The following is a 57,671-nucleotide window of genomic DNA, read 5'->3' on the forward strand; positions in this document are numbered from 1 at the left end:
CTGCATCTTTTTTAATGGGTTATCTGGCCGTTTGGTGTAATACTGATGCAAGGCCTTAAACGCTCGGTTCTTTGCCACAAGCGGCATCATCACGCGAAATAGCAGCGCTCGCAGTCGCTTACGACCTCGCTTCGTGATCTTGGTTTGACCCTTGTGTTTACCGGACGTGTTTTCTTTGAGGTTTAAGCCTGCAAGCTTAATGATCTGTTTGGGATGCCGGTAACGTTCAATGTCGCCAATTTCAGAGAGGAAACCGGCTATACTGTCCCGGCCAATTCCTTTAATGGCCAGTAGTTGCTTCACCTGTGGGATTTGTCCCAAAAGCTCATCCAGCCTTGCCTCAAGCTCTTCAAACTTACTCTCAAGCAACTCGTACTGCGTTAACAACAACCTCAGTTCGAGTTTTGCAAGTGCGGTCCCTTCTCGTATACCAACAGAACGGCTTGCCGCTGCTTTCAGACCTCTCATTTGTTCGATGCCGAGACCTCGCTTGGCAACCTTTCTGAGATGACTCAGCAAGGCTTCCTCAGACTCCAAAACCAGCTCATGTGGCAACAAACAAAGACTGAGTATTTGACGTGCGGACTTGCATTCCCAATCCTTAAACACCGTGAGAAACTCTGGGAAGTACCGATCTAACCAGTTATGGACGCGGCCTTGCACTACGCGCGAGTCAGTAGACAGATGATCGCGAATTTTCATCGCTTCCCTTAGTTCGGCATAGATGCCCCGGGGAAGGTTAGGTACGGCGTATCTTCCGTCTTTGACGAGCTGCGCGATGACTTTAGCATCTTTGATGTCGTTCTTGGTTGGCGAATTGTCATCCAACTCTTTGCTTTTCTTTACGTGGAGCGGATTAACCACAGCGCACGTAACGTGCAGCTCGCTTAGAAAATGGGCCAGGTTCAGCCAGTAGTGACCGGTCGGTTCCATCCCAACGATGACGTCCTGGAATCCTTGCTCCGTCGCAATCTTTCTGAACCAGCCAACGAACATTTCAAAGCCTTCACGGTTGTTCTCAAACGTAATAGGCTTCCCGAACTCGACTCCGCGGTAGTCTTGTGCTCGAGCGACATGTTTGAATTTAGCGATGTCCACACCGATAATTAAGGTAGATGAAGTGATTTGATTAATGCGTTCATTTTGAGTAGAATTCATCTTGTAGTCTCCTTGGTTTGTTTTTGGATCCGGTCGCTGGCCAGCATCGTGGACCCATTAACATCATACCAAGGAGTCTTTTTCATTCTCAAACCTCGTATTTCTTCATAATAGGAATGCTGCCCGTTCGTTCAACAAAAACAGCCGATCGTGCTGACCGGCTGCCGCTGCGAGGATATTCAGCTATCGTGCCAGCTAGGGCATCATAGGACGCCGATCAATCCCATCGGCAGCCTCAATGAAAATCCACTGCATCCTTTCCCATCAAAGGAGAGCGTTGCATTAATTTCTTCATGATCCATCCGTCGTCTTGAGTTCCCTCCGCCATATGCTTACATGCAAGCTCTATAAGTCCTGCCCACCATAATGGTGTAAGAAGCTCCCATTCTTCGGGGTCAAGTGGCGACACTTCATGGTACCCATATACAACTTCATCATACTTCCCTCGCCATGAGAGAGCGAAATCTCCTATTCGATGATCCCAATGAGCTAGTTCGAAATCAAGTATCCCAGAAAGCTTACCCTCTCGGAAGCGTAAGTTCCACGGCGTAAAATCACCATGTATGATGATGCCGCTTCTATTCCGAAGCTGCAGACCCTTTATCCGCTCGCGTGCCCGGTTAAGGTGCCATCGCAAAATACGAACTTCATCCGACTTCTCTCTTTCGTTTTTAGTTAATATTCGGTCTATTGTCGGATCATCGAGAATCTCTTCGCAGCGTCGCCACGGTTTACGTTGCCCGAATCCGCGAAGTCCCGATAAATCCGCATGGAATTGAGCCATGAGTCGTCCACGTGCTCGCTGCTCCGCTATCGGATTTTCGATGGATGGTGGATCGCCTTGAAGATATGGAAAGAGGCTCCATATTTGTTCGCCCAAGACCACAGGTCCTTCAATTACAGGAGCAACTGGATACCCAAGTGCAGCAATACTTTTGAGCAGCCGCACCTCATATTCGATATCATCCGCGTCCTTAGACCATAGCCGTAATACAAGGGATTCCCCCCTACAGTGTACAAGCCAATGCTGATTAGTCCTTCCGCCTAGGGAAGTGATCACTTGGCAACCGAAATGGTCCAACACCTCATCACTCGGAAAATTACTGAACATCTTAGCTAGCAAATAATATTCCCCCCCTCTAATTTTGTGCGCTATAAAATTCATATTGTTGCGATAGGGTGCCACTCCAGCAAAAGACACTATTTATTTTTCGGCTTGTAGTCAATCGACAAGGACTGATGGCCTTCGTTCAGCGAGATATCGATTATAGACCCTGACCTAAGTTCAAGCAAGAAACCTTGCTCCACGGCATGAAAGGCTTGAATATCCTTTCTGCTTTTCATTTCTGCTAATGCTTCTTCATAGAACGCCGTGAATGCTTTTTCATTCGCATAGGTGGAGTAAAAAGGTGAACAGCCATCCTCTTTTCCCTTAAGAACCGTTCTACTCGGTAGTGGGATTGATAGATGCGATAGTTCCTCGCTATCGTCGCAGGTATAAACCTTGTTGGAGAACAAATAGCTTTTCACATAACTGTTGAAATCCCAATTCCAATAGTAAAATCCACCTAAAACAACCAGAGGTGTTGTGAGAAGCAGCGCTTTTGGGATCGCAGCGAAGCCCTTCATTTTCCCAACAATCGCAAGAATGACCATCCAAGCGACTAACAGAAAACCGCTATAAACGTAATAGAGAATATTCCCCGCCATGCGATCCCCCTTTTGTAAAATAAAAAACTTCCGCAGCGGCAAATTGTTCATTCCATTCATGATACCTGCGCTCCCCGTGCCAGAGGAAGAGAAGAATGCGATCGTGACGCTCCACTACTATAAGCCATTCCGATTGACCCATCAAGGAGCGGAATAGACGGGGCGGAAACAAGTACGACCAAGCCGCCGCTTGGGGCAAAGAACAAGGCCGCCCTCATTGAGCCCCTAGCGCGCCCTTAGTGATTCATGATACCGGGGCTGCCTGCATGGTCCAAACCATCTTTCGTCACGCGAATAATTCCGACCGCTCCCTTGGAAGCATCATTGAACTGGTGCGTGACCATGGGATAATCGCCTTCCTCCAGAACGCGAAACTCCACCACGGCGCCCCCGCTGGCCGGAAGCAGTACGGTTTGCATGCCATAGAGCGGGTTGCGCGGATTGCCGTCAAGATACACCTGATCGAACAAGGTGCCCACCACATGGAACGAGGATACATGATTCGGCCCCAGATTATTCACATACAAGCGAACGGTATCTCCGACCTTGGCGAGCAGAGGTTGATCTTGCAGCGCGAAGGCGCTGCCGTTAAACACGACATATCGGGCGGCGCCATCCTCGAAATCTTGATAGTCATTCTCCGCGTACCATTCATTCTGCGTGACCACGTACGCCCGATCGACTTCAGCGTCCGACGGATAGCCATCCCGCGGTTCAACGATAATGGTACCGTGCATGCCATTGGCGATATGCAGAAGTACAGGAGCCGTGCCGCAATGATACATAAATACGCCAGGCGACATGGCTTTATAAGTGAAGCGACCTGTTTCATTCGGGCGCACATCAATGAATTTCTTGCTTGGCGCCGCGTGCACCGCGTGAAAGTCCATCGAATGCGGCATATAAGGATCAATATTGCGCAGCGTAAAGTGAATCGTATCGCCTTCCTTTACCCGAAGCACGGGACCCGGTGCCGTTCCATTGAACGTCCACGCGTTATAGAAGACGCCTTTGGCGATTTCGACATCCGTTACCTGAGCCGTCAAACCGATATACACATCGGTTCCGATCCGCTGAATAACAGGTTCAACTGGCGGCTGATTCAACTTCTGCACGTCTTCGTCCATCTTCGCCGGCTCCGTGCTGCGGGCGGAGATCCTATCCGGATGATATTGGAAGACCGGCGTGCAGCCGGACAAACCCAATGAAATCGTAATGAAGAGAGCTAACGTCATCCTTCCAAATCGCCTGTTCATTCCCCTTACCTCCAACCACGAGAGAATTGTATCGCCGGATTACATGCTTACTATAACCGGAGAACGAGCGAGATAAAGTGACGGAGAACACAACTTGGACTTCGCCAAGAAACGCTGACATCCGTATCTCTCCCGATATGGAATTTTCGTGATCTGGCGCACAGTAAGCATGGGCTAATTTCTCTATAGTTATCGTCAGGGATTGGCGACATCTATTGGAAGGGGATTTCGACCGTGGATCATAATCGACAACGCATCGTGATCATTGGCGGAGGCATTACGGGCTTGAGCGCAGCCTATGAGCTTATTACGTCCGCCTCCCCGAATGGTCCTCTGGATATTACGTTGCTGGAAAGCAGCGATCAACTAGGAGGGGCCATTCAAACCTTACGCAGGGATGGCTTTATTATCGAGAAGGGGCCCGATTCCTTTCTCTTCCGAAAGCCGGCCGTCGTGCGGTTATGCAAGGAGCTGGGATTGGAGAAGGACTTGGTGGCGATGAACCCTGCTTCTTCGAAAAGCTTCATTTATTTGAACAAGCGGCTGCTTCCGATGCCGGAGGGCTTATCCTTCGGCATCCCTACCCGAGTAGGGCCTTTTATAAAGACCGATGTCCTATCGATCAAGGGCAAGGCCAGGGCGGCAATGGATTTCCTCTTGCCCCGGCGGGCGGCAGCGGGCGACGAATCGCTCGGTTCGTTAATTAATCGGAGACTGGGATCGGAAGTGGCTGACCATCTGGTCGGTCCGGTCTTGGCGGGGATCTATGCCGGCGATCTGAACCAGCTGAGTACGGCCGCCACTTTCCCTCAGATGGCCGTCATGGAACGGGAGCATCGCAGCCTTATTCTAGGGATGCTGGCCTCTCGGAGAGCCGCGAAGGGGACAAAACCGAATGCCGATCTGCAAGGGCTGCCCGAAGGATTGAGGAACAGCATGTTCTTATCGTTGCGGAAAGGTCTTATGATGCTTGTCGAGAAGCTGACGGATGTGCTGGCATCCTCCGGCGTTCGGATCGTCACCAATTGCGAGGTTCGTCGGATCGCGCATGTCTCGGAAGGTTACCAGATCATGACGGCGGGAAGGGATTATTCGGCGGATCGGATCGTCCTCGCCGTACCCGCCGAGCAGGCGAGAGCCATGCTGGGGGAGCATCTGTCCGACCCGCTGGAGGAGGCGCTCGTCTCCGTGCCTGGCGTTTCGGTCGTGAACGTGGCGATGGCTTTTAACGAGTCGGATATTCCCGCTCTGTTCAAAGGCGCCGGCTTCGTCGTGCCTCGCGATCAAGGGCTGCGAATAACGGCCTGCACCTTAACTTCGCAAAAATGGCCGCACACCGCCGCTCCCGGGAAAGTGTTGGTACGTGCGTATATCGGACATTCAGATGACCAGCAACACGTGGAAGAGGATGATGCGTCTCTAATCGCCGGCGCCTATCGGGAAATAGCCGGCTTGCTATCCATCCAGAACGAACCTCTCTTCAGCGAAATCTCGAGGCATGACGGGTCAATGCCTCAGTACAAACCCGGGCACTTGGATCGCATCGCCAAGTTGGAAGACCAGGTGGCCAAGCTCTATCCTGGCGTCGTCTTGGCGGGCAAATCCTTCCGGGGGGTCGGCATCCCCGATTGTATCCAGCAGGGTCGGGACGCCGCCCAAAAACTCGTCGGTACAGCGCGATAAAAAGCAGAACCCGGGCGCTCTGGCCCGGGTTCTTGGCGGGGCGAGCGGTTAGCCCCCGCTCCCTATCGCTTCTTCCAATTTCGGAGACCTTCCGGATTATGAATGACGAAGCCTCGACGGTCCGCATCCAGAATACGCGCCTTCCGCAGCTGGTTAAGCAAGCGGGTCACGGTCTCCCGCGTCGTCCCGATCACATTGGCGATGTCCTGATGCGTCATCGGGAGCGGAATATGGATTTCGTCCCCTTTCACCGTGCCGTAATACTCCGCCAGCTTTAAGATAAACGAATGCCCTCGGTCTTGGACATCCTGGCCGGTAAGTTCCTGTACTTTCCCCTGCAATTCCTGGATCTTGTCGCTCATGACGTTCATGATTTTGATGGCCATCGATGGCGCTTCCAGCAAGAGGGATTCGAAAGATTTGACGGGTATGGCCAGCAGCACGGTATCCAGCAGCGCTTCGGCCGTTGCCGGATAGGGCTTATTATGGAACAGACCCGTATGCGGGAACATTTCGCCTCGCTTTAGGAACGACATGATTTGCTCGTGCCCGTTTTCATCCGTTTTGAACGTTTTCACGAGTCCTTCTTTAATGAAGTATACGGCCTCTTTGCTCTCGCCTTCATGAAAAATGTATGTTTTTTTATAAAACCGGCGCTCGATGACGACCTGGCCGATACGGAATAATTCATCCTGATTTAATTCTCGGAACATCGGCATGCATTGAAGCAGTTCAACCGTTTCCATCCCCATCGTATCTCCGCCATTTCGTCACGTAATACTTGCTTGCATAGAGAAAAGAGACCGTCGTCGCGGTCCCTGCCAGGGCTTCAATTAAAACCCCAATTGTTCTCTTGCTGCCTCCGACATCCGTTCCGGCGACCACTTTGGTTCCCAGACCAGCTCCACATGGAGCCGTTCCGGGTCAATAACGCCGTCTAATGAACGTCGAACGCCTCCGATGATCGTGTCATGAAGCGGACATCCGGGAGTAGTCAACGACATCGTGATGCGGACTTGCCCCGAACTGACCGTTACGTCATAAATAAGGCCTAAGTCGACGATATTCACGCCGAGCTCGGGATCATATACGCGTTTGAGAATTTGCGTAATTTCCGATGCTGAGATCATGACGCCACGCACCTTTCCTTTTATTTCGTAAATACCCGCGCGATGAGTCCGATATAGAAAAGCGAACTGACCGACGTGGCTGTTCCCCCGACCTCTACGCACCACTCGATGCCCGAGAAGAGGCCAATCACGGATAATACAACCCCAGACGCTATGCCGCCTAACCCATAACTTATCGATCGTTCGGAGATCAAACTCGACATGACGGGCACATCGGGGTGGCCCGCTCTTGGACCATATTTATGGGTCCACCACAGGAATGGCACAATCTTCGATAAATAACCGAGTATCGTTAACGACACCCAGCCGCCCAAATAGGCCATCCCAATAATCAGCGTTGTGTGGTGCTGCGCATACGCCTCCGGAAACGCAAGCCAACTAAAGAGCACGAGCAAACCGAAAATGAGCATCGCTCTAGCCGCGTGAACCGTCCACCAAATGCCAAGTCCCGGATTGCGTTTGTGTCGATGCTTGCCGACCTCGGTCATGAACGCGCCATACAACCCGAAAGCCAGCACGAGGAAACCGATGGACACGGCCTGAGGCCCGCCTCCGCCGCCGAGAAGGAAGGTCTCGGCCCCCGCGATGACCCCCAAGTTGATCAGGACGATGATATAGCCTTGCAGTCTCGTCGAATGTCCATGGGCCAGATAAAACATCGGCAGCATCTTATAGCTGAATCCCGTAATGAGCAGCCCGAACCAACCGATCAATCCCATCCAGATATGCGCGGCTAATAGCCGGTCATGGCCTTCCAGCCAAATCGGGAACGCGAAGTTTAATCCCATTACAGTCCCGATCACGGCCGTCAATAGTAAATATACAAGCGCGCATGCCGTGCTTATCGTTACCGCATTCCATTGCCGCGCTTGAAGTATCGTCACCCCTACGTTCCCTACGAACAACCCAATGCCCAGCAAGGTCAGAACCGCGCCTGCCGCCAGCAGCGGCACGTTAACGGACGCAAATCCGGCAAGCAGCAGAATCGTCCCCAAGGTAAAGCCGACATAGTGAAGATAGCCCAGCTTGACGCTGTAAATCCGGCGCTGCAGCACGACGTCCATCAACTGATATACGGCTCCCATCGCAATCATCGTCGCCCAGTCCAAAATCAGCAGATGGGCGCGGAACCATCCATCCGGACTGCGGATCGGTTCGATCATCCACGCGCCCAGCGTAAACAAGGACAACGCATGGTAGAGAATGAAGCTAATCATACCCGTTGCAATGAATAACAATGGGAGCCGAAACATCGGAACCACCTCGTTTATTTATCCGTTTTCGTGATCATCAGCTTGGCCGAGCCGTCCGGCTGCATCTCGATTCGATAGCCGAATCCGAGCTTCTGAAGCTCTTCGATCAAGAACATGGGCACCCGGTCATTGTGGATCAGGACGCGGTCGCCCGGTTCACATTGTTCTAACGCCTTAAGCGTTCGGACCATAGGCTGGGGCGGCTCAAGCCCTCGATTGTCCAGCTCGATCAATCGACCGTGTTCGGCGTCGCCAAGAGGAAGCTCGTGCAGAGCAGCCGGATGCGTGGACGCTCCCTCCTCCGTCGCGCCTTCATCGACCGTCCCTTCCTCTACGTTCGCGAACCGCAGCAAATCAAGCTCCTCCAGTCTGGCCTTCCCTTGGCTTTTGTGCAGGAAGCCGACGATCCAATGATCCGGCGCGACGGATTGCACGCGGTTCCTATAGCCTTTCATTTTGAGAAGGCCCAGCAAAGGAGTCGGTTTGATGGTGGCATGCAGCACGAATATCTGATCCTTCTGCAGCCTGTTCACGGCATTCATAATAAGCTGGAAAGGCTCGAGTTTCTTGCGAAGATGCGGCCTTACGTCCAATTGGGCAATCCGGTCTGCTCCCTCCAACGCTTTTCCCTCCCCCTCCTACTTCATCTTCCCGATGCGGGTCGTGATAAGCCAAGTATAGTCCATACCGAAGCAATGTTTTGTGAGCCGCATCACAGTACGATCCTGATCAATGGATACTTCCGCCATTTGTGATACGCATCACGTTACCCATCCGGCGAATGTGTTACCATTCCGTTGATAATAATTCTCATCAGTACGGGAGGTTCCTTATGAGCGAGCTCATTAATAATCGGGAGCAATTCAAAGCGCATCATGCAGCAACTCGCGACACGCTGCTGAAGAACATGGTGCAGGATTTGGTCAACGGCAAATCCGTGGAGGAGGTAAAGACGCAATTTGATGCTGCGGTCGGAAGAATTACGGTGGAAGAAGCGGCGGAGCTGTCACGGCTTCAGAAAGAACTGCTGGCAGCCCGTGCGCTTTCCCCGGAAGAAATAACCCGATTAGCCGATGCCCATCTATCCATTATCGAGGGGAAAATCGTTGGCAACGAAAGTACAGCCGACGAGCCCGGGCACCCCATCCATACTTTCAAATTGGAGAATCGGGCCATCGAGAACGTCATCGAGCAGCTGACTTCCGTCATGAACGCGTTTCAGGGCGAAGATTCGCCGCCGAACAAATGGGCCTTACACGAAGTTGTCAACGCTTTGTTGGACATCGACAAGCATTACACGCGCAAAGAGCAGCTCCTATTCCCCTATTTAGAGAAGTACGGCATTACCGGGCCTTCCGTGAACATGTGGAGACTGGACGATTATATCCGCGATTCGTTGAAGGAGGCGAAGCGAAAGCTCGTCAGCTACTCGGGGGATCGAATGGCCGTCATCAAGGAACTTGAATTTGCCGTCGAGCAAATCAGCGGGATGATCTACAGAGAAGAGAACATCCTTTTTCCGATGGCGCTGAGCAATTTAACGGAAGATGAATGGGTCAAAATCGCTCGGGAAAGCGACGATATCGGCTATTGCCTAGCGGCACCGGAGACGAAGTGGAAGCCGACCAGATCCTACGTGGACGGGCACGCCATCACCGGAGGTTACATCAAGATGGAAACGGGCGTATTGTCCTTAAAGCAGCTGGAGCTGGTCTTCAATCATCTCCCCGTCGATATTACCTTCATCGACCACGAGGATATTGTTCGCTATTTCTCGCATGGTAAGGAGCGCATATTCGCGAGGACCAAGGCGGTCATCGGTCGGACGGTGCAAAACTGCCATCCCCCGAAGAGCGCGCATATTGTTGAAGCGCTGCTGGACGATTTTAAATCGGGGCGAAAAGATAGCGAAGATTTCTGGATCCGAATCCGCGATAAGTACGCGTACATTCGTTATTTTGCCGTGCGGGACGAGAAGGGCGACTACATCGGGACGCTTGAGTTCACCCAGAATATCGAGCCCATTCAAGCCATTGCAGGCGAGAAACGAATTCGATCGTAATTCAAGTCTCCTCGCGTTTTACCCATCAAGAAACCGTCACAACAAGGGTGAAGAAAGCATGTAACGTCTGCATTTGTGATCTGGCACACATTGCGATGCAGGCCCCTTCCCTATAATGAGACGAACGAAGTTACTACTCCATAAGAAAGGAGCGATAACCGGGATGCAGCAGCTCCGTTCACGAAACTACGACCAATATCCGTTTATCGTCATCTGGGAGGTCACGCGCGCTTGCGCGCTCAAGTGTCTGCATTGCCGTGCGGAAGCGCAGTACAAACCCGATCCCAGACAGCTTACTTTTGAAGAAGGCAAGCTGCTGATCGACGAGATTGCCCGAATGGATGAGCCTCTCTTTGTTTTCACTGGCGGCGATCCGCTGATGCGTCCTGACTTATTTCAACTCGCGGAATATGCCATTAAAGAGAAGAAGCTCCCCGTATCCATGACGCCGAGCGCCACCCCGAAGGTGACGAAATCCGCGATCGAGAAAGCGAAGGAAGTCGGCTTGTCGCGTTGGGCGTTCAGTCTGGATGGTTCAACAGCGGACATCCATGACCACTTTCGAGGCACGAAAGGCTCTTATGATTTGACGATGCGGGGCATTCGCAGCCTGCAGGAACTACAAATTCCGATCCAGATCAATACGACCGTTTCGAATTACAATCTGACGGATCTGCCCAAGATCGCGGAGAAAGTCGGCGAGATGGGAGCCGTGCTATGGAGCTTATTCTTCCTGGTCCCCACTGGCCGCGGCATGCAGAAAGACATGATTCTGCCTCGGCAGCACGAAGAAGTGATGCACTGGCTGTACCAACTGGGGAAGTCCGCGCCTTACGGCATCAAATCGACGGAAGCCCCGTTCTACCGCCGCGTCGTCACGCAAGCCAAGAAGGCCGAAGCCCTTCAGGGCGTTCATCCCGCTCAATCTGGCCCCAAGCGCTTCGACGTACTCGGAAGAGCGCCCAAGGGCGTGAATGACGGAGACGGCTTTGTCTTTATCAGCCATGTCGGGGACGTTTATCCGAGCGGGTTCCTTCCCGTCGCGTGCGGGAATATTCGCCAGGATTCCTTGCTGGATATTTACCGGCATTCCCCGGTCATGAAGGAGCTTCGCGACAAATCGCTGCTGAAAGGGAAATGCGGCGCATGCGAATTCAAAGAACTATGCGGCGGCTCCCGCGCGCGGGCTTATGCGACAACCGGGGATTATCTTGCGAGCGATCCGGCATGCGCCTACATGCCTGCGGCTTACCGAGACCTTTCATAAAGGAGTAGAAGCGATGCAGTATAGAAAACTATGGTTGGCCTTAGCGCTCGTCTTCATTGGATCTTTCGCCGTTCTCCTCTATTACGGCGGAGAGATTTATCAGAAAGCGCCTCCCATCCCGGAAAGCGTGGTCACGTCGGATGGCCAGGTCCTCTACACCAAAGAAGATATCCAAAACGGGCAGAACGTATGGCAGCGAATGGGCGGCCAGGAATTAGGCAGCATCTGGGGACATGGCGCTTACGTCGCTCCCGACTGGACCGCGGATTGGCTGCATCGGGAACTAACCTGGCTGCTCGATTACTGGGCGCATTCGGAGGATCAAATGGATTACGATCAGCTGTCATTGGAGCGCCAAGCAGCGCTTAAAGCCCGATTGAAGGAAGAAATCCGGACCAATACGTACGACCCCGCCACCGGATCGATTACGGTCTCCGCCGATCGGGCGCAGTCGATCCAAGCGATGCAGGACTATTACCGGCGTGTATTCGGGGACGATCCCTCGATGGATGAATATCGATCCCAGATCGCCGTTCCGGACAATACGATTCGGAGCGCCGAGGATCACCGCAGTCTGTCGGCGTTCTTCTTCTGGGCCACCTGGTCCACTTCGACGAACCGCCCGGGGATGGACATTACGTATACGAATAACTGGCCCGGCGAGCCGCTCATCGATAACGCGCCAACCCGATCGGCCGTGATGTGGTCGATCGTCAGCGTCATCCTGCTCATCGCCGGCGTCGGCGCATTAGCCTGGTACTTTGCCGTCCAGCGCCATCGGGAGGAGCCGGAACAACCGGCACCGAAGAACGACCCTCTCTTAACGATCAAGGTGACGCCTTCCATGCGGGCGACGCTCAAGTACTTCTGGATCGTCACCGCCCTCATTCTTGTTCAGGTGGGACTTGGCGCCATCACCGCCCATTACGGCGTCGAAGGAGACGGCTTCTACGGGATTCCGCTGGCGGAATGGTTCCCCTACTCCGTCACGAGAACGTGGCACCAGCAGCTGGCGATCTTCTGGATTGCGACGGCATGGCTCGCGACAGGGCTTTACATAGGGCCGGCCATCTCGGGTCATGAGCCCAAATACCAGCGCCTGGGCGTGAACGTCTTGTTCGGCGCGCTGCTTCTTATCGTCGTCGGTTCGATGGTCGGGCAATGGATGGCCATTCAAGGCTATATTACCGATCTGAGCAGCAACTTCTATTTCGGTCATCAAGGGTTTGAGTACGTGGATTTGGGACGCGCATGGCAAATTCTGCTCTGCGTCGGATTGTTCCTCTGGTTCTTCCTCATGGCCCGCGCGGTGTGGCCCGCGATTCGGCAGAAGACCGAGGACAGACACATGTTGATCTTGTTCTTACTTGCGTCCGTGGCGATTCCAGTGTTCTACACCCCTAGCTTGATGTGGGGGCAGCATACGCATATCTCTGTCTCAACGTACTGGCGCTGGTGGGTTGTCCACCTGTGGGTCGAAGGGTTCTTCGAAGTATTCGCGGCTGTGGTCATCGCCTTCCTATTCGCCAGAATGGGACTGATTCGCGCGGCAACGGCGACGTCCACCGTCTTGTTCTCGACGATCATCTTCTTGTTCGGCGGTATTATCGGGACGTTCCACCACTTGTACTTCGCCGGTACGCCGACGGGCGTGCTTGCCTTCGGAGCCGTGTTCAGCGCCTTGGAAGTCGTGCCGCTTCTACTAATCGGATTCGAAGCCTATGAGAATTTGCGGCACAGCCGCGCCAGCGCATGGGTGTCCCGATACCGGTGGCCGATCTACTTTTTCGTAGCCGTCTCCTTCTGGAACTTGGTCGGGGCCGGAATATTCGGGTTCCTGATCAATCCGCCGATCGCCCTGTACTACATGCAAGGGTTGAACACAACGGCATTGCATGCGCATACCGCGCTGTTCGGCGTGTACGGCATGCTTGGCATCGGGTTGATGCTCTTCTGCTTGCGCGGGTTGTCCGGCGAGCGGGCATGGAAGACGAGGCTGCTGCGTTTCTCCTTCTGGTCTTTGAATATCGGATTAATGGTCATGGGCGTAACAAGCCTCCTCCCGGTCGGCATCGTTCAAGCATTAGGCAGCATGAAGAACGGGATGTGGTATGCGCGCTCGGTGGAGCTGCTTCACTCCCCTGCGATGCAAAACCTGGTTTGGTTCCGGGCCGTCGGAGACACCATATTCGCAGCGGGCATCGTCGGAATCGTATGGTTCGTCGTGGGTCTCAAAACCGGGAAATCGCTCGAAGCGCATGCCGAACATTCAGGAACGAAATAACGATCACCCTGATACACGTAGAGGAGGACTAGCCGATGCCAAGCTCGTGGCTTCGTTATCCGTTTCTATACTTATTGGTCACGGCTCTGGCCGGCGTGCTGCTCCGCGGGATGGCCCTCCTGCCTACCGTGCCGGATCTTTATGAACGTTTGCTTCATGCGCATTCTCATATCGCGCTGCTCGGTTGGGGCTATTCCGCCTTGTACCTTCTTTACGTCCACTATTTCCTGCCGGACGGGCAGCAGCGTTCGCGCTTTCTCACCATCAACTGGTTGCTTACGCAGGTTACGACCGTTCTCATGTTTGTCGCGTTTACGATTCAGGGCTACGGGTTCTACTCGATCCTCTTCTCCACGATCCATATCTTCTTGTCTTACGCATTTGCCTACTGGATGTGGAAGAGAATGGGGCGGCGCGGGAGCAGTCCGTTATCGGTACGCGTCGCCAAAGCCGGATTGTTCTACATGGTGCTATCCTCTGTCGGCCCGTGGACACTAGCCGTATTAAGCGCTATGGATTTGACGGCATCCCCTTGGTACCATGGGGCGCTTTACTTTTATTTGCATCTTCAATACAACGGTTGGTTTACGCTAGGGCTGCTCGCCATGGTTTATGACAAGCTGGAGCACCATATGAATTCAGCTGCGTTACGTTGGGGGCGCAGGCAGTATAGGCTTTATGTCGGGTCCTTATTGCCCTCGTTTCTGCTGTCCTTGTTAGGGATGAATTTATCCGCGGGGTGGTTCAGCGTCGCTGTGCTGTCCGGGGCGGTCCAGTTCCTATCGGTTGGCATCTTCCTTCTGCTGTGGCTGCAATATAGACGCCAGGCTGCCGATAACGGATGGTTTACCTTCGCGTTGTCGGCCCTGGCGGCGAAGATGGTGCTGGAGCTGGTGTCGGCGTTCCCCCAGCTGCGATCGCTCGCATTCGACAATCGGAGCGTCGTCATCGGATACTTGCATTTGGTGCTGCTCGGGTTCGTAAGCTGTCTGCTGCTTGCCTTGTTGCACCAATTGAACCGCGGGAAACGCATGACGCAGGCCATGCCCCCGGGCAGCTTTATTTTTCTGGCCGGCTTGACGGGAAACGAAGTGCTGCTATTCCTGGAAGGGTGGATAAATTGGACGGCGCAATCAACCGTTCCCTATAGTTCTGTCCTTCTGCTCGCGATGAGTGTATGCATGCTGCTCGGGATCGTAACCATGACGCTGGCTGCGTTCAGACGGCGACCTTAAATTTCCTTCACTCTAAATTCGCAAGAGAAATCCATGTAGATCTTATCACCAAAGCAGCTTGGCTTCGGAAAATCCAAAGCCAAGCTGCTTATTAATTGGGTCTGTCATCACTGAGCTATAGTTCCTCCGTTAGCGTTTAACGATCCTCGCACTTAATGCTATCGTCTTTTATAGTAACGTTCTGCTGTATCCCAGGTCCATGTCCAGAATTTTGATCCTTGAGAAACAACCAATCTGTCGAACCAAAGTTCAAAATTCATATTTATTGGGCGGTAATCATTCGAATCATCGCCAACAAACATATAGTTCGGCTCATTATTCTTGATGGAATTCAAGTCAATATAAATCTTATCTTGATAAATTGACCCAATCATTAATGAATCCCCATTATTTATTTCATTCCACTTTGTTATTTGTTGAAGACTCAATAGAAAGGCCTCGCCACCGAACCTAACATCATCAAATAGTCTGCAGCCGTTAGTGAGCGCAAGAAACTTTATGTAATCCAGGGGAAGTTTTATGTTGGACTCAGACATGAAATTCTCCAGATCGGACGTACAAACTGGATCGTAAAAAGTACAGCTTGCTTCATATTGATAGCCGCCTTCGACCTGCAAGAGGAGATTCTTTTCTCCTTCCATCCTATTTTTAAGTGTTTTCAATGTGTTGGTTATAATATCTCCAGTCTGCATTTTCTTTTCCCTTCCCTTTATCTTGATTGTGGTTTTCTTAACCAGTCTCGCTGCCACTCCTCGAAGGATTTACCAGTTATCTCCTGCATCGCCTTTCCCTCCAGGGAGAACATGCCATCCCACGTGAACACGCCTTCTGCCTTGCTGTCTAACACGGTTTCGACTCCACCAATCGGCTTACCGTCTGTAAGGAACACCGACGTCATAAATTCCCCCTCTATCGCTATGCTTCCAGTCGCAGTAAAGCGCTCTACAACTATGGTTTTTCCGAGGTAATTAGCTGGGTCAATGCCTTCCATTAGTCCCCATTCGAGCATATCTGGCATACGAGTCAGCACTTCCTTATTCAATACATATCGCACAACCTCGTCCTGCCTCTTTATGTTTGAGTAGCCTTTGCTTTTCAAATAACGGTAAGCTTCGGATGATTCACCCTTTCCGCCTCCGCCGCAACCGGCAAGAGTAATCAGAATCACAAGCACCAGCAGCATAGTAAATTTTCTCATTCGGTGTGACTCCCTTCTCACGTAAAAGCCCCCGTAAAGATGTCACCTCGGAGCAGAGACATAAATCCACAACCATCTGACCAGTATAAAAATCCCTGTCAATCCTAGAAAAGTGGCTAAGATGATGGAGGTCAGATTACCGCCAACAACTACGACCCGTGAGGTTACTAAGCCTCTGTTCCAACGTCAGACTTGTGCGTGGGGGCGGTGAGTAACGACAGCGATGAATCGATGCAATTATCGATCCATTCCCGATTAAGCATTGATTTCTTTAATACGGTTATTCCAATGAAAGCTGCAACAAGGGACTGAGCTATTGCCCGACAATTGACCGATCCATCGATTTCTCCGGAGGTTACCCCCCGTTCAAGCGTATCCTCAAATATCGCTGCCAAATATTGTTGATGCTCTCGTGTCAAAATTTCAAACTTCGCATCGTGCGGAGCCAACTCCACCATTGTATTAACGCAGAAGCAGCCAACCCGCTCATGCGTTCCGTTAGGGAATACCCCTTCAAGAAACAACTGCCTGAAAGCAGTCTTGACACTAGTAATTTTGTTTAGCTTCAAGCGAACGGATTTAGCATGTAACTGGTTATAAGTACGAAGTGCTGACTCAAATAAAGACAATTTGTCTCCGTATACAGCATATAAACTAGATTTCTGAACCCCCATGCGAGATGTTAAGTCTCTTAGCGAAGTTGCCTCATACCCTTTTTCCCAAAAAACATGCATTGCTTCTGTTAATGCCTTTTGTTCATCGAACTCGCGAGCTTTAGCCATAGCGCCTCCCCATAAAAAACCGTTCGGTACATTAATTTCGTTGTATAGTCATAGTATATGATATCGAAACGATTCAAAGCAGTCAACATTACGTTGAGATAACTGAGTTTTCATGAGTAAATTAGACTCGAAAATAAAAAACCGATCGGTACAATTAAAGGAGGGTTTTCAATGTTAAGTTCCCCAAAGATCCGTCCGAATGACATGGAGTCAGAAGTTCAACTTTCGAGCTCGGCGCTTTTTCTGTATGCGGTCATCTGCGGTTCGGCTGTAGCCACGGTTTATTTTTCCCAACCATTGCTTGATGCGATTGCTTTGGACTTTGGCATCCATAGCACGATCATCGGCACTGTAATAACAGTGACACAGATTTGTTATGCATTTGGATTGTTATTCCTCGTTCCGCTTGGGGATTTGCTTGACCCGCGCCGGCTTGTAACGGGAATGTTGGTGTTTATCGCGATTGCTTTAAGTATCGTTGCGTTAGCTTCGAATACGTTGTTTCTGTTCATCGGCATGGGAATGGTTGGGTTCCAAGCTGTAGTGGCACAAGTACTTGTTGCTCTTGCCGCTAATCGGGCATCGTTGCATCATCGCGGCCGGGCCATTGGCGTCGTTACAAGCGGTATCGTAATTGGGATTTTATTGGGACGCACCTTCTCGGGCACCTTAGCGGATATGGCCGGATGGCGATCCGTTTACATCGTCACAGCAGTAATCATGATCTGCATGGCTTATTTATTCCGAACCGTTACACCCGCTGCACGACGTCCGCCACGTCAAAACACGTATCCGGGAATGCTCCGCTCCATGAAGGATTTATTCGTTCAACTACCGCTATTGAGAATTCGTGGATTACTTGCCTTTTTCATTTTTTCGGACTTTAGTATTTTATGGTCCTCAATGGTATTACCGATGAGCTCCCCTCCGCTTTCGTTCAGCCATACCGTCATTGGATTGTTTGGCCTTGCGGGCATAGCGGGGGCGTTGGCTGCCAGCAGTGCGGGACGACGGGCAGACCGGGGGTTAGGACAACGGACGACGGGCATCGCTTTGTTACTGTTAATGTTTTCTTGGCTGCCAATAGGGTTGCTGCAGCATTCCATGTTGCTATTTATCATAGGGGTCGTGATGTTGGATTTCGCCGTGCAGGCGGTTCACGTTACGAATCAGAGTATGATATTAAGTGTTCGTCCAGAAGCGAGGAGCAGGCTAACCGCAGGGTACATGATCTTTTATTCCTTTGGAAGCGCAACAGGTGCAGTAGCGTCAACCTGGATTTATTCTTGGGCGGGGTGGCTCGGCGTGTGCATTCTGGGGACCTTGGTAAGCATGATAGCGGTGTTATTTTGGGCATGCACGTTGAAAATGTCCTATCGTTCTATTCATGCACAGCAATAAAGCAGCAGCCGGCAAAATGCGTTCCTCGTTGTCTAATTACAACGTCTCTACTCCATGTTATCCCAAAGGATGCAATCTAAATTTACTCCAGATTTATATACCACTATTATACCACCTATTGGAATTATCCCGCGCTCGAGTGTTATCTGCTGATATATTTTGAACCTTTTATCCGTCCTCCTTTTATTACAAAAAGGAGACGTTTTGCATGAGTATTCAGGAAATTTTCGGGAAAGTTATGGTTTATCTTGCACCTGCCGCAGCCGCCATCCTAGCATTGCTATCCGCAGCCGGGTTATATCTCTTGCTCCAGCGCAAGAAGCATGGTGCCGGCACATGGCAGATGTCGCGTTTGCATAAACCCTTCATAGGAGTATTACTCTTAGGCTACTTGCTTGTCGTATTCGGCCTGACCGGGCTAAGCCGGACTGCGAATTATGCGGGAGCCACCAACTTCCACCTATTCAGTGGTTACATGGAGGCATGGAATAATTATTCTATCTTTTCGTTTCAGTTGATCGTCTTCAATATTTTGATGTTCGTTCCCCTAGGAATCCTGCTCCCGCTTCTAACCGGCAAGCTGAGCCGGTTTAGGGGCCTGTTTGCCGCCTCGCTGGGAACGACGCTGCTGATTGAAACGATACAACTTGTGACCGCTCGCGGCATTTTCGAGTTGGATGACCTGTTTCACAACACGCTAGGAAGCGTGATTGGCTATCATCTCTATATGCTTGGTACCCGAATCTATCAAGAACGGCGGTTACGCTTGGCCGAGCTGACAAAACGCTTGGCGATACCGGTCGCAATCGGTGTCCTGTTTTTCGGCACGCATCTGGTCTATGTCGGAAAGGATTTCGGCAATATGCGCATCCATCCGGTATACGGTACCGACATGTCTGGCGTCACCATCACTACCTCGATTCCGTTTAGCCATACCGCTTCCACGTCGTCCGTATATAAGAACGAACACAGCCTAAACCGGAAACGCGGGCAAGCCATTGCCCATCAGTTACAAGACAAGCTCGGACTCCCGCCTATTGAATGGGAAGGCCGGGATGGCGCGAATCTCCAATTCCATTTTAAGGAGAGCGATGGTACCCGCTATATCTTCACCTATTTTGTATTGGATGGCAGCTGGGACCTATTCGACGACCATTATCACCCCGAAGAGCATCCGGCCGCTGTAGCGGCTCACGAAGCGCGGGCACAAGCGGAAGCAATCATGAAGAGCCTCGCGCTTCTTCCGACCGCTGCTAGAATGACCGTCACGGAGAACGGCGAATACGATTGGCGGCTTCCCGAGCAAGCTTACAGTCCACGTGACCGGTGGGATGGCTATGCACGGTTGAGCCTGAAGACGGATGGCGGTATTTCTGCTATCCAATATGGTTTTATGTCGAACCGGTATGTGCGCGATGTTCCGATTATGTCGCCTACCGAGGCTCTTGATCAGATTCACAAAGGACGGTTCGACCAGGTTTATGCGTTCCGCCAGGGCGATCAGCTCGATATTACGTCCTACGAGCTATCGTATGTATACGATACCAAGGGCTATTACCAGCCTGTTTATGCATTCGAGGGAGTCGTGAACGGGGAAAACCTCTGGCTTCTACAAATTGACGCGAGGCGGTAGACGCTCCTAGCACAGCAGCCGATCGAGTGGTCGGCTGCGTGTTGTCTTATTGAACGATCGTGCTCCGATAGCGGGACATCCTCTTTTTGATTTTAACCGGCATGGATAATCGTTCTGCTCTTGCAGTTGGATCAGGAATGATATCGCGCGGAGAAAGTCGCTCTTATCATTGCTTCAGCGGGTTTAAGCCGCCCGCCTCTGAGCGATATGCTCATGAGGCGGACGGCCTGCACCGTCATTCACGGAGTGGTCTGGAAAAATTGCGGCAGATAAGCTCGGTTCTGGATGAGCAGCTCATCCAGCATCTGCTCGGCTCGATTGACCGAATCGATGAGCGGATGGCTGGCCAGCGCGAGCAAGGCCGTATCGCGGCTGCCGGTTACGGCGGCTTCGATGGCGAGCCGCTCGTACGTCTTCACCGCCTGGATGAGCCCGACCGCCGCCGCCGGCACGGTCGTCACGGGCTGTACGACCGGCCCGGCTGCCGTCACCTTGCAGTTCGCCTCGATGCAGGCATCAGCCGGCAGGAACGGCAGCGTATCGCCATTGGCGACATTGAGCGTCTGGATATCGCCGGCGTCGTTATGAAGCGAATTCATCAGATGCACCGCGGCCTCTGAATAATAGGCGCCGCCGCGCTGCTCGAGCTGCTTCGGCTTGTGGGACAGCTCCGGGTCCCGGTACACCTCGAACAGTTCTTCTTCGAGCCGCTTCACCGTCTCCGCCCGGTTCTCCCCCTTGCCATGCGCCTCCTGCTGCTCGGCGAGCATCTCGCGATGGAGGTAGAAGTACTTCAAATAATAGGACGGAATCGCGCCGAGCGACCGGATCAACCGCTCGTTCCAGGCGAACTGGGGCACGTTGCTCGCCGAGTACGCCTCCCCGCCGCCGAGGATTTCGTCCAGCTTCGACACGCCGTCCACCTCGATGCGGCTGATCCAATGCAAATGATTCAACCCGACGAATTCGCAGGCGATCCGGTCGATGGGCACCCCGTAAAGCCCGGACAGCCACTTGTACGCGGCAATCGGCGAGTTGCACAGCCCGATCGAGCGGATGCGCGAATGCTTCAGGATCGCTTCCGTTACCATCCCGGCCGGGTTCGTGAAATTCAGCAGCCACGCATCCGGGCACAGCTCCTCCATATCCTTGCAAATCGCCAGCAGGACCGGGATCGTCCGCAGCGCCTTCATCATGCCGCCTGCGCCGGTCGTCTCCTGCCCAAGATAACCGTATCGGAGCGGAATCGATTCATCCCAGCCTCGCGCCTCGAGCAGGCCGACCCGCAGCTGCGTCAGCACATAAGAGGCGCCCTCCAGCGCCGACCGGCGGTCCAGCGTCAAGCGGACCGTGATCGGCAAGCCCGACTTCTCGATCATCCGCTGCGCGAGCTGGCCCACGATCGAGAGCTTCTGTTTCCCCTGCTCGATATCCGCGAGCACGATTTCCGTCACCGGGAACGACGGGTAGTTCCGGATGAAGCCTTCGATCAGCTCCGGCGTGTAAGACGATCCGCCGCCGATGACCGCTATTTTCAGACGATGTGTCATTAGCGGATTCGCTCCTTTATGGCCAAGTCGAGATACAGCTGTTCGTAGACGGCTTCCGGGACGGCGCAGCCATCCCGTTCCATCGCCAGCAGCAGGGCGCCCGCAGCCGGCTCGAGCTCGAGCGTGCGCAGCGTACAGCCTGGCGCCTCGGGCAGGACGAGCTCCTGAATCGCGGCGACCAGATGGCGGTTGTCGCTGCGCGTCAATACGCTGCCGACCATGACGAGGTCGAAGACGTCCCCGCCCATCCCAAGCTTCCGGATTACGGCGCGCGCGGCTAGTCCAAGCTCGGCCCCTTGCTTCGTAAGCAGCCTTCTGGCTGCCTCATCCTCGTCGGCCGCGTCGAAGAGCAGCTTCGCCAGCGTATGCGGCGCCCGCTTGCCCTCATCCAAGTAGTGATGGAACATCGACTCGACCGATTCATGCCCTAACGCTTCGAGCGTGAGCGCCGTCAGCTTCGTCGGCTCTTCCCGCTCTTCCCAAGCGCGAATGACGGTTCGGAATACCTCCACCGCCAGCTCCCCGCCGCCGCCGAAATCGCCGAATTCATAGCCGAAGCCGCCGACCTGGACGCTTTCGCCATTTGCATTGACGCCATAGCAGTTGGTGCCGCTGCCGCATATAATGACGACGCCGTCCGGCTGCCTCGTCCCGGCGCGCAGTCCGATAACCGTATCGCACACCACGTCATGCCGCTCGAAGCCCAGCCCCGCCGCGAGCGGACGGAGGATCCGAAAATCCGCTTCCCTGTCCGCGCCGGCTAGGCCGAACATCGCATAGTCGATGTCCGATTGCGCGAGCTCCGCTTCCTGCAGCGCCATGTCGATCGCTTCCCGAATGCTCTGCTCCGCGATGGCGACGCCGATCTGATGGTTGCCGCATCCGCTCTTGCCTTGACCGACGACCCGCCCCTTGTCATCCGCGATGACCGCAAGCGTCTTGCTGCCTCCGCCATCCACGCCCAAGTAATATGTCAAATCAATCGCTCCCATGAATTGAAGATGATGACGGGCCGGCTGCACGCGCGGCTGTTTAGCCGGCCCGATCGGCGCGGCTATCAAGCAGCGACAAGTGCGCCAGCCCGTCATGAAGACTTTCCTATACCGTTATCTGTTCGATTTCATCCCCGCGCTTACTTGCTCGCGCTCAGCTTCTGCTTGTTCTCCTGCCACTTCGTCGTTTTGTAGGCGAGCAGCTTCTCATAGCCGGCCTTCATCGCGTCGGCTTCCGCCTGGTCGAGAATGGCGTTCACCTCTTCGTCGCTTCCCGCGTTCTGCACCGCTTTGGCGCGCGCTTTCTCATAGATTTCTTTCACCGCCTGTGCGGCAATGCCTTCTTCCGTATCGCCGGCCGGATCGAGGTTCACGTATTCCGTCGTATTGAACTGCGTCTTCCACGTAATCTCCGACTGCCAGCGCGTCTCCCAGTTCTTCTTCTCCGGCGGCAGCGTCGATTCGAATTTCATCTTCGCATTGTCCACATAGACCGTGTTGCCGTTCCATTGGAAGTTGACCGTGGCGCTCATCATCTCTTCGCGGCCGTGCGGATCGTTCGTGAACGCCTCGGTGAAGAGCGGTTGATCTTCCTCGTTAACGCCGTCCCAATAGATGCCCTCAGGTCCCCACATGATCGTGCGTTGTCCCTCCGGTCCCGTGAACCAGTCGAGGAAAGCGAAGATCGCTTCGGGGTCCTTCGCCGACTTCGTGATGACGCTGACGTTCCAGCCCAATTGCTTGTAATCGCCGGGGAAAATCTTGTTCTTGTCGAGCCCCTGCTTATGAACCGGCCACACCATGATATAGCCGGCATTCGGATCCTGCTGCGTCAAGGCTGCATGACCCTTGGCGCCGAATTCCGTCGGGCTCGATGCGACATAGACGGCGACGTTGCCGGTGACGACTTTCTGCTCCACCTGCTCCAGCTTCTGCGTGAACGTATCCTGCGAGATCAGCTTCTCGCGGTACAGCTTGCTGACGAACTGCAGCAGCTCCCGGTAGACCGGGTCCGTGAAGAGCGAGGTCAGCTTGTCGCCGTTGGGCACGGCATGCATCGTATTGAAGGTATATGGACGATTCTCCGCGAAAGCCGATACCATGACGTCGATGCCGGCGCCCGTCTGGCCGACTTCGAGCGGCACGACGTTCGGATATTTCGCTTTGACCATCTTCAAGTAGTTGTACAGATCATCCGTTGTCGCAAGGCTCGGGCTGCCTAGTTCTTCATAGATCTTCTTGTTCACCAGGTAGCCGGAGTTGCCGTTCGGTTGGGTCGTATACCAGTTCGGGAATTGGTACAGCTTGCCATCCGGGGACCGCAGCATATCCAGCGTCGATTCACCCGCCCATTTCTTCAAGTTCGGGTATTTGTCCAGGTAATCGTCGAAGGGGACGAGCATGCCCTCGGCGCGCAGCTGCTCCACGTCGGGGCCGCGATCCATCCAGATCACGTCGGGCAGCTCGCCGGAGACGATCATCGTGGACAGCTTGTTCTTCGCCGCGCCGCCGGAGCTGACCGGCACGACGTTCACCTTCTTGTTGTCCTTGATCCACTTGGTCGCCTGATCCGCGCCCCACTCCGGCATCGTATACCAGTCGTAATGGCCGTAGAACGAGAACTCGAGCGGTTCCTTGCCCAGCTCGTAGACGCCGCTGGTACTCGTCTCGCCTTGATTCGAAGAAGCCTCGTTCGTCTTCTCCCCTTCGTCTTTTGGCGCATTCCCTCCGTTCGAACCGGTACAAGCCGTTAATGCGACTACAAGAACTAGCATGACTGACATGGCTGCGAGTAAGCTGGACTTCATCCTATTCATTTGCCAAAACCCCTTCCCCGCCTTCTTCTATGTCAACGCAATTGCCGTAAAACCTCGCCTATTCCTTCAACGAACCGATGAGCACGCCTTTGACGAAATACTTCTGGACGAACGGATAGACACACAGGATTGGCACGGTCGCCACCATCATCGTGGCCATCGACAGCGATTTGGTCGTCACGGCCCGCATTTTGTTCAGTCTGCCTTGCGCGGCGGAGTCCATATTGGCCATCTGATCGAGCATGATGTTCGAATTCAGAATCTGCTGCAGCTTCGTCTGGATGGGAAGCAGGTCGACGTTGGAGATATAGATGCTCGGCGCGAACCAGTCGTTCCAATGATAGACGGCCGTGAACAGCGACAAGGTCGCGATAACCGGGCCGGACAGCGGCAGAATGATGCGCATGAGCACGCCCCAATTCGAAGCGCCGTCGATCTGCGCGGATTCTTCGAGCTCCGCCGGCATCCCTTTGAAGAAGGTGCGGAAGATGATCATATTCCATACGCTGATCACGCCGGGCACGACCATGACCCAGAACGTGTTCATCAGCTGCAGCTCGCGGATGAGAAGGTACGTGGGAATCAGGCCGCCGCCGAAGTACATCGTGAAAATGCTCATGATCATGTAGAACTTCCGGCCGATCAGCTCCCGCTTCGTCATGCCGTACGCGAAGATGGCCGTCGCAATGATCGACAGGAAGGTGCCGATGGCCGTCCGCAGCACCGAGATGACGAAGCCATCGATCAGACGTTCATCTCGGAACACGACGTCGTAATTCTGCAAGGTAAATACCCGCGGCCAGAAGGTAATGCCGCCGAGCGACGTATCGCTGCCGAGATTGAACGAGATGACCGCCGCATTCCAGAACGGATAGAACGCGACGAAGCCGAGCAGCAGCAATAAAGCGTAGTTAATACCAATAAACGTGCGGTCTCCCCGCGTCAAATACATGCGCGCCCCTCCTCTCTCTCCTCTACCACAGGCTGTTCCCCGATCGTCTTGCCGCGTAGTTAGCGAACGCCAGCAGCGCGATACTGATGACGGCTTTGAACAATCCGGCCGCCGTCGCGTACGAATAGCGGTTATTCTGGATGCCGACGCGATAGACGTACGTGTCGAGCACGTCGCTCACATCCCGGAGCACCGGGTTGCCGGCCAGCAGCAGGATATCCTCGAAGCCCGCATTGAGCAAATTGCCGATCGCCAGAATGGAGAAAACGACGATGACCGGCGTGATCGAAGGCAGCGTAATCGAGAACATCTGTCGAAGCCGGCTTGCGCCATCCATCGAAGCGGCCTCGTACAGCTGCGGGTTGATGCCGGCGATCGCGGCCAGATAGACGATGGACGAGAAGCCGATTTCCTTCCACACGTTCGTCGCGACGAGGATGCTCCAGAAATACTTCGGCTCGGACATAAAGTTGATTGGCCCATCAATAACGCCCAGCTTCTCCAGCAGCATGTTCAAGCTTCCGTTGTCGGTCGACAGCATGGAGACGATGAACCCCGATACGATAACCCAGGAGAGAAAATGTGGCAGATAGCTGATCGTCTGAATGCCGCGCTTGAACACCCGGCTGCCGATCTCGTTCAACATGAGCGCGAGCACGATCGGCGCCGGGAAGCCGATGACCAGCTTCAGGAAGCTGATGACGAGCGTATTGCGCATGATGCCCCAGAACTCCGGCGCATGAAAGAACATCTCGAAGTGCTTGAAGCCCACCCAGGGACTGCCCGTCACCCCTTTGAACAGACTGTAATCCTGGAACGCCATCACGACGCCGTACATCGGAATGTAGCTGAAGACGAATACGAATAAAATCGCGGGGACGACCATTGCTTGTACGTCCCATTGCCGAATGATGCGGGTGATCAGCGGCCCTTTCTTCTTTCGCCGCATCGCTTTCGCGGTAGCAGAATCGCGCATCGACTTCCCCCTTGGCCGTCATTTGAAGTCACTTATGCGTAACTTTATCTAACACCTTCTGTTGCCTTCCTTATGTCTATTGTAGCTCGTTCCCTTTACCATTTCTTTGCTTATACGATTAATAACCAGCACTATCTTCCTGTTTTAGATGATGGGGGGCGATTAATGCTTGCGGGAAGTCATCGGGGTGACGCCGATATGCTTTTTGAACAGCCGGTTGAAATTCGTCAGCGTCCGAAAGCCGCACTCGAGCGCGATGTCGGTAATTTTCATCTCGTTGCGCTCCAGCAGCAGGACCGCATGCTCCAGCCGCAAATGGATGAGATAGAGGAGCGGCGGCATCCCGACCGCCCGTTTGAAAATATCGCTAAACCGCGACGGACTAAGATAGACAAGCGCGGCGAGCTCCTCGAGCGTCCACGGATAAGCGAACTTCTCCTCCATTTCGTAGAGGACGAGGCGGATTTTCTCCAGCTGCCGCTCGCTGATGACATGCTGATTGGCGTCGCTGCAGGGGATGCGGAATTCGCGGTTGACGAGGGCTAGAAATTGCAGCAAATGAGCGTAAACAATGGACGTATAGGAGCGCTGATGCTCTTCGTGCTCGCGCTGAAGATCGAGCAGAATGCCGCGCAGCTTCTCGATTTGGGGATGATGGCGATCGAGCAAATTCGCAAAGTGGATGTTCATTTCGCGGAAAGGGCTTAAAATCTCGGGGTCCAGACGCATGCTGCTGACGAGCCAATTGCCGTCGAAGCTGATCACCTGCATAATGAGGTCTCGCGTCTCGTAGGCACAGTGCAGATCATTGGAGTTGATGAGCAGGATATCCCCCTGCTGGAACTCGTAGCGCTTGCCGTTGATGATGTAATACCCGGTGCCGGATTTGATCACGTTGATCTCCAGCACGTCATGCCAATGGAGCCGCTGGTAGCCGCTGTCGACCCCGATCGTGTCTTCTACAAGGATCGGGTAATTTCGAGCCAATCTTACTTTTTCCTTCGCAATCTCCACCATCTTCGCCATCGTCATCTCCATAACCTCCCCTGCGGAATTGGGCTTGGAAATACCTTCATGATATCACCAGCATGTCACAATAGTTGTCACCAGGCAAGAGGAAGTTCTCCCTCCCCCTTCCCCCTCCGCTGCAATGCTGTCAGGTTAAGAGGGCTGCGCCCCGTTGACCCCACTTTTGTTGCTCACTCCCCCTTCCCCCTCGCTGAGGGGAGCCAATGGCCTTCGCCCCTTTGACCCTGCTTTTGTTGCTCCCTCCCCCTTCCCCCTCCGCCGAGGGGAACCAAAGGACTTTGCCCTCTGGACTCCCTCTGTCGTGCTGGCACGTTTGATCGCGGTCGGCGGGTTGCTTCGAGCTGGCACGCTTTTGTCCTAGCGGACAAAGCTTCATTCGTATGTGGTGCTGCATAATTTCCGAAATAACTAAAAAGAGCTATCCCTGCCTCGCCACGGTGATGCGTGACGATGGATAGCTCCTTGATCGTTCGGCTATAGATTGACATTCACCGCCGCCTCACCACGGATATGGCCCCCACGGTCCGCCGGACCACGGCGGTTTCTGCCCCATGGGCGGGCTCTGCCACGGCGATTTCTGACCCATCTGCCCCATGAACATGCTCTGCCACGGCGGTTTTTGACCCATCTGCCCCATGAACATGCTCTGCAGCGGCGTTTTCTGGCCCATCTGCCCCATGAGCATGCTCTGCAGCGGCGATTTCTGACCCATCTGTCCCATGAACGCGCTGGACCACGGCGATTTCTGGCCCATGTGCCCCATCAGCATGCTCTGCAGCGGCGATCCCTTCCCCAATCCGCCCAAGCCGGACTGCCCCAACATGCCGTTTAGAAGGAATGAACGTGTTTCTTTTTTGTTTTTCACCGATCTCTTCCTCCTCTCCCGGTACAGTCGCTATAGGGTATGTGACGCCTATGGTCTTGGATTGGATGAATAACGGGGCAATCCCGGCTACCTTGATCCGTTCTAGTTTAGGATTAGAAATAAACCGACTTCCGCCACGAAATGGAAGTCGGTTTATACCTGCTTATGAATGTCGACATGACGGCCGATTCTGAGGTCGCCGGTTTTTACCACGCCGTGCACGAACTTAACGCCCGCGACTTCCAACACACGTTTCAACTCGTACACGCTAGTGAGTTAATTTGGTGGTAATTCGATATTAGCGACCTAAGTCGTCCAACCACGACTTCCTTTTCACGGTTATCCTTTCATCCTTGTTTTTTAAAATCTTGCTTGCTCTTCTCGATCTTCAGTTGTACTTGAAAGCGCACTCGATCACTTTGATCAAGCAGATTTCACTGAGATCACATCCAACTCCTCCCCGATTACTGAAGTAATTCTAAACAAAACAAAAACGGAGCCGTCCTCTGACGCGCTCCGTTTCTCACTTACCTATTCATTTTCGGCGCAGCATAACCCGCTTATACCACAGACCGCGCTACTGTTATTCCAAGCAGCTTCGCGTTGATCCACGACGCAACCTGCTCCCCGTGTTCATGGATAAAGAAATGTCCTGCTTCATAGGCTTGCATGGACATCCGTCCCGAGGTATAGCGCTGCCACTGCGACATGATTTCCGGCAACGAATGGTCCTCCGTCCCATAGAGAACCGACATATCGCAATCCAGCATCGTGTCATCCGCTTGAAACGCATAGCGCTCGGAGACCTCGTATTCCCGCCTCAATTGCGGCACGAACAGCCGAAGAAGCTTCGGATGGGCCAACAGCTCATCGGGAACCCCTCCGAATCGCGCGATCTCCTCCATGAACGCATCGTCATCCAGCTCATGCAGGATCGGCGCCTCGGCTCTACGCGGCACGTGGGGCGGATTGCGGCCGGCGACGAACAGATGGACAGGCGAGGGGTACGCCGCCTGGCGGCGTAATCTCCGCGACACCTCGAAAGCGAGAATCGCGCCCATGCTGTGACCGAATATGGCATACGGCCGCCCGTCCAGCTGAGCCGTCAATGTCTGATACGCATCCTCGATGGCTTCCTCCATCGTCGAGCACGACGGCTCCTGTTTGCGGCTTCCTTTGCCCGCTAGATCGAGAGGCACGATCGTGACCGAATCGCGCACGGCTGGCTGCCACTTCAGGAATTCCGACGCCGACCCGCCGGCGTACGGAATACAAAACAATTTACAAGTCATCGTCAAGCGGCCCCTCCTCCTTACTCCGCGACGTGTCGCTTAAGCGCTTCTCGTTTCATGCGCGATCGGCTGCTGCTTACCTCGCATGAATCGCATTTCCAGCAGAGGCGCGAGCAAGACGAGGAAGCTGACGAGCAGATAGACCCATCGGATTGAGATCACATCGCCCAGATAACCGACGCCCAAATACACGAACAAGCTGATATACGAAATCAGCATCACCATCATGCTGTTGACCCGGCCGATAAACGCGGGTTCGATCTCCAATTGAATGAGCGTCTCGTTATGAATGCGATTGCTCACCACGAAGAAGCCGAGCAGCAGGTACCCGATGATGGCCTGAATGAGATGCGCGGACGTCAAAAAGATAATCATCGAGAGCGCGATCATCAGCATGCTGAAGCGCCCGTATGAGACGAGCTTCATCCGCTTCAGGACCGACGCGAGCATGTAGCTGCCCGCGATCGCGCCGATCGCCCAAGCCGCTTCGATATAGCCGAACCCGGTTGCGCCTACTTTGAGATCCCGCTCGGTAAATACCGGCAGCAGCGTATTGCACACGAACAGCGTGATATAGCCGAAGATTTGAATGATGGCCAGCCCGATAACCTGGGGACGCGACCTCATATAGGCTAACCCTTCCAGCCAATCCTTCTTCAAGCTGGAGGCGGAGGACGCGGAGGACGCCCCGTTCTTCTTGACGTCATAGACCATCGCAACCAGAGCGGTCAGTACACCGGATAAGGCGAACGTCACAATATTGATATAGATGACGATCATCGCCGAGAATGCGGAGATGAGCATGCCGCCTACGGCCGAACCCACCAGCATGCCCAATTGATTGGCGATGCCGAGTCTGGAATTGGCGCGCAGCAGCTGATTCTCAGGCACGATCGTGCGAATGAGCCCCATGGTAGCCGGCCAGTGGAACCGATCGCAGGCAGCCAGAATAAATTCCGTCGCGTAGATAATCCCGATCGGGATATCGCCTTGCATTGCGAACAACGGAAGCGCGCATAACGCCAAGGCGCGCAAGCCATCGCTGGTTACGCAGATATGTTTGAAGCTCCAGCGGTCTATATAGACACCCATCCAAGGCGAGACCAGAATGCCGGCAATACTGTGCACGAGCAGCAGCCAGCCGATAGAAGCCGCGGACCCGGTCATACTGAAGAGCAATAAACTCATGGCGATGAACTGCATGCCCGCCCCGATAGAAGAAATCAGGGAAGCCGCGAAGAACTTCCCCAATTGTCGATTGGCATATCGCGATAGAGATCGGTCCATCGTCATGGCCGATCATGCTGGGCCGTCACGGGCTGACTCACTTCGATCCGCAAGCTGGACCACCCGCGTTCAATCACTTCGACCGCTTCCGCCGTCGTGCTCCCCTCGGCCAAGATGAAGCCGTTGCGTTCCATGGATTTCGTGAAGGGCTTCGTCTCCTCCCCCTGCTGGACGTCGATTTGATATTTGACCACGCCGGGCTGTTGACCAAGGGCGTCTACGCCATCCAGGGCGGTCACCTTGCCCGGCGGCAGCTGCAGGTAGCGGATCGCCGCCGCCTTTCCGGTGAACCCATGATCGAGATTCGGCCGGTCGCTCAGGAAACCGTTGAACGTCTGGGTAAATAAATCGAAGCCGTACACGCGCTCTACCATCTCGAAGATATAATCGCCGCCGACGCGCGTATGCGTCTCCACGACGAACATCCCCTCCTCGGCCACGATGATCTCCGTATGCGACGGTCCGTATTGATGGCCGATCAAATCCATGAGCGCCGCAGACAGATGCTTCGCCTCTTCGATGATGTGCGCCGGCAGGGAAGAGGGCATATTATGTCCCGTCTCGACGAAATTCGGCGCGCCCGTCGTGAACTTATCCGTGACGGCGATGATCGTATGCTGCCCGTTCCACGTGAACCCTTCCACGCTCACCTCGGTGCCCGCTATGTACTTCTCCACCAGGATGTCGCCGCCGGCGTAGGCAGATTTAATTTGCTGAAGGGCAGGCGCGATCTGCTGCGCTTCCGTAATTTTGTGAATTTGAGCGCTGCCCGTCCCGTAGCTCGGCTTCAGGATGACCGGCAGCCGATGCGCATCGATAAATTCGAGGACATCGGCCGGCTCCGTAACCAGCGCGTACGGAATGGACGGGAAGTTGTTCGCCTTCATAAAGGCTCTCATCTTCCCTTTGTCCCTCGTCGTCAGGACAGGAAACAGCGGATTGCCGGGCAGATTCAATTTTTCCTTAAGCTGGGCTGCCGTCAGCACTCCCATCTCTTGGAAGGAAACGACGCAGTCGTACGGCTTCTTCCGATGCCACACTTCGAATAGATCGAGCAGATCCGGATCGTCCAATTCGGCTGTTATCAGCTCTTCGATATAAGCCAAATCTTCGAACTTGATTTTGCTCTTCTCCTGCACCAGCGTCACTGCCAGCCCGCAGGCATGGGCTTTGCGATAAATATCGGTCCATCCTCCGATCATCAGCATCCGTTTCGCTGCTTTATCGGCTTTCATAACTGATCACCTCGCTCCTCATTTCCGTCCGGATCGAGTCCTCGAAGGTCTCGCGGCGGATGACTAATCGGGAATCCCCGTCTTTCGCGAATACGACGGCTGGGCACATAAACCGGTTATAACGGTTAAACATCGCGTACGTGTAAGCGCCCGTGCACTGCACGGCCAACACATCGCCGGTCGCCACCTCCGGCAGATGAACGCGCTCCATCAACATATCCGTCTCGCAATGACGGCCGAAAATCCGGACCGGCTTTACGCTTCGGCCATCCGAACCCGGGTTGGCCGCGGCCAACACATGATGATGCGCCTCGTACATAATCGGTCTCGGGTTGTCCGACAACCCGCCGTCTACCGACAGGAACGCGCGCACGTCCTGACTTTCCGGCACCGGCTTGATCGGACCTACGGTATAGAGCGTTGTCCCGTATTCGGCCACGACCGAGCGTCCCGGTTCGATGCCGAAGACGACGTCTTGCTCGCACAGCGGAACGACCTTCTCCCGGAAGACGGGCATGATGCCGTCCGCCCACTGCCTCGGCGTCGGCGGGGTCGCATGACCGGAATAGTTCACGCCCATTCCGCCCCCCATCGTAATGCTGGAAGGCTTCCAGTCGTAAGCGCGCGTCACGTCTTGGAGGAAGATGGCTACTTGCTCCAACGCCTGCCGGTGATACTTCACGTCCTGAATTTGCGAGCCCAGATGAAAGTGAATGCCCCTCAACATCAGCGAAGGGGATTGAAGAATGGCCTCGATCGCGCGACCGGCGGCGCCGTCATGGATCGCAAGGCCGAATTTGGATTCCAGATGTCCGGTCGTATACTTGGGATCGGAGTTAACGTTAATGCCGAGGTTCAGGCGGACATCGACCGCTTGCAGCTTGCCTTGGCCGCGGGCTTCCCGCTCGATCAGCTGCACTTCCTCCAGACAATCGACGACGAGCGTTCGGACGCCGCTGGCGATTGCCAGCTTGATCTCATCCGCCGTCTTGTAATTCCCGTGGAAGGTGATGCGGGAAGCCGGAGCGCCGGCCCACAAGGCTAGACGAAGCTCGCCCTCGGAGACGACGTCCAGACTCATCCCTTCCTCCCGGACGAGCTGCACCATCCCGCCGATCATGAACGCCTTGGAGGCATAAGCCACATCGACGTGATCCCAATGCGCTCGGAAGCTGCGGACATAATCCCTGCACTTCTGACGGACGGCCTCTTCATCGATCACATATAATGGCGTCCCGTATTGCTTGGCCAGCGCCACCGTATCGCAGCCGCCGATCTCCAGATGCCCTTCTTGGTTGATTCGTTGCGTTCCATAGATAAACAGATCGATCGCTCCCATCTGATGGAATTAGCCCGTATTCGAATCCATTCCCCACGATCGTCAGGCGAAATAAGTGCCCTCGGCCAATAGACTGACATTGCCCTCCATGCTCAACATGCGATCCATCGGATTCCATTCCACGCGCACGCAGCCCTTGGGCGTCAGCACCTCCGACTCCGTCGGCCAATTCGGTGTTCGCATCGCGACGGCCATGACGGCAGCAGCCGATCCGGTCGCGCAGCCCTCCACCACGCCGACGCCCCGCTCCCACGGCAGCACCCGGATGACCCCATGATCGACCACGGAGGCAAACATGACATTCGTCCCCCCGTCATACGTGGATTCGAAGCGAGGTCCTTCCTCGGTTAAATTGACGGCGTCCAAATCGGTCAGAATGACCAAATGAGGAGAACCGACCACATATTGATAGCGCGATTCCGCTTCCTGCTTGCTGATCAGCGGATCTTGATCCAGGCGGATCACCGCATTGAATTTCATCCCGTCCGTGTCGGCCAACCGATGCGTCACCGTCGCGCCCTTCGCCTGGATGACGATATCCCGGTCCTTCAGGTGGGGGCGGTTCACATACGCGAAAGCCGCCACGCAGCGCGCGCCGTTGCCGCACATGGGCGCTTCCGTTCCGTCCGCATTGAAGACGCGCATGCGGACCGTGCTTTCATCCAGCCATTCCGCCGTGAGCAAGCCGTCGCTTCCAAGCCCGACTCTCCGGGAACAGATGCTTTGGACGTCCACGGGATGTTGATTGGAGCTTTCAACCACGATATAACTATTCCCCTCAGCCTCGAATTTCCAGAATTGCATGGACAGCCCTCCAATATTGTCTTGGTTATTCGTTCTCGCTCTAGCTAAACCAAATAGGGCACCTTGGGCTTCGTAACGACGGTGACTTCGACGGATTCGCATACGGTTTGCGCCATTTCGATGCATTGCCGCTCGGTGTCCGCGCACGTCAGCACCGAGAGCAGGGTGTCGTTATTGGACGAGGTGGACGAGACGAACCGGCTCTGAGGCGCATGGTTCATCACCCAAACCGGCCCTTCCTCGCTCGACTGCAGCGATTGAATATCAATCGAGATGTAGCCTTGGGTCGGCGGGTAATATTCGAACAAGGTCGCGATTCTCTCCGCTTGGGTATTCGCCGTGAATTCGCCCGTCTCGAAGAAGGACGCGATCGACGCGAAAATATTGACCGACATCGCCTGATTGATGAGCCAGTAGCAAGGGAAGCCGAACAACCGCGGATTGACCTCCAGAATATACAGCTGACCGTCGTTATCCATAATGTATTCGATGTGGCAAGGGCCGAAATCGAATTCGAACCGTTCGATGAAAGCGTATGTTTCTTTGATCACCGCTTCGGCTTCGACGCCCCGATAAGGGAAGATAAACCCGGACTCCACAAAGCTTGGCGGTTCCCCCAAGTAGCGGTTCGTCACGCCGAGCATGTGAATGCCATGGCGGTCTTTAATGAACTCGCAGCTGTAGATCGGACCCGGCACATACTCTTCCAGCAAATACGCGCGGTTCTCCACGACCCCTTTCGTAAACCGGGACAAAAGCTTCAGCGTCTCATAGGCTTCTCTTAATTCTTCGGAGGTGTAGATTAGCCGAATGCCTTCGGATTGGTTGCCGTTCACGGGCTTGAAGACAAGCGCCTTATTCATGCCGGCGAGGAATTCCTCGCCCTCCTCGACAGAGCGGCACAGACGGAAGGCCGGCGTCTTGAACCCCAGCTGCGTCTGTTTCTCGCGGAACGCATGCTTATTGCGCAGCGTCTCGGCAAGATCGGGGTCCAGGTTATGGTAACCCTTCTGGCGGCAATAGCGGGTGACGAGCGGAATCATGAAGTCGCCGGTCGTAAATACGCACGCAACCGTATACTTCAACTCCAGCTCCTCCATCTGCCGTTCAAAGAACGCCGGATCGAATAGGTTCTTGTCGCGGATCACCTCGACGGCCATGTCCACGTATTCCTGAACATTTCGATACATGCCCGACGTCAAATACACCACCGCGTAACCCGCCTGCGTCAAGTCGCGAATTTCATAGGCATGATTGCCGGATTCGACAAGGACGACGACTTTCGTGCTCACGCCGTCACCCCGTAATGATCCAGCGTGTTCATGATGCTGCGGATCGATGCGAAGTTGTCCAGCGACAAGTGCTCCTCTTGGAATTGAATGTTCAATTTCTTCTCGAGTTCCACCAACAAACGAACCGTCGTAATCGAATCGAGGCCTTCATGGCTTAAATTCGTATGCTCGTCCAGTTCGACTTTTCGTTTCAACACGTCCACGACGGCTTGTTGAACCACTTCAAACAAGGCTTTCTCCGAGGCATTCATCATCATGAATTGTCCTTTCTATAGCGAATATGGAAATGAATAATTGCGGGCGATGTCCGGCGCTAGGCGCTATGAAACCGAAGTTGCTTCCATGACGGCCTTCGCGATCCGATCTCGATTATGCGCGCTATCCGTTTGCCCCAAATCGAACATCGGCGAGCGAAGGAGGCCGTACAGGTTCGCGAGCGGATGACCGGAAAGTATGGACGAGATGCCGGTAATTTTCATGGCGAGATGCAAGATTTTCCGGGTGGTATCAACCGCGTACTCCATCGTTATCAGCCCCGTATCCGCTGCCAACCGCCTGTCCCCGCCTTGTTCGCCGAACAATCGATTGAGCCGGTCGGCGTACGTCGACAGCTGAGATTCGCACGTTTCCAGCAGGATGGCGGCATCCGCCACTAGGAACTGCGTCCCCGGAAAACGGCTAAGCGGCAATCCCCACTGCGGAACATGGGAGGCTTTCGCCGACTCGCACGCGCAAGCTAGAGCGGACCTTGCGATGCCGAGATAAATCGCGCTTACGTTCAACCGATGGAGCAGCGCGAAGTTGTCCAGGATCTCCGACTCGGACGAAGCGAACAGGACCGTCTCGTCGGCCTGGACGAATACGTCCTGCAATTGAACATGGCCGCGCCCGAAATTCATCCCCTCTGCTTCATTCGCGTTCATGGCATCCGAATCGCGGCTCAAGACAACGCCCCGCGCCGTGACCGGGATGACGGCGAACGCGAATTCCGGCTGTTCGCCCGGATGGACGATCCGCCCGCAGACCGGCACGTAATGCACGCGCGAATCCAGATGAAGCTGGCCGCTCGTGCCGTTGAATCGAAATCCGCCTTCCGTCGGCGTCGCAAGAAAAGACGAGCTATTCGGCTCGTTCGGATCCATGTCATGGAGGCCAGCGAATAAATGCCCGTTGTTCCGAACCTCTGCGAAATAGCGGTTTGCCGGCAGATCGGACGGCATGAGGCGAAGCCCCCATGCGGCGGTCAGGTGCATCGCCAATCGAATCGCGGCGGGCAGATCCCCGGCCGCTAGATCCGCGATACGCCGGGCATAATCTACCGCGCACGAGAGTTCGTCGCCGAAAGGCCGGGAAAGGGTCCATTTATGAGCCTCCTGGAGGATGAGCTCCTCCATGCGAGTCGATACGGAGCTGGTCAGCTCGCGAATAGTCACGAATTCACACCCTTTACGAATAAATTTGTTCGAGCTGCGCGATCGGCCAATTCCGAACGTCGTCGCCATGACGATGACAAAGCGCTTGAACCCAACGGTCGATCCCGAATCCCACGCAGCCGGTGTACACCGACTCGCCCTCGGCTCCCGTAATTTGAAACTTTCTGGCGATTACGTCGCCGCTGTGGTTAAAGGAGCTGATGGCGGAAGAATGATTGCCGCACTGCGCGATCAGCTCGTATTTGGCGCTGGACAACAGTTGGAACGTTAATTTATCCAGCCCGTCCGACGTGAAGAACGGATCATTCGCGGTTTGGACGGCGCCCTGCAGCCCCAACCGCACGAACAGCTCCCATACGTCTTCGATGATGCGCTGCCGAATTTCGGTAATGTCCGAGGACGTGCCGATCATGACGATTTCCCGCATGGTGAATTCATTCCGCCGGAACGCGTTCAAGCGCCACTTCGCCTCATGCCGGAAGCATCTTCCTTCCGCCGTATAGAGGCGCACGCCGTTCACCTGCTGGCCGGATAGCTCCTCGTATACGTGATAGCAAATACAGGGCTGCAAGTAATAAGGGGACTTCTGGAACACCGTATCCATATGCCGGTGGGCGGATTCCAACACATCGAATTGATGCGGAATTTCGGCGACGGCATACACGTTCTGCGGGAAATTCGTGTGATAGCCGCACGTATGCATTACCTGCTTGGGCAGCAAGGTCGGGTATCGGCGTTCGACGGCCTTATGCTTGCGGGCGATGCCCAAGAACAACTCGTCCAGCAGCTGATAAGCGCTCGGATCGACGGCGTTATGGTCGCGGGATAAGGAGACGGATTGTTCCCTCGCCGAGGTAAAATGCGACTTCAGCGTGCGAACCGGAATCGATTTGTAGTCCGCGATTTTGCCCACGATGGTTTCGAATTGCGCTTGGAGATAGGCTTCGATTTGCTCCATTCCCACCTGGAACGAAATCAACAGGTCGTCCTGTTCGATCGTCACCGATGTAATGCCGGGCGTCACGTAGGACACTTGCTCAATGAGCAGTCCCCGCTTTTGATCGTCAAAGGATTCCGGGATCGCCAGTTTAAGTACCATAAATCCTAACACCACCTTGATCGAATAGTGAGTACGCCTAATTTTTGCTTCGCGATAATCTCTTTCAGGACGTCGCTGCGCGGAAGGTGAAAGGTGTTCGCCTTTACGTCGCGGTACAGCTTGTACAGCAAGGATTGCGGCTGCATCGCTTGAACGCCCATCGTATCGACGGCCAGCTCGACGATGCGTTCGGCCGAGGTGAGCACGTACTCCTTCGTGATCAGGCTGACCGAGGTAATATCAGGCGCCGGCTCGCCTTGAAGATACGATTCGACCAGCTGGCAGTACCGGTTCAACTGGGATTCGCTCGTATCGAGCAGAATTTTCATTTCGGCCAGCTTCTGACGCAAGCCGAACGCCCTGCTCGCAAACTCGGATATCGAAGGCGCGATCGCTTGGGCAACATGTTCAAGCGCCGTTTTGGCCACGGCAAAATAAACCGAGCTAATACCGATGCGAAACAGATACGGAAAGATATCCATATCCAGCGGGATCTCGGCATTTCGTGAAATGATGCGCTCCGTCGGCAGGAACACCTGCTTCAGTTCGACCGTGTTGCTGTGCGTCTCGCTCATCGCGATCGTATCCCAGTCTTTCTTGACGCTTACGCCGGGGTCCGACTTATGCACCATGGCAAAAATAATCTCGTTCTCTTGGGTGTCCGGATTGCGCGTAATGCTCATGATGGGCAAAAACTGAACAAATGGCTCGAGCGAAACATAGGGCCGGATGCCGTTCACGAGGACGCCGCCGTCCACGAACGTCATTTTCACCGGGAATTTGTCGGGATTGATGTCGGAAAGCTTTCTAAAATAAAGCACAGGGTCATTGGGGGATGCAAAAAGCGAGTTGCGGGAAGAGACTTCTTGGAAGTAATGGCCGCGGTCGAAATCGGTTTGAATGCGGGAGAGTCCCCATACCGTCAGCAGGTGCATCGACATGCTAAGCGCTAACGAGGGATTGTGCCCCGCAATACGGACGAGCATGTCCTTATACTGCGAAGGCGAATAGGCTTGGCCATAGGGGGAAGGAAGAGTGGCCTTATGGATGCCTTGCTCAATGAGATCGTTGACGGACAACGACAAATACGTCAAATAATTCCCCTCCATGTCCTCGTAGATTTTGGATGGTGTATTTGATTCGGATAAGCACGTTTTGAATTGTAACATCACCAACAAGGAATTACACCATTTTACTTCTTTTTAATATTTTGGAATCTAGAAGGCGCACCTCCCCCTTGAAATGCTCCAAAATGTTACAACAGCTCTCCTCCTTGAAGCCATCATTCAGCAGGGTGGGCCGCAGCATTTCCTAGCTGGAACTCCCACTCCCTTTGGTTTTCGAGCGTTTCAAGAAAGATTTTTGAGAGTTTTTTGAAAGTTATTTGATACTCTACGTATCATAACATATAACCAGGAAATGTCATCCTTCTTTTCACGAAATTCTCTCTCGTTAATTTTCCTGTCATTGCATGTACGCAATGGAAGATGCGATGGCTATAGACCGATAGACTAGCCCATCAAAAAAGAGGGACCCTGAGCCTCCTACCATAGTCGCATTGCCTAACTCCTCCAAACTCCGAATAGCCCGTCAGCCCCCCTGCTTCCTTCGGTAGTCGGTCGGCGATAGGCCGTCGCGCTTCTTGAACGCCTTGCTGAACGGATAGACGTCCGAGTACCCGCAAGCCCTCGCGATATCCGTGACCGAATCATCCGTGAAACGGAGACGGCGGACGGCATGCCCGTCATTGCCGTGATGATTCTATGATACGCTGTCGGCCATTGGAATTCGTACTTCAGCGCGTTGATTTATTTGCGCGACCGGGAGTTGTTCCCGCTTCAGCTGGTGCTCCGGGAAATTTCTCATTTCCAACAGCACTGATAATATGACGACCGGCGCGGCCGCCGGCGATCGGATCGGCGCGCTCAAGGAGTAAGTGGAGCGGCGCGGAGATAGCGGATATGCAGGCATAAAAGCCCTCCCCGGCACGAAATCTCGTGCCGGGGAGGGCTCTATGCATAGCCGCGTCTATTGCTTCGATCTACGAGCCGAAGTAGCTTTCGTAAAGATCGTCGTATTCGCCTTGGCCTTCGCCTTCATATTCATCGTCGTACTCCGATGGTTCCGGATACGCGATCCGGTTCGCCTCGTCTGCCAGCCCCATCGCCTTCAGCTGCTCCTGCAAATAAGCGATGACCTTGCTGTTCCCCTCCCAGAGGTACCTATACTGCGCATCCCGAAGGAACGCCAGCTTGTCCAGCGTCGAGGCCTCATCGAAGAATACCTTCACGTCCGCGCGGTGCACGCCATCCTCGTATTCCTCGAAGTCGAAAGCCAGCCGCTTGGCCGAATCCGCCTCGGGTCCGTCGTACACGACGCCGAGACCGTCTTCCGTGGCGGCGGCAATCTGCTGCTTGCGTTCTTTGCCCAACTGATTCAAGTAGGCGTGCACGTCCCCGATCGGCTTCAGGGCAAAACGTTCGCGGACGATGCGCATGACGTCTTTTTCTTTCGCCGTCAGCGAGCTTTCCACCTCTTCCGCCTCTTCCTGCAGCGCCGCATAATCCGCTTTGCTCATTTGCGTATCCAAGTAATGCGCGCCCAGCGTCTCATAAGCCAGAAGCTGCATGAATTCGCGGAAATTGCGGGCGACGATCTGCACGGGGTCGTCCTCATACGGCGTGACGCGGACAATGACCGCTTCATCAAGGCTGCGCACGGTGCCGAAATCGGTCAGAAATCCGTAATGCACCTCGTCGTCCCAATCTTCGAGCGCGAACGGGATGACGTCGATCGGCGTGGATTCGTAGCGATAGCCGATTCCGAACTCCGCGAAATTCGGACCGAGGAGACCGCCGCCCAACAGCATCTTCTTCTCCCGAAGTTCTTCTTCCAGCGCGATCGTCTGCTTCAGCATGTCGGGCACTTCGTACTTGCCGTAATTCTGCTTCACCGCCTGCTCCAGCTGCGCCTTGTCCGCAGGCGTCTCGACATCGGCCTCCGCGCTGTAGGACAATTTAGTCTTGCCCGTGCCATTCAGCCGGATGCGGTATTCGCCGGCAGGTTCCCCGTTATCGTTGATCGCGTAGGTGAGCCAATCGCCGAATACGGCGCGGATGTAAAACTCCTGATCGCCGACGAGTCCGGACAGCACGGTTTGCGCGCCGGTGCCGTCGGTTTTCACCCGAATGAGACGTTGATTCAGTTCATGCCACTCTGTTTGATAATAAACCCAGCCGTCCTTCACGAACACCAGATTGCTGTGCCCTTTGGTGATCGGAACGGGCTTCCCGCCCGACAGCTTCACTTTGTAGATCGGACCGTAATAATAGTAGCTCGACAGCCAGTCTTCTGCGGCCGGATTCGCTTTCGTGCTGTAGTACAACCAGTCGCCTTCCACGAAAGGACTGCTGACTTCCGCCTGATTCAGCACCCGCTTGCCGCCGCCGTCGGTCGTCAGCCGGACCAGATGTTCGTCGTGATTGAGGTAGACGATCTGATCCTGCGAGATTGTAATACTGCCTCGCTGATACATCGAGTAGTACTTCACCGGGCCCATCGTTTTGTTCATCTGCTGGACCGGTCTATAGTAGTCGCCGGCCAGCTTCTTCTTGTTCTTGCCGTCCAGTCCAACCCGGTACAGCGCGTATGTCTCGCCCTCTTCCACCGTGTAGAACAGCGTATTCTTATGGATGGTGAAGCTCGCAAAATCGATCTTCCCGTTATCGGCCGTTACGACGGTCGGCTGCTTGCCGGCCAGCGTGGCCTTCTTGATCGTGCCGCTCTGGTAAACGCCGTCTTTCACCGTACCGGTCCAATAGAGGACGGAGTCGCCGATCATGTCGATAATGAAGGCATTCGGATTCTGCACGAGCTGCTTGATGAACGCCGGCTTGTTCGACGCCGGGATCATGTTGTGATCCGCGTACCGATAGTCCACCATTCTCGAGTAGTTATACGGCTGAATAAGAAGCTCGCTCGCCTTCACCTCCTGCACGGAGGAGCCGTCGGCCTTCTTCTTCATTAGCTTGGCGGTATCCGATGCGGCATCGTATTCCTGATAATAGATCCACCCGTCGGCACTCGCCCCCGTAACGGATGGCATCTCGGCCAATGCCGCGGCGAAGGCATCCGGCGATTTGCCGTTCGCGGCCGTCGCTGCAGCAGCCTCCGCAAGCGTCGGCGAGACCCATAACAGCAATCCCGCCAGTAGGCATAATACGCGTTGCAACCCTTTCATCTCTATTCCCCCATGTTGTGGATAATGCTAGCATCGACATCATACAACATTCGACAGGGAATGTGTGCAAGAAATAGGAAAAGACCGAGAATTTCCCGGTCTTTCCCGCGTCCTTCCCGGTCTTATCCTGTTCTTCTGTCCATTTTCCTCGACCGCGAGGTTAATAGGGACTACTTGCCAAGATTTGCGCTCCACGCCTCAATGAGTGCGTTAACGCTCCGATGGAGCGTTGCCTTAGCTTGATCGGATGCCTCTTCCGGCGTTTTCCCTTTATTCAGCTGCTTCAGCAAAAGGTCCAGATGCTTGATCCCTTGTTTCCAATCCGGCTTCTTCTTGTCGACCGCATCGGCAGCATGCTCAAGCTCTTTATCCAACTGCCTCCAGGTGTTCTCGTCTAACTGCCCGGCTGAGCCAAACCAATCCAGCAGCTGACCGATGGCAGGCGCGATAATGGGGGCAGGCAGAACCGTGAAATTGTCGTAGCTCGTTTCATTCATGAATGTCCGCATGCCGACCTTGCCGTGCGTGAACGGACTGCCGCTGCGGTCCGTATAGTCGATAACCGGCGTGCTCCTATCATCGACGTAGACTTGAATGCGGGCACCCTGCGCAACGACTTTCACATGCTTCCATTGCCCTGTCCTCACCTCGAGCGGCGCCCCTGTCAAATAGGTCCAGCCATAATTTAGCTTGCCGAGATGAACGCCTTGTTTGTTCAGGTACACGACATAGCCTTGTACGAAGTCCGCATTGTTCTGATTCAGCTCCTTGCCGTGAGCCGGGTTGCTCGCCCGGAGCAGAATGCCTCCGTCGCCGGAATCGCTGATCAGCCTGATATCGGACTCCACGCTGTAATTCGACCAGTTGGCATCCCCGATCGTCGTCTTCGCGAAGCTGCCGACCGCCGCCTGATACTCGCCGGCATGAGCAACCTTCGGTACGATCGGATTCTGGTGAACCCGTATGCCCTGGAAGTCGAAATCGCCTTTGACGGTTTCGACCTTCAAGGTATGCGCGCCCGCCGGGAGATGGACGCCTTGCTTCGTTGTCGTTGCCCAATCCTCCCAGGTGACGGAATTCGGAATATCGACTTCACCGGTGAGATCGGTTGCATCGTCGAGCCACAGCCGCACCTTCGCGCCGTCCATCGATGTGGCGGTCACGAAATCGACGTTGTACACGCCGGCCTCGGCAATCTCTACGTTGTAGGCCAGCCATTCGCCGGTCGCATTCCATCCCACATTGTAGCTGCCGCCCGCATTCCGGCGGATGTCGACCGCATCATTGCGGTATTCCGTGCCGATGTTGGCGGGAGTCAGATCATGGTAGCCCATACCTTCGCCGCCTGCCCGATAATCAGCGGCTTGGATAAATCCAGGCAGCGCGTGCGGCTGATCGAATCGGGTGAGCGACAGTCTCGTCATGTCGAACTCGCCTTTGACGATTTCGACCTTCAGTTCATGATCGCCGGCCGGCAGCCGGATACCGGATTTCGTCGCCGATTTCCACGTATTCCAGTCGCCGGAAGCAGGGACGGTAAGGATGCCTGTCAAATCCGTCTTGTCATCCAGCCATAACCGGACCTGCGCATCCGCGAATGTCGTAGCCGCCCACAAGTCCAGGTCGTACAGTCCCTCTTCCGCGACGCGGATGTTGTACTTCAGCCATTCGCCGGTTTGATTCCAGCCTACGATCTGATCGCCGGATGCAGCGGATCGAATATCGACCTTATCTGCTCGGTATTTGCCCCCTATGTTCGCAGGCGTCAAGTCATGGTAGCCAACGCCTTCACCGCCGGGCTTGTAATGTTCGGCTTCGATGACGCCGGGTACCGGTATCGGCTGATCCGTCCTCGTCAGCGCTATACCCGCAAAATCAAATTCTCCGCGAACGGTCTCGGCTTTCAGCGTATGTTTGCCCGCCGGCAGCGCAACACCGGATTGGAGCACCACATTCCAGATGTTCCAGTCGCCGGTCTTCGGTATGTCCACGATACCGGTCAGATCCGTCGTATCGTCCAGCCACAGCCGGATCTGGCCTCCATCCAGCGTAGTCGCCACTTTGAATTCGGCGTTATAGGTTCCGGCTTCCGCTACGTCAATGTTAAACTTCAGCCATTCGCCCGCCTGGTTCCAGCCGACGTTGTAACCGCCGCCGGCCGGATTGGAGCGAACGTCGACCGAATCTCCCCGGTACTGGCCCCCGATGTTTTGGAGTGTAAGCTCATGATAACCGACGCCTTCGCCGCCGGAGATATAATGAACCGTGCCGATCGCGCCCGGGATCGGATGATAGGCATCGTAATCCTGCTCCTCCTCGGCCATGTCGGTCTTCACGCGCCAGAAACCTTCATACCGGTTCCAGCCATCATCCTGGCCATCATCGAAGTTATCGTAGAGAACAGGAACGTCCGCGTGCCGGTGGAACGTCAGCTTATCCAGTGAAGTCGCGCCCGATACGGCAGCGACCTTCAAGATATGGACGCCTGCCGGCAGTTGTACCCCATTCAGCTGTGCGGTCTGCCATCCTGCACTAGCGGCGTCCGCGTCCTCTTCCAGCTCAACCTCGCCCAGCGGCTGCCCGCCATCCAGCGTGAGCTGCACCTTGCTGCCCCGCGCCGCATCCGCATAAGAAAGATCGATATCGTAGCTGCCCGTCTCCGCGATGTTCAGCCGATATTGCAGCCATTCGCCTTTCTCGAATGCGGCGATATATGACGCCCCGTCATCCGCTTTGCCCGTATCCATGGCTTCTCCGCGGTAATCGCCGCTTGTCCCCGGCGTCTGGTCGTGATACCCGACCCCTTCGCCGCCTGACAAGTAATGGACGGCCTCGACTTGGCCCGGAACCGGCTTCGCGGCGTCAAAATCGCTGCTGCCGTTCACGTCGTTGCTGAAAGCGGCGTAGCCGAAATTCGCCTTCGCGTTCTCCGTGACGTAACCGATGCCGCCGCCGCCCAGCATCGCGCCGCGCGTCTGCTTCAGCATGCCGTCGACGTAGATCTTGAATGTATCGCCTGCTTTCTCAACCCGGATCTGATGCAGCTTCGTATAATCGTATCCTTCCGGCAGCGAGCTCTCTTCCCATCCCATATCGGCGCCGTTCACCCGGAACTGCGTCCAGAGCGAATTGCTCGCCGGATCTAACAGCGCCGTGCCAAAGTTATTCTCATCCTGGTATGAGAATACGGTCCCAAGCCGCGAGCTGCCGGTATCGCCGGGCTCTGCCAACTGCAGGTTGAATTCTGCCGTATAGCTGCTTGCGGCCGAAGCCGTGGTCACCAGTCTGCGCGTACCGCCGGCTTGCTGCCGCAGAACGCCGGAATCAACGCTCCAGCTGCCGCCGTCCGCATTCGTCCACGCCGGGCCGAGCTCCGCGCGATTGAAGCGGTCTTCGAAATCCGGCATCTCCGGATCCGGCTGCTCGGTTGTCGTCGGTCCGAGCACCGACATGTTATCCCCATTAAACACGATCCGGTCCATCCCCATATGGCGAAGAGGTCCGACAATGCCCTGTCCCTCGAGATTGTGATAGATCATATAGCGAGCGTCCAGATTCGGACCTACGACAACCGTATTATGGCCGAGACCGACCGTCGCACCTTCCGTGCTGATCAGAATCGGGTTATCCGAATCACGCACGAAGCCCGTGAGCGGGCCCGCGCTGACCGCGTAGTCGACCCGATAGCCTTTGCTGAATACATGGTTGCCGGTATACGTCATATAGTATTTGCCGTCGCGCTTGAACAGGGTAGAACCTTCGGTCCAACCGTTCATATTGGCGCCTGTATGGACGCTGTCGCCAATTGTCGTCGGCGTAGGCATCGGAGCCGCCAGAATCCCCGCTCCGTTCGCATAATAGAAATACCATTGGCCATCATCGTCGATAAAGACGTTGCCATCGATCGAATGGCCCAAATTACCCGTCTGCACGGTGAACGGACCGGTCGGGCTCTCACTGCGCAGCACGTAATGGCCATTGCCAGCGGGAGAGGTATACATGTAGAAATATCCGTTCCAGTACACGACTTCGGGAGCGTAGGCGCCCTTCGTTACCGGATCGGTTGCGGCCAATCCGCCATAGCTCCAATGGACAAGGTCCGGCGAGCTCCACACTTTGACTCCGATATCGGTATCTCTCGTGCTTACATACAAATAATACATACCGTTAAACTTCATCACGTAAGGGTCGCCAAGTCCATATTGTCCCCACTCGTCCGGCAGCACTGCCGGATTCTTATAGGCGGATGCCGCCTGAGGGGCAAACAAGAGCAGCACGCACAGCATGGCCGCTATACTTCGTTTCAACAGCAAACGTATCACCTCATCGATTAAATTAAAGCGCTTACATTTATCATTGCCTTTCAGCTGACTGATCGTGATGATCTTCCCCGAACACCATTGTCTCCTCACCTCGTTTCATTCCAATCCTCTAATATATCGAGAGTATATCGGCGTTTTCTAGGCAAAGTCAATGATTTGTTTCAATAATATTGAATGATTCAATGAATTTTTTGAATTTTAAACATTAAAAACAATAATTTTGTAATAAATAGATGACGAGGAGGAAGTGAATCGACAGGGGATCAGTCCCATAACGAATATAAAAAAGAGCTGTCCATGACAGCTCTTCCAGACGCCCGGCGTATGAACCGATGAAGATGGCGCTCATGACGGTCTGGATTGAGCGCCATCCGTACATGACTGAAGAAGATGGTTTAAGAGGCCGTTAGATTGGTCATCCGATTGATTTCGTCGAAATTCGCTTTAACCGTAAGCTCGGCCGTAAAGGCTGTTATACTGTCCTTGGATTCATTGGTGGTAAAGCCTTTATCTTTCAGATAGAAGCTCAGCGCTTTTCGGTGATCGAGCTCAAAGGTTTGAATCAGCTGCGGAAATACGGTCAGCACCTGTTCGGGGTGCTTCTTCAAGTCCTCTTCCATGAGATCAATCGTGAAAAAGGCGGTTCCCGCGCCATAATTGCCCGCATAATAAAAACGGCTTTTAAACATGCCGGAAGCAATGCTTGCCAGTACATGTCCTTCATAATTAGTCGCGAAAACCTTCGTCTGCGTCAGTTCGGGAATATTGTTCTTCATGCCGTAGGCTTTCAGGAGATGGGCTTGTTTTAAAATATTCGGGGATATCTGTGCCTGCGTGTTTGCCCATGCCCATAACCAGGTGTCGGATTGGTGCGAGACACTGCCCAACATTTGAATGGGGAACGTCAAATCCGACCCGAAGGTCGCGGTTCCTACCGTCATATCCACATTCCAATCCAAGTCCGCGATCGTATCGCCGATTGCGAATTGCTTTTCAATGGCGGCACCGCCGTATCGCTCGATTAATTGTTGCAGCGATGAAAAATCCTCGGTTGCATGTAACTCGTTCTTGTCCAGGAGTACCGTCTGTTGCGGTTTCTTCAAAAAATCAAACCATCCCATTTATTCACCTGCTTCGATTTTGTTCCGGGTTAACACCCAAGTTCTACCATAGTAGCTTCGAAAGAATATTGCAATAAATTTCCTGATGCTGGGAACGCGTAAAAGTGTTTAAATAGCGAGATGATTTCGCGCATGCAAAAGGGGGCCAACGTCATTGGGTTGACGATTTGGCCCCCTTTTTGAACGCAATCCATTATTCCAGCTCCGAACAGATCTAACTATAGTCACATCGTACTTAGCCGCAGCTCATACATATACTGCACGACCGGATGCTTTAAATGGATTTTCTCGCGCATGGTTAACAATCGTTTTTTGCCGACTCTTCTGTCCGCCAATGCCAGGATATTCAACAAGATCTCCTTGCTCTCGAGGCTCTCTTCAATCGGCTTGGACAAAAATTGATTCGCGACGACCATAAAGTTGGATTTGCTTAATGCAGACTGCGCGGATATGAGCTCCTTGGCAAGCGCTGCTATTTTTCGGCCTCGTGCCATGACGTGCAGACGTTCCTCCGGAACGAGCCCGTTGGTTTCTTTTCGGACCGCTTCAATGTCGTCCTGATGGATCGGGATTTGGAGCTGCGCATCATTTTTGATTTCCTGCTCCGTCTGATACCATCGGATGGAAGTCGTAACATCACTCATATTGAAGACGTTCTTTTTATCTACGGCAATATAACAAAGCCCTGCTTTGTCGGGTAAATAACGGTAGCCGGTGGCCCGGTACTCGAACCTCCCCGCTAGCGCGGGCGTAAGAAAACTCTCCAGCTGCTGCTTCACTTTGCTCCAGGACATGTAAACCTCCAATGATTCCTACTTCGTGCTTTTTCAAGCGCCGCTTTATTACCCATCATACAATAACCAGCTTCGCACGAATACCGGCAAACGGATACCAGTGGAGACGGAGGGCTTGTTCCATCGATCGCAGCGCAGCAAGCCTCTCCCAACAGGAAGAGGCTTCATGACTGACTTCAACAAGGCGATTCCGCCTGTTTCGCAACAAATGCTACGCGCCGTTAATCGCTACGTTCTGATTCCCCAAAATAAACCGGTTCTCTCTCCAAGCCAACGTGTTCAAGACATATCCCAGCGCGTCCGCGTTATATCTCCCGGCGATTTTTTGGTAGGCCAGCAGCTCATAGACCTGGTTGCCATCGAAATCGACCGGATACAATCCGCTAAGCGGATTCACAAATCCGCTAATAGGCTGCTTCAGCTTCCCGCTATCGTCATAAATTTCGTTTAAATAATCAACGCCTTTGTAGGACAGATCAAGGATATAGGTCAAATTGTTCGCCATACTGACGACCTCGACTTTGTAATTATCCTTATAAGTAACCTGGTATTTAAAGGTCTCGTTGTACACGTTAAAATCGAAAATCGCCAGCGGTGTGCCGTTTACGAACGAATAGATATAGTGAATCATCATTCCTCCGCTGCCGCCGGAATCGATGCTGATCAAAATATCCGGGATTCTGTTCCCCGTAAAGTCGCCTAGAAATAATCTTGGATTATATCCCGCGTTATCTTTCAGCGCTACATGGGTCACATGGCCGCTGCCGCCATCTCGGACGACCAGCGTGATGTTCTGTATAAACGGGCTATCTTGCGTTCGCACCCCCGTGAGATAGACATAATCGGCGATGCCGTCGCCGGTTACATCTCCCGAGGCAAAAGAAACGATACTTGGTTCGCCTGCAACCGCCCTAAAATAGTAAGGATACATAGTTTTCTCCTTTTATAAGGATTTAATGTTTTCTACATCGTATGGGCGAATACGCAGGTGGTTACAAATTTCGTTGTCTTGTGTTCATAGGCGCGCCGTAGGCATCCGTCCAACTCAAACGTTGACCCTGGGCATAAACTGGTTGTAAGTCTACTTACAACGAGGAGTGAACGTCTACTATGGGATTTATACAACCGCCCCCCCTTTTCCCCACGGTTGGTCTTCAAAATTGTTTGTACCGCTTCACCTACATTTGGCTTAGAGACGGAGACAATTTCTGGTTCTTTTTAACGACCGTAGGGGAATCCAGCGCCTATGGCTATCGGTTCTTCGGCGGAAGATGGAATCCCTATTCGATTGCATTAAGAGATATTGTTTCCTTCAACTGTTCCCCGACGCCAACGCTGTTTTAACCTGCCGCGCCTGACCTTCTGCCTCGCCAATCGCGAACGCCAACAAGCCTCTTCCAATCGGAAGAGGCTTGTTGGCTGCGAGCGCATCGGGGCAATACAAACCTCATCATCCCCGTCGAAACCTTGTGAGATACCAATTTTTTTGTTTTAATATCAATTTTTCAACCTCTTTGTTGAAGGCTCTTCCGCTTTTGAATTTTTGTAGTAATATCAAATTACAACAAATTTTCCAATACCTCCAGCGGTTTCAAGCTTCCCATTCAGATGGATTCTAATCCGACCCTCTTCCCAGAGAGGCGCGGTTCGGATCGAATATTCCTTTACAGGAAAGGGGGTGAAACTTAATGAAGCTCTTCAAAAAATCCATCCTTGCTACGGGAGCGCTGGCACTGGCGCTGAGCCTTCCCGTATCTGCTTTCGCACAAGAGTCCAAATATGTAGACTTTGGGATTTGGAGAAATCAATGCGGACCTAGCACCTATTATTCGGATGCACAAGGTTTCAGCGGCGTTGTGTATCTGTATGACGGGGGCGGCTGGCAATATAACGGCCCTTATGTTCCTGGCGCAATGTATTACTGCAAATTCGCGGGAACGGTATACAAGCAATAATAAGCCCGGTGGGCGGGTGTTCTAGATTCATAACCAGGCAGCTCTCTCAAGTGAACCACTTGCAGAGGGCTGCCTTTTTCTCGCTATCCGTTCCGTTGGCGCAGATCTGCGTACCTCCCGCTTCGTCCGCGTTCACCTAGTTGTCGTCGTCTTTTGGGATCGTGATATAGTGAGCCGGGACTAGCAATCCGACAAGCACCAGCGCAAGCATGCCGAAGAAGTAAAGGTAGATGGCCATCGTATCCATTATTTAACGCCTCCATTCAGGGTTTGACCGGTCGGATAGGTTTTATCCATCGGTTCCATGTCCAGTGCGCCCTTTACCAGAATACCCATGATAACGATCAGCGCCGCGTTGAATCCCATGATGACGAACATCACTTCCATTTCCCTCACTCCTCCAAAAACGGTTTATAAGCGTATTGTAGCCTTCCTACCGCGTAAGGGATGTGATATTGATCACAACCTAAAATAATAAAAAAACGATCACAGTCCGAAGACCGTAATCGTTTAGGATGAACAACTGACCCTGCTGCGGCCTGCCGCCGTCCTGCTTGAAGGGACTACCTTACAGCCTTGACTGTGATGTTCTGGAACGCACTCGGCACCGCGAGCTTCAGCTTGGACGACTCCGCGTCGAACGACCAGCTTCCGCCTTGCGCTTCCAGTTCCGTTTCCCCCTCCGAAGCGGCGACGAGCATCTGTTTCGGTACGAAATTCAGGTCGTTCACTTCGATCTCCACCGTCTCCCGGTAATTAGGCAATCCCTTGGACAAATAGCGAAGATCGAGCGTCATCGCGTCCTTGTCGAATCGACCCGTCACTTCTAGCACGTTAAAGCTCCCCTGCTCATAGGCGTAGGTGCTGGCGTCATCCTCATACCAGCGTCCGGTTACGCGCGTGCCTGCCTGAGCGCCGTGAATGGCGAGTACGATCCGAGCCCCCGCACCCAAGACCGGCTTCCATGACTCGTCCCGAAGCTCCGCGATGACAGCCCCTGCGCGAACATAGATCGGCATCCGCTCCAGCGGCGCATGCGCCATCACGTGCTGGCCGCCTTCGAACCGTTCGCCGCTCCAGAAATCGATCCATTCGCCCGCAGGCAGATAGACCGTCCGGTATTCCGTGCTCGGGCGAAGGATTGGCGCGACCAGCAGGTGTTGGCCGACCAGGAACTGGTCGCAGCAATTATAAACCTTGCGGTCCGTCGGATATTCCAGAATGAGCGGCCGCATAACCGGCAGCCCGGTCTCGTGCGCCTCATGGAACAGCGTATACAAGTACGGGAGCAGACGGTAGCGCAGACGGATGTAGGTTCTGCAGATCTCTTCGATCTCCGGCCCGAACGCCCATGGCTCCTGGCGGATCGTATCGATGGCGCTATGATTCCGGCAGTAAGGGAAGAAGACGCCGGCTTGCGTCCAGCGCGCGAGCAGCTCCGGCGACGTATGGTGGGCGAAGCCGCCGATATCCGGTCCTGCGAACGGCTGGCCGGACAGGCCTAAGTTCAGCACCATCGGAATCGACATCGCCAGATGCTCCCAGAAGCTGCGATTATCTCCCGTCCATGTCGCCGCGTACTTCTGAATGCCGGCATAGCCCGCGCGCGTGAGCACGAAAGGCCGTTCACCGTCCAGCTGACGCTTCAGCCCTTGCTGCGTCGCCATCGACATGAGCATCCCGTACAGATTATGCAGCTCGCGGTGCGTCTTCGGGCTGCCGTCATTGCGGTGCACGACATCGAGGTCCATCGTCTTGCTCTCGTTGAATACAGCCGGCTCGTTCATGTCGTTCCAGATGCCGTGGATGCCCATGTCCGTATAATAACGGTGCTTCTCTCCCCACCACGACCGTACATATTCATCCGTGAAATCCGGAAAAGCGCTGGCTCCCGGCCACACGTTGCCAATAAACAGCTCACCCTCGAGCTTGCGGCAGAAGTAATCGTTCCGGATTCCCTCCTGATAAGCCGCGTACTCCGGATCCTTCTTCACGCCGGGATCGACGATCGGCACGATGCGAATGCCCATCTCCTTCAATTCCTTCATCATGGCCACGGGGTTAGGGAAACGCGCCGGATCGAACGTAAACACGCGATATTCGTCCATGTAATGGATGTCGAGATAAATCACGTCGCACGGAATCCGCTTGTCGCGGAACGAGCGCGCAAGCGTCAGCACTTCCTCCTGGTTCATGTAGCTGTAGCGGGATTGGTGGTAACCGATCGCCCAGGCCGGAGGCAGGTCCATCGTACCCGTCAATCGGCTGTAGCCTTGGATCACGTTCTTCAGATCGGGACCGAGAACGAAGTAGTAATCGATCGTGCCCGAGACGGTCTGGAACGTATAGGACTCGGTGTCCGAACGCATGTCGAAGGAGCAGCGCCCCGGATTATCGAGGAAGATGCCGTAAGCCGGCTTGTCGTAACGGTAATGGATCAGGAACGGGATCGAGACATAGAGGGCTTCGATTTCAGGCACATGCGGGTCATAGATGTCGGAATTCCACATATCGTATTTCTCGCCCTTCTTGTCCAGGAAGCCCGTCTTCTCCCCTAGCCCGTATACGTGCGAATCCGGCTCCATCCGTTTGCGGCAGCCGTACTGCCCGCGGCCGGTCTGGTATAGACCCGCTTCGTCCGAGACCAGCTCGCCTTCCGCCGTATAGAATGCCAGCACGGCATCCTGCTTGCGAATCTCCACGGTGACCGCCGGCAGGGTCAGCCGGTACAGCTCAGGCTCTTCCGCCAGATGCGACGCGACCGGCACGAATGCTTCCGGCTGAACGGCGATCGTCGTGCCCCTGTCTTCCCGATGGTCGGGCAGCAGCTTGACGCGCACGATGGAAGCATTGACCGGCTGGAGCATAAGCGACGCCTGCTCGCCTCTGAACACATACGCGCCCTCCTGCTCGAGGACGGCCTGGATCATGCCGATCCGCCAGCTGCTTTCAATTCGGGTCAGCATTCCTCCTTTATCCGGATGTATCGTTTCGCTTGTAAGCATGGTGTTGTCCTTCCTTCCTTCACGCTTCGTTATCCCTTAACGGAACCTAGTGTTATGCCCTTGACGAAATACTTCTGGAAGAACGGATAAATCACGAGCAGCGGCAGCATCGAGATGAAGATCTTAGCCGCGTTCAGCGTCTGATTAGACAGGCTGGTCATGCGCTTGGCCGTCTCCGCATCCATCTGTGAAGTGTTCACGACGACCGCTACCTGCCGAATATAGGACTGCAGCGGATAATTCTCGTTCTTATTCATTAGCACAAGCGCCTGGAAAAATTCGTTCCAATGTCCAACGATTGTGAAGATTAGAATCGTAGCCATGACCGGCTTGGCCAAAGGCAAATAGATGCCGAGCAGGATCCGCCACGGGCCGGCGCCGTCCATCAAGGCGGACTCCTCCATCTCCTTCGGCAGGTTGCGGAAATAGTTCATGACCAGGATGACGTTGAATACGGGAAGGCCTCCTCCGAGCACCAGGCCCCAGATGTTGTTGATCAGCCCGATATCTCGCATCGTCATGAACCAAGGAACCAGGCCGCCGCTGAACATCATGCAGAAGATGAGCAGCCACATGATGAGGTTCCGGGGCTTGAACTCCTCGGACGACTTCGACAGCGGGTACGCCATCAAGAGGACGACGATGAACGTGATCAACGCCCCGTACGCGACGCGCTGCACCGAAATCCAGAACGAACGGAAAAACTGCGGGTCCTCCATGATCGCCCTATACGAGCCAAGGGTGAACTGCTTCGGCCACGCGAAAACTTGACCCGCCGCGACCGGCGCTTTATCGCTAAGCGAAATAACCAGGGTATACCAGACAGGCAAGAGACAAAGGAGGGTAATCAGGATCAATAGAACCACATTGAGTCCGTTGCCTATCTTCGAAAGTAACGAGCGTTCTTCGACCAAGCTTAGCACCTCCTAAAAGATTCTGTAGTTTGCAAACCGGTACGCCAGGCCATACGTGATCGAAATCATGACGAAGCCGACGACGGACTTGAGCAGCCCGACTGCCGTTGCCAAGCCGTATTGCATATCAATCAGACCGGCCCGATACACCCAGGTATCGATAATGTCGCCGGTGGAATAGACGGTCGGATTATACAGGTTGAAGATTTGGTCGAACCCCGCGTTCAGAATATTCCCCATGCTTAACGTGCCGACCAGGACGACGACGGGCACAATGCTCGGCAGCGTGATTTGGGTCAGCCGCTTGAATTGAGAAGCTCCGTCTATGGCGGCCGCCTCATACATCTCCGGGTTGATCGACGTCAGGGCCGAGAAGAAGATGATCGCGGCAAAGCCGAACTCCTTCCAAATATCGCTGGCTACGACCAGGGCCGGGAACAGCTCGGGCTTCGCAAAGAACAGGAGCGGCTCCACGCCGAATGAGGACAGCAGCCGGTTGACCGGACCGGTGTAAGAGAAAATATCCAGCATAATGCCGGCTACGATGACCCAGGACAGGAAGTGCGGCAGGTAGACCGCGGTTTGCACCGACCGGGTGAACAGCCGATGACGCACCTCATTGAGCATGAGCGCGAAGATGAGCGGCACGATCAGATTGCCGACCATTTTCAATAAGGCGATGAAGATCGTATTCATGAAAATAATCCGGCTGTCGTCCAGCTCGAACATGTACCGGAAATGGTCCAGGCCGACCCACGGCGAGCGGAAGACGCCCATGCCGGCATTGAAATCCTTAAACGCCATCAGAATGCCGTGCATCGGCAAGATGTTCACGAAGAACAGCCAGAGCAGGCCAGGCAGCAGCATCAGGTAATAATGTTTATAGAACGCTTTATTACGCATGCGGACGATCCCCTTAATCAAGTCAAGACGAGTGAACCGTGTCACCCGTCTTGAGCGTTGTTGAACGATTGCGCCGTTATTTCAGCTCGTTGACTTCCTTCGTGATCTGGTCGCCGCCTTGATCCTTCCACTTGGTCACGAACGTATCGAATTCGTCGATCGAAGCGCCGCCCATGATGATCTTCAGGAAGGTCTCGTCCTCGAGCTTCTTCAGATTGGTCCACTTGGTCTGCATCGTCTGCGTCTGGGCCGTCGCCAGGCTTCTCACCCAGTTGATGTCCGCGTTAATGAAGGCAGAACCGCCGTTCAAGTGTGCGTAAAGATGCGAGAAGAAGTCGTCGTCCTTGTTCCAATGCTGAATATCGTAGTTGTCGAAAGGTTCAAGCTTCACGTCCTTGACGTGGGAGGACAGCTCGTACGTGAAGCCGTAATTCAGCTTGTCGACCTGTTCCAGCGTCATCTCGCCCTTCAATACCTTCTGCGTCGTGTTGACCGCGTAATCCAGCTGGTCGCCGTGGCCCATGATCAGGAACAGCGGGATCTCCTGGCTCGTCAGCTCTTTGCCGACCGCCGTCGCATAGCTCGGATCCTTCTCCGATACGTGGATGTTGAGCATCTTGATAACCGCTTCCGGGTGCTTGAACTGCTTCTTCACGACGATGAAGGTGCTGCCGGTCGCTTGGTTGGAGTTGTATTTGCCTTCCGCGTCAAGCGGAGCCACGAACGGCTTCCAGTTCGCGTTCGGGTCGTTCTTGATCGAATCCGTCAAGTTGTACGGCGACCACCATGGACCGAAGAAGATGCCCGCTTGGCCGCTCGAGATGACTTCCTGGCTGCTCTTGCGCAGTCCGATTTCTTTATCGAGAATGCCTTTCTCGTACCAGTCCTTCATTAACGCCAGCGTGTTCTTCGTCTCCGGCAGGGTCGAGCCGTATGCCGCATTGCCGTCCTGGTCCTTGACCCAGATGCCCGGATAAGCGTCATTCGCGAAGAACAGCGGGGAGAAATTCATGAAATGGTCGCTGGACGCCAGGAAGTTCGCATACAGCGAGCCGCCTTGCCCCGTACCGACGATGCCGATGGTGTTGTCGCCGCCCATTTTATTGTCGACGAACGCTTTCGCAATGTTCTCCAGGTCCTCCAGCGTCTTCGGCGCCGTAAGTCCCAGCTTATCCAGCCAGTCTTGGCGAATCCAGGTCAGCGGCGCCGAAGGCAAGGTCGTCTCCGGCAGCGCGTACAGCTTGCCGTCGAAGGTGACGTTATCGAGCAGGCCCGGATTGGACGCGTAAATTTGCTTCAGTCTGTCGTTGCCATACTTCCCGTATACTTCGGTCAGGTCGGCCAGTTGGCCCGCCTTCACCATTTGGCGAACCTGGGATTCGTTCACCAGCATGGCGTCCGGCAAGTCGTTGCTGCCGATCGAGATGCTTACCTTCTGATTGTAGTCCGCGATCGAAGCTTCCCACGTATGCTTGACGACAATGTTATAGGTATCCTTCAGCCAGCGGGTATACGCGTTGTCCTCCGCCGTATCGCTGCCCTCGAACTTGTAGTTGGGATCGATGGCCCGGCCGATGCCGACCTCGACCGGCTCCGGGAATTTCGCCATCGGATCGATGACTTCTGCTGCGTTGGTGCCCGTATTCGAGGATGAAGAGGTATTGGCCTTATTTGCGTTATTGCCGTTCTCGCCGCCGCTGCTGCAAGCGGTTAGTCCCGCAACGGCCGCCACGAGCAGCACCGCCAAACCGGTTTTCGCTTTTTTCATTCCATGCTTCCCCCTAGGTCAACTGTAATTGCTGTACAACTCGATTATAGTGAAGATGCGGCGCAGGGCGGGATAGACCGCGCGACGGATTCAGGTTGAATTTGGTCGACAAAATAAAAAGACGTCCGAAAAAGTTCTACCTTGTTTCGGACGAATTTTCTACCCTAAGCGCCTTTAGTAGTGTGGTGAAAAACCCGTGACCTCCGGTCGGTACGGGCTTCCACTCGCTGTTGTAACCGGATTTCTTTGATTTCAAGTTGTTCAGAGGTAGAAATCCGTTTACATCTGGTGATTGGATTGCGTCCCCATCCAGGAACGCAGCATTCACCAAAGGCGACCGCAAGTAAATGCTTCCGAAGCAGCTTTCTACCAGAAAGCTTTCAGCTGCTCCAGCTCCATACCGACTCTCCGGCCACTTCTTCACCGGGCTTCTAGGGTCTGTTTTGTCTGCGGTATTCGCTTGGCAGCATGCCGACATGGTCCCGGAATAGACGGCTGAAATATTTCTCGTCATTGTACCCGATCTGCTCCGCGATCCATTGAATCGTCTTGGTCGTGCTTCTCAGAAACTCCTTCGCCCGTTCGATTCGCATGTCGCGCGAATAGTCCGTATACGTTTGACCGGTAATCTGCTT

47 protein-coding genes and 2 pseudogenes (2 of these 49 running past the window's edge) are annotated in these 57,671 nt (G+C 54.3%); 9 read left to right on the top strand and 40 right to left on the bottom strand.

Annotated features, from left to right (window positions below):
- The 4 genes from ACFSKT_RS11905 to ACFSKT_RS11920 all read right to left on the bottom strand — a co-directional run.
- Nucleotides 1-1,158: the 5' portion of an IS110 family RNA-guided transposase gene (locus ACFSKT_RS11905; protein WP_377721228.1), read on the bottom strand. It extends 129 nt beyond the left edge of the window; 1,158 of the gene's 1,287 nt are visible here — the first part of the coding sequence; its start codon is at nt 1,156-1,158; its stop codon lies beyond the left edge, outside the window.
- A 235-nt stretch (nt 1,159-1,393) separates the two neighbouring features.
- On the bottom strand, nt 1,394-2,281 hold the full coding sequence (locus tag ACFSKT_RS11910; RefSeq protein WP_377721229.1) for a phosphotransferase enzyme family protein: 888 nt from the start codon (nt 2,279-2,281) through the stop codon (nt 1,394-1,396).
- Between the two features lie 77 nt (nt 2,282-2,358).
- Nucleotides 2,359-2,928, bottom strand: a complete 570-nt coding sequence (locus ACFSKT_RS11915) for a hypothetical protein (protein WP_377721230.1) — start codon at nt 2,926-2,928, stop codon at nt 2,359-2,361.
- A 176-nt stretch (nt 2,929-3,104) separates the two neighbouring features.
- On the bottom strand, nt 3,105-4,124 hold the full coding sequence (locus tag ACFSKT_RS11920) for a multicopper oxidase domain-containing protein (RefSeq protein WP_377721231.1): 1,020 nt from the start codon (nt 4,122-4,124) through the stop codon (nt 3,105-3,107).
- A gap of 234 nt (nt 4,125-4,358) precedes the next feature.
- Here ACFSKT_RS11920 and hemG point away from each other — a divergent pair, with 234 nt between their 5' ends.
- On the top strand, nt 4,359-5,807 hold the full coding sequence (gene hemG, locus ACFSKT_RS11925; RefSeq protein WP_377721232.1) for a protoporphyrinogen oxidase: 1,449 nt from the start codon (nt 4,359-4,361) through the stop codon (nt 5,805-5,807).
- Nucleotides 5,808-5,869: 62 nt separating this feature from the next.
- Here hemG and ACFSKT_RS11930 read toward each other — a convergent pair whose 3' ends face one another.
- The 4 genes from ACFSKT_RS11930 to ACFSKT_RS11945 all read right to left on the bottom strand — a co-directional run bounded on the left by ACFSKT_RS11930 (nt 5,870) and on the right by ACFSKT_RS11945 (nt 8,810).
- On the bottom strand, nt 5,870-6,553 hold the full coding sequence (locus ACFSKT_RS11930; protein ID WP_377721233.1) for a Crp/Fnr family transcriptional regulator: 684 nt from the start codon (nt 6,551-6,553) through the stop codon (nt 5,870-5,872).
- A gap of 87 nt (nt 6,554-6,640) precedes the next feature.
- Complete coding sequence (locus ACFSKT_RS11935) at nt 6,641-6,937, bottom strand: metal-sulfur cluster assembly factor (RefSeq protein WP_377721234.1); 297 nt, start codon at nt 6,935-6,937, stop codon at nt 6,641-6,643.
- Between the two features lie 20 nt (nt 6,938-6,957).
- Nucleotides 6,958-8,190, bottom strand: coding sequence for a hypothetical protein (locus ACFSKT_RS11940; protein WP_377721235.1), 1,233 nt, complete (start codon nt 8,188-8,190; stop codon nt 6,958-6,960).
- A gap of 14 nt (nt 8,191-8,204) precedes the next feature.
- Nucleotides 8,205-8,810 (bottom strand): DUF2249 domain-containing protein, encoded by a 606-nt coding sequence (locus ACFSKT_RS11945; RefSeq protein ID WP_377721236.1) that lies wholly within the window; start codon nt 8,808-8,810, stop codon nt 8,205-8,207.
- Nucleotides 8,811-9,022: 212 nt separating this feature from the next.
- Between ACFSKT_RS11945 and ACFSKT_RS11950 the strand changes: the two genes are divergently transcribed.
- The 4 genes from ACFSKT_RS11950 to ACFSKT_RS11965 all read left to right on the top strand — a co-directional run bounded on the left by ACFSKT_RS11950 (nt 9,023) and on the right by ACFSKT_RS11965 (nt 15,038).
- Complete coding sequence (locus ACFSKT_RS11950) at nt 9,023-10,252, top strand: DUF438 domain-containing protein (RefSeq protein ID WP_377721237.1); 1,230 nt, start codon at nt 9,023-9,025, stop codon at nt 10,250-10,252.
- 163 nt (nt 10,253-10,415) lie between these two features.
- Nucleotides 10,416-11,519 (top strand): TIGR04053 family radical SAM/SPASM domain-containing protein, encoded by a 1,104-nt coding sequence (locus tag ACFSKT_RS11955; RefSeq protein ID WP_377721238.1) that lies wholly within the window; start codon nt 10,416-10,418, stop codon nt 11,517-11,519.
- Nucleotides 11,520-11,532: 13 nt separating this feature from the next.
- Nucleotides 11,533-13,803, top strand: a complete 2,271-nt coding sequence (locus ACFSKT_RS11960) for a nitric-oxide reductase large subunit (RefSeq protein ID WP_377721239.1) — start codon at nt 11,533-11,535, stop codon at nt 13,801-13,803.
- A gap of 35 nt (nt 13,804-13,838) precedes the next feature.
- Nucleotides 13,839-15,038: a hypothetical protein gene (locus tag ACFSKT_RS11965; protein ID WP_377721240.1), complete on the top strand. Its 1,200-nt coding sequence runs from the start codon at nt 13,839-13,841 to the stop codon at nt 15,036-15,038.
- 158 nt (nt 15,039-15,196) lie between these two features.
- On the opposite strand, the gene ACFSKT_RS11970 is transcribed toward ACFSKT_RS11965, so the two are convergent.
- The 3 genes from ACFSKT_RS11970 to ACFSKT_RS11980 all read right to left on the bottom strand — a co-directional run bounded on the left by ACFSKT_RS11970 (nt 15,197) and on the right by ACFSKT_RS11980 (nt 17,018).
- The gene (locus ACFSKT_RS11970) at nt 15,197-15,730 is read right to left on the bottom strand and encodes an SMI1/KNR4 family protein (protein WP_377721241.1); all 534 of its coding nucleotides are present in this window, start codon (nt 15,728-15,730) and stop codon (nt 15,197-15,199) included.
- A 17-nt stretch (nt 15,731-15,747) separates the two neighbouring features.
- A complete protein-coding gene (locus tag ACFSKT_RS11975; RefSeq protein WP_377721242.1) occupies nt 15,748-16,236 on the bottom strand; it encodes a hypothetical protein in 489 nt (162 codons plus the stop codon).
- A 167-nt stretch (nt 16,237-16,403) separates the two neighbouring features.
- Complete coding sequence (locus tag ACFSKT_RS11980) at nt 16,404-17,018, bottom strand: TetR/AcrR family transcriptional regulator (RefSeq protein WP_377721243.1); 615 nt, start codon at nt 17,016-17,018, stop codon at nt 16,404-16,406.
- A gap of 171 nt (nt 17,019-17,189) precedes the next feature.
- On the opposite strand from ACFSKT_RS11980, the gene ACFSKT_RS11985 reads away from it, so the two are divergent.
- Together ACFSKT_RS11985 and ACFSKT_RS11990 are read left to right on the top strand one after the other, a co-directional pair.
- Entirely contained in the window at nt 17,190-18,419 is a 1,230-nt protein-coding gene (locus ACFSKT_RS11985) for an MFS transporter (protein WP_377721244.1), read from the top strand.
- Between the two features lie 208 nt (nt 18,420-18,627).
- Nucleotides 18,628-20,052 (top strand): VanZ family protein, encoded by a 1,425-nt coding sequence (locus ACFSKT_RS11990; RefSeq protein WP_377721245.1) that lies wholly within the window; start codon nt 18,628-18,630, stop codon nt 20,050-20,052.
- Nucleotides 20,053-20,291: 239 nt separating this feature from the next.
- Here ACFSKT_RS11990 and ACFSKT_RS11995 read toward each other — a convergent pair whose 3' ends face one another.
- From ACFSKT_RS11995 to ACFSKT_RS12080, 18 genes and pseudogenes are all read right to left on the bottom strand, one after another.
- The gene (locus ACFSKT_RS11995; protein WP_377721246.1) at nt 20,292-21,602 is read right to left on the bottom strand and encodes a 6-phospho-beta-glucosidase; all 1,311 of its coding nucleotides are present in this window, start codon (nt 21,600-21,602) and stop codon (nt 20,292-20,294) included.
- Nucleotides 21,602-22,579, bottom strand: coding sequence for an N-acetylglucosamine kinase (locus tag ACFSKT_RS12000; RefSeq protein ID WP_377721968.1), 978 nt, complete (start codon nt 22,577-22,579; stop codon nt 21,602-21,604). The genes ACFSKT_RS11995 and ACFSKT_RS12000 overlap by 1 nt, the downstream gene beginning before the upstream one ends.
- A 155-nt stretch (nt 22,580-22,734) precedes the next feature.
- Complete coding sequence (locus tag ACFSKT_RS12005; RefSeq protein ID WP_377721247.1) at nt 22,735-24,411, bottom strand: extracellular solute-binding protein; 1,677 nt, start codon at nt 24,409-24,411, stop codon at nt 22,735-22,737.
- Nucleotides 24,412-24,469: 58 nt separating this feature from the next.
- A complete protein-coding gene (locus tag ACFSKT_RS12010; RefSeq protein WP_377721248.1) occupies nt 24,470-25,363 on the bottom strand; it encodes a carbohydrate ABC transporter permease in 894 nt (297 codons plus the stop codon).
- A gap of 22 nt (nt 25,364-25,385) precedes the next feature.
- Nucleotides 25,386-26,312: an ABC transporter permease gene (locus tag ACFSKT_RS12015; protein ID WP_377721969.1), complete on the bottom strand. Its 927-nt coding sequence runs from the start codon at nt 26,310-26,312 to the stop codon at nt 25,386-25,388.
- 189 nt (nt 26,313-26,501) lie between these two features.
- Nucleotides 26,502-27,371: an AraC family transcriptional regulator gene (locus tag ACFSKT_RS12020; protein ID WP_377721249.1), complete on the bottom strand. Its 870-nt coding sequence runs from the start codon at nt 27,369-27,371 to the stop codon at nt 26,502-26,504.
- 496 nt (nt 27,372-27,867) lie between these two features.
- Nucleotides 27,868-28,233, bottom strand: a complete 366-nt coding sequence (locus tag ACFSKT_RS12025) for a hypothetical protein (RefSeq protein ID WP_377721250.1) — start codon at nt 28,231-28,233, stop codon at nt 27,868-27,870.
- A 560-nt stretch (nt 28,234-28,793) separates the two neighbouring features.
- Nucleotides 28,794-29,525, bottom strand: a complete 732-nt coding sequence (locus ACFSKT_RS12030) for a thioesterase II family protein (RefSeq protein WP_377721251.1) — start codon at nt 29,523-29,525, stop codon at nt 28,794-28,796.
- A 39-nt stretch (nt 29,526-29,564) separates the two neighbouring features.
- Entirely contained in the window at nt 29,565-30,818 is a 1,254-nt protein-coding gene (locus ACFSKT_RS12035; RefSeq protein WP_377721252.1) for an MFS transporter, read from the bottom strand.
- Nucleotides 30,815-32,047, bottom strand: a complete 1,233-nt coding sequence (locus tag ACFSKT_RS12040) for an ATP-grasp domain-containing protein (protein WP_377721253.1) — start codon at nt 32,045-32,047, stop codon at nt 30,815-30,817. Before ACFSKT_RS12040 ends, ACFSKT_RS12035 begins: the two co-directional genes overlap by 4 nt.
- Entirely contained in the window at nt 32,034-33,386 is a 1,353-nt protein-coding gene (gene lysA, locus ACFSKT_RS12045) for a diaminopimelate decarboxylase (protein ID WP_377721254.1), read from the bottom strand. Before lysA ends, ACFSKT_RS12040 begins: the two co-directional genes overlap by 14 nt.
- Before the next feature lie 42 nt (nt 33,387-33,428).
- Complete coding sequence (gene dapF, locus ACFSKT_RS12050; protein WP_377721255.1) at nt 33,429-34,190, bottom strand: diaminopimelate epimerase; 762 nt, start codon at nt 34,188-34,190, stop codon at nt 33,429-33,431.
- Nucleotides 34,191-34,234: 44 nt separating this feature from the next.
- Nucleotides 34,235-35,482, bottom strand: a complete 1,248-nt coding sequence (locus ACFSKT_RS12055) for an ATP-grasp domain-containing protein (RefSeq protein ID WP_377721256.1) — start codon at nt 35,480-35,482, stop codon at nt 34,235-34,237.
- The gene (locus tag ACFSKT_RS12060) at nt 35,479-35,739 is read right to left on the bottom strand and encodes an acyl carrier protein (RefSeq protein WP_377721257.1); all 261 of its coding nucleotides are present in this window, start codon (nt 35,737-35,739) and stop codon (nt 35,479-35,481) included. The genes ACFSKT_RS12055 and ACFSKT_RS12060 overlap by 4 nt, the downstream gene beginning before the upstream one ends.
- Nucleotides 35,740-35,802: 63 nt before the next feature.
- Nucleotides 35,803-36,915 (bottom strand): hypothetical protein, encoded by a 1,113-nt coding sequence (locus tag ACFSKT_RS12065; protein WP_377721258.1) that lies wholly within the window; start codon nt 36,913-36,915, stop codon nt 35,803-35,805.
- A 13-nt stretch (nt 36,916-36,928) separates the two neighbouring features.
- Complete coding sequence (locus ACFSKT_RS12070) at nt 36,929-38,014, bottom strand: aminoacyl--tRNA ligase-related protein (RefSeq protein WP_377721259.1); 1,086 nt, start codon at nt 38,012-38,014, stop codon at nt 36,929-36,931.
- A gap of 5 nt (nt 38,015-38,019) precedes the next feature.
- Entirely contained in the window at nt 38,020-39,108 is a 1,089-nt protein-coding gene (locus tag ACFSKT_RS12075) for an acyl-CoA dehydrogenase family protein (protein WP_377721260.1), read from the bottom strand.
- A gap of 496 nt (nt 39,109-39,604) precedes the next feature.
- Nucleotides 39,605-39,718: pseudogene (locus ACFSKT_RS12080) on the bottom strand (helix-turn-helix domain-containing protein); the annotation flags it as partial.
- Between the two features lie 33 nt (nt 39,719-39,751).
- Here ACFSKT_RS12080 and ACFSKT_RS12085 point away from each other — a divergent pair.
- Nucleotides 39,752-39,932, top strand: a pseudogene (locus ACFSKT_RS12085) (carbohydrate ABC transporter permease); the annotation flags it as partial.
- A 123-nt stretch (nt 39,933-40,055) separates the two neighbouring features.
- On the opposite strand, the gene ACFSKT_RS12090 reads toward ACFSKT_RS12085, so the two are convergent.
- The 5 genes from ACFSKT_RS12090 to ACFSKT_RS12110 all read right to left on the bottom strand — a co-directional run bounded on the left by ACFSKT_RS12090 (nt 40,056) and on the right by ACFSKT_RS12110 (nt 49,422).
- On the bottom strand, nt 40,056-42,254 hold the full coding sequence (locus ACFSKT_RS12090) for a DUF5050 domain-containing protein (protein ID WP_377721261.1): 2,199 nt from the start codon (nt 42,252-42,254) through the stop codon (nt 40,056-40,058).
- 170 nt (nt 42,255-42,424) lie between these two features.
- Nucleotides 42,425-46,561, bottom strand: a complete 4,137-nt coding sequence (locus ACFSKT_RS12095) for a carbohydrate-binding protein (RefSeq protein WP_377721262.1) — start codon at nt 46,559-46,561, stop codon at nt 42,425-42,427.
- Between the two features lie 410 nt (nt 46,562-46,971).
- Complete coding sequence (locus ACFSKT_RS12100) at nt 46,972-47,697, bottom strand: DUF6882 domain-containing protein (protein ID WP_377721263.1); 726 nt, start codon at nt 47,695-47,697, stop codon at nt 46,972-46,974.
- Nucleotides 47,698-47,921: 224 nt separating this feature from the next.
- The gene (locus ACFSKT_RS12105; protein WP_377721264.1) at nt 47,922-48,491 is read right to left on the bottom strand and encodes an SF0329 family protein; all 570 of its coding nucleotides are present in this window, start codon (nt 48,489-48,491) and stop codon (nt 47,922-47,924) included.
- Between the two features lie 211 nt (nt 48,492-48,702).
- Nucleotides 48,703-49,422, bottom strand: a complete 720-nt coding sequence (locus ACFSKT_RS12110) for a VCBS repeat-containing protein (RefSeq protein ID WP_377721265.1) — start codon at nt 49,420-49,422, stop codon at nt 48,703-48,705.
- A 757-nt stretch (nt 49,423-50,179) separates the two neighbouring features.
- On the opposite strand from ACFSKT_RS12110, the gene ACFSKT_RS12115 reads away from it, so the two are divergent.
- On the top strand, nt 50,180-50,446 hold the full coding sequence (locus tag ACFSKT_RS12115; protein ID WP_377721266.1) for a hypothetical protein: 267 nt from the start codon (nt 50,180-50,182) through the stop codon (nt 50,444-50,446).
- Between the two features lie 246 nt (nt 50,447-50,692).
- On the opposite strand, the gene ACFSKT_RS12120 is transcribed toward ACFSKT_RS12115, so the two are convergent.
- The 6 genes from ACFSKT_RS12120 to ACFSKT_RS12145 all read right to left on the bottom strand — a co-directional run.
- Nucleotides 50,693-50,833: a hypothetical protein gene (locus ACFSKT_RS12120; RefSeq protein ID WP_377721267.1), complete on the bottom strand. Its 141-nt coding sequence runs from the start codon at nt 50,831-50,833 to the stop codon at nt 50,693-50,695.
- A 176-nt stretch (nt 50,834-51,009) separates the two neighbouring features.
- A complete protein-coding gene (locus ACFSKT_RS12125) occupies nt 51,010-53,451 on the bottom strand; it encodes a glycoside hydrolase family 31 protein (RefSeq protein WP_377721268.1) in 2,442 nt (813 codons plus the stop codon).
- 29 nt (nt 53,452-53,480) lie between these two features.
- Nucleotides 53,481-54,365, bottom strand: a complete 885-nt coding sequence (locus ACFSKT_RS12130) for a carbohydrate ABC transporter permease (RefSeq protein ID WP_377721269.1) — start codon at nt 54,363-54,365, stop codon at nt 53,481-53,483.
- 12 nt (nt 54,366-54,377) lie between these two features.
- Entirely contained in the window at nt 54,378-55,268 is an 891-nt protein-coding gene (locus tag ACFSKT_RS12135) for an ABC transporter permease (protein WP_377721270.1), read from the bottom strand.
- 76 nt (nt 55,269-55,344) lie between these two features.
- Nucleotides 55,345-57,036 (bottom strand): extracellular solute-binding protein, encoded by a 1,692-nt coding sequence (locus ACFSKT_RS12140; RefSeq protein ID WP_377721271.1) that lies wholly within the window; start codon nt 57,034-57,036, stop codon nt 55,345-55,347.
- A 431-nt stretch (nt 57,037-57,467) separates the two neighbouring features.
- Nucleotides 57,468-57,671: the final stretch of a response regulator transcription factor gene (locus ACFSKT_RS12145; RefSeq protein WP_377721272.1), read on the bottom strand. 1,158 nt of this gene lie beyond the right edge of the window; the window shows 204 of its 1,362 coding nt (coding positions 1,159-1,362); its start codon lies off the right edge, out of view; it ends in the stop codon at nt 57,468-57,470.

The organism is Paenibacillus xanthanilyticus, assembly GCF_042682185.1.
GTDB classification, from domain to species: domain Bacteria; phylum Bacillota; class Bacilli; order Paenibacillales; family Paenibacillaceae; genus Paenibacillus_Z; species Paenibacillus_Z xanthanilyticus.

Coding starts and splice junctions, on each gene's coding strand:
- ACFSKT_RS12125 (WP_377721268.1), bottom strand. CDS start 53,451: ATGCTTACAAGCGAAACGATACATCCGGATAAAGGAGGAATGCTGACC.
- ACFSKT_RS12070 (WP_377721259.1), bottom strand. CDS start 38,014: ATGGTACTTAAACTGGCGATCCCGGAATCCTTTGACGATCAAAAGCGG.
- ACFSKT_RS11985 (WP_377721244.1), top strand. CDS start 17,190: ATGTTAAGTTCCCCAAAGATCCGTCCGAATGACATGGAGTCAGAAGTT.
- ACFSKT_RS12135 (WP_377721270.1), bottom strand. CDS start 55,268: ATGCGTAATAAAGCGTTCTATAAACATTATTACCTGATGCTGCTGCCT.
- ACFSKT_RS12040 (WP_377721253.1), bottom strand. CDS start 32,047: ATGAAAGCCGATAAAGCAGCGAAACGGATGCTGATGATCGGAGGATGG.
- ACFSKT_RS11960 (WP_377721239.1), top strand. CDS start 11,533: ATGCAGTATAGAAAACTATGGTTGGCCTTAGCGCTCGTCTTCATTGGA.
- ACFSKT_RS11940 (WP_377721235.1), bottom strand. CDS start 8,190: ATGTTTCGGCTCCCATTGTTATTCATTGCAACGGGTATGATTAGCTTC.
- ACFSKT_RS12020 (WP_377721249.1), bottom strand. CDS start 27,371: ATGACGATGGCGAAGATGGTGGAGATTGCGAAGGAAAAAGTAAGATTG.
- ACFSKT_RS12010 (WP_377721248.1), bottom strand. CDS start 25,363: ATGTATTTGACGCGGGGAGACCGCACGTTTATTGGTATTAACTACGCT.
- ACFSKT_RS12005 (WP_377721247.1), bottom strand. CDS start 24,411: ATGAATAGGATGAAGTCCAGCTTACTCGCAGCCATGTCAGTCATGCTA.
- ACFSKT_RS12110 (WP_377721265.1), bottom strand. CDS start 49,422: ATGTATCCTTACTATTTTAGGGCGGTTGCAGGCGAACCAAGTATCGTT.
- ACFSKT_RS11995 (WP_377721246.1), bottom strand. CDS start 21,602: ATGACACATCGTCTGAAAATAGCGGTCATCGGCGGCGGATCGTCTTAC.
- ACFSKT_RS11935 (WP_377721234.1), bottom strand. CDS start 6,937: ATGATCTCAGCATCGGAAATTACGCAAATTCTCAAACGCGTATATGAT.
- ACFSKT_RS12105 (WP_377721264.1), bottom strand. CDS start 48,491: ATGTCCTGGAGCAAAGTGAAGCAGCAGCTGGAGAGTTTTCTTACGCCC.
- lysA (WP_377721254.1), bottom strand. CDS start 33,386: ATGGGAGCGATCGATCTGTTTATCTATGGAACGCAACGAATCAACCAA.
- ACFSKT_RS11955 (WP_377721238.1), top strand. CDS start 10,416: ATGCAGCAGCTCCGTTCACGAAACTACGACCAATATCCGTTTATCGTC.
- ACFSKT_RS12030 (WP_377721251.1), bottom strand. CDS start 29,525: ATGACTTGTAAATTGTTTTGTATTCCGTACGCCGGCGGGTCGGCGTCG.
- ACFSKT_RS12015 (WP_377721969.1), bottom strand. CDS start 26,312: ATGCGGCGAAAGAAGAAAGGGCCGCTGATCACCCGCATCATTCGGCAA.
- dapF (WP_377721255.1), bottom strand. CDS start 34,190: ATGCAATTCTGGAAATTCGAGGCTGAGGGGAATAGTTATATCGTGGTT.
- ACFSKT_RS11975 (WP_377721242.1), bottom strand. CDS start 16,236: ATGAGAAAATTTACTATGCTGCTGGTGCTTGTGATTCTGATTACTCTT.
- ACFSKT_RS11920 (WP_377721231.1), bottom strand. CDS start 4,124: ATGAACAGGCGATTTGGAAGGATGACGTTAGCTCTCTTCATTACGATT.
- ACFSKT_RS12115 (WP_377721266.1), top strand. CDS start 50,180: ATGAAGCTCTTCAAAAAATCCATCCTTGCTACGGGAGCGCTGGCACTG.
- ACFSKT_RS12035 (WP_377721252.1), bottom strand. CDS start 30,818: ATGACGATGGACCGATCTCTATCGCGATATGCCAATCGACAATTGGGG.
- ACFSKT_RS11950 (WP_377721237.1), top strand. CDS start 9,023: ATGAGCGAGCTCATTAATAATCGGGAGCAATTCAAAGCGCATCATGCA.
- ACFSKT_RS11930 (WP_377721233.1), bottom strand. CDS start 6,553: ATGGAAACGGTTGAACTGCTTCAATGCATGCCGATGTTCCGAGAATTA.
- ACFSKT_RS11965 (WP_377721240.1), top strand. CDS start 13,839: ATGCCAAGCTCGTGGCTTCGTTATCCGTTTCTATACTTATTGGTCACG.
- ACFSKT_RS11970 (WP_377721241.1), bottom strand. CDS start 15,730: ATGCAGACTGGAGATATTATAACCAACACATTGAAAACACTTAAAAAT.
- ACFSKT_RS12090 (WP_377721261.1), bottom strand. CDS start 42,254: ATGAAAGGGTTGCAACGCGTATTATGCCTACTGGCGGGATTGCTGTTA.
- ACFSKT_RS12140 (WP_377721271.1), bottom strand. CDS start 57,036: ATGAAAAAAGCGAAAACCGGTTTGGCGGTGCTGCTCGTGGCGGCCGTT.
- ACFSKT_RS12100 (WP_377721263.1), bottom strand. CDS start 47,697: ATGGGATGGTTTGATTTTTTGAAGAAACCGCAACAGACGGTACTCCTG.
- ACFSKT_RS11980 (WP_377721243.1), bottom strand. CDS start 17,018: ATGGCTAAAGCTCGCGAGTTCGATGAACAAAAGGCATTAACAGAAGCA.
- ACFSKT_RS12120 (WP_377721267.1), bottom strand. CDS start 50,833: ATGGAAGTGATGTTCGTCATCATGGGATTCAACGCGGCGCTGATCGTT.
- ACFSKT_RS11915 (WP_377721230.1), bottom strand. CDS start 2,928: ATGAATGGAATGAACAATTTGCCGCTGCGGAAGTTTTTTATTTTACAA.
- ACFSKT_RS11990 (WP_377721245.1), top strand. CDS start 18,628: ATGAGTATTCAGGAAATTTTCGGGAAAGTTATGGTTTATCTTGCACCT.
- ACFSKT_RS12060 (WP_377721257.1), bottom strand. CDS start 35,739: ATGATGATGAATGCCTCGGAGAAAGCCTTGTTTGAAGTGGTTCAACAA.